The 45,905-nt window shown below is 43.2% G+C and carries 35 protein-coding genes and 1 rRNA gene; 19 read left to right on the top strand and 17 right to left on the bottom strand.

Translation table 11 applies throughout. The annotated features are described in order from the left end of the window. A 5S ribosomal RNA gene (rrf, locus tag HII16_RS02785) occupies positions 1-100 on the top strand; the annotation flags it as partial. 448 nt (positions 101-548) lie between these two features. Here the strand turns inward: rrf and torD are convergent. The 7 genes from torD to HII16_RS02750 all read right to left on the bottom strand — a co-directional run bounded on the left by torD (position 549) and on the right by HII16_RS02750 (position 9,887). Beyond that, the gene (gene torD / locus HII16_RS02780) at positions 549-1,196 is read right to left on the bottom strand and encodes a molecular chaperone TorD (RefSeq protein WP_169127244.1); all 648 of its coding nucleotides are present in this window, start codon (positions 1,194-1,196) and stop codon (positions 549-551) included. Next, a complete protein-coding gene (torA, locus tag HII16_RS02775) occupies positions 1,196-3,661 on the bottom strand; it encodes a trimethylamine-N-oxide reductase TorA (RefSeq protein WP_169127243.1) in 2,466 nt (821 codons plus the stop codon). Before torA ends, torD begins: the two co-directional genes overlap by 1 nt. A 15-nt stretch (positions 3,662-3,676) precedes the next feature. Beyond that, complete coding sequence (gene torC, locus HII16_RS02770; protein WP_169127242.1) at positions 3,677-4,858, bottom strand: pentaheme c-type cytochrome TorC; 1,182 nt, start codon at positions 4,856-4,858, stop codon at positions 3,677-3,679. Between the two features lie 29 nt (positions 4,859-4,887). After that, positions 4,888-5,076 carry a trimethylamine N-oxide reductase system protein TorE gene (locus HII16_RS02765; protein ID WP_135438079.1) on the bottom strand — a complete coding sequence of 63 codons (189 nt, stop codon included), beginning with the start codon at positions 5,074-5,076 and terminating at the stop codon, positions 4,888-4,890. Between the two features lie 47 nt (positions 5,077-5,123). Next, complete coding sequence (locus tag HII16_RS02760) at positions 5,124-6,035, bottom strand: mechanosensitive ion channel domain-containing protein (RefSeq protein ID WP_169127241.1); 912 nt, start codon at positions 6,033-6,035, stop codon at positions 5,124-5,126. A 9-nt stretch (positions 6,036-6,044) separates the two neighbouring features. Next, positions 6,045-8,669: a hypothetical protein gene (locus HII16_RS02755; protein ID WP_169127240.1), complete on the bottom strand. Its 2,625-nt coding sequence runs from the start codon at positions 8,667-8,669 to the stop codon at positions 6,045-6,047. 249 nt (positions 8,670-8,918) lie between these two features. Continuing rightward, positions 8,919-9,887, bottom strand: a complete 969-nt coding sequence (locus tag HII16_RS02750) for a class 1 fructose-bisphosphatase (protein ID WP_169127239.1) — start codon at positions 9,885-9,887, stop codon at positions 8,919-8,921. 354 nt (positions 9,888-10,241) lie between these two features. Between HII16_RS02750 and HII16_RS02745 the strand changes: the two genes are divergently transcribed. From HII16_RS02745 to HII16_RS02730, 4 genes are all read left to right on the top strand, one after another. Beyond that, positions 10,242-12,647, top strand: a complete 2,406-nt coding sequence (locus HII16_RS02745) for a zinc-dependent metalloprotease (protein WP_169127238.1) — start codon at positions 10,242-10,244, stop codon at positions 12,645-12,647. A 2-nt stretch (positions 12,648-12,649) separates the two neighbouring features. Beyond that, positions 12,650-14,014 (top strand): UDP-N-acetylmuramate:L-alanyl-gamma-D-glutamyl-meso-diaminopimelate ligase, encoded by a 1,365-nt coding sequence (gene mpl / locus HII16_RS02740; RefSeq protein ID WP_169127237.1) that lies wholly within the window; start codon positions 12,650-12,652, stop codon positions 14,012-14,014. 12 nt (positions 14,015-14,026) lie between these two features. Next, positions 14,027-14,638, top strand: a complete 612-nt coding sequence (locus tag HII16_RS02735) for a flavin prenyltransferase UbiX (RefSeq protein ID WP_169127236.1) — start codon at positions 14,027-14,029, stop codon at positions 14,636-14,638. Positions 14,639-14,857: 219 nt separating this feature from the next. Then, positions 14,858-18,061: an amidohydrolase family protein gene (locus tag HII16_RS02730; RefSeq protein WP_169127235.1), complete on the top strand. Its 3,204-nt coding sequence runs from the start codon at positions 14,858-14,860 to the stop codon at positions 18,059-18,061. A 65-nt stretch (positions 18,062-18,126) separates the two neighbouring features. Here HII16_RS02730 and HII16_RS02725 read toward each other — a convergent pair whose 3' ends face one another. After that, positions 18,127-18,345, bottom strand: a complete 219-nt coding sequence (locus HII16_RS02725; RefSeq protein WP_135438071.1) for an EF-hand domain-containing protein — start codon at positions 18,343-18,345, stop codon at positions 18,127-18,129. Between the two features lie 313 nt (positions 18,346-18,658). Here HII16_RS02725 and HII16_RS02720 point away from each other — a divergent pair, with 313 nt between their 5' ends. Both HII16_RS02720 and HII16_RS02715 read left to right on the top strand, forming a co-directional pair. Beyond that, the gene (locus HII16_RS02720) at positions 18,659-20,839 is read left to right on the top strand and encodes a diguanylate cyclase (RefSeq protein ID WP_169127234.1); all 2,181 of its coding nucleotides are present in this window, start codon (positions 18,659-18,661) and stop codon (positions 20,837-20,839) included. 72 nt (positions 20,840-20,911) lie between these two features. After that, entirely contained in the window at positions 20,912-21,667 is a 756-nt protein-coding gene (locus HII16_RS02715) for an alpha/beta hydrolase (protein WP_211183368.1), read from the top strand. Between the two features lie 169 nt (positions 21,668-21,836). On the opposite strand, the gene HII16_RS02710 is transcribed toward HII16_RS02715, so the two are convergent. Continuing rightward, the gene (locus HII16_RS02710; protein ID WP_169127233.1) at positions 21,837-23,339 is read right to left on the bottom strand and encodes a CoA-acylating methylmalonate-semialdehyde dehydrogenase; all 1,503 of its coding nucleotides are present in this window, start codon (positions 23,337-23,339) and stop codon (positions 21,837-21,839) included. A 129-nt stretch (positions 23,340-23,468) separates the two neighbouring features. On the opposite strand from HII16_RS02710, the gene HII16_RS02705 reads away from it, so the two are divergent. Further along, positions 23,469-24,392 carry a LysR family transcriptional regulator gene (locus tag HII16_RS02705; RefSeq protein WP_169127232.1) on the top strand — a complete coding sequence of 308 codons (924 nt, stop codon included), beginning with the start codon at positions 23,469-23,471 and terminating at the stop codon, positions 24,390-24,392. 444 nt (positions 24,393-24,836) lie between these two features. On the opposite strand, the gene HII16_RS02700 is transcribed toward HII16_RS02705, so the two are convergent. Together HII16_RS02700 and HII16_RS02695 are read right to left on the bottom strand one after the other, a co-directional pair. Continuing rightward, a complete protein-coding gene (locus tag HII16_RS02700; RefSeq protein ID WP_169127231.1) occupies positions 24,837-26,459 on the bottom strand; it encodes a S8 family serine peptidase in 1,623 nt (540 codons plus the stop codon). Between the two features lie 398 nt (positions 26,460-26,857). Next, positions 26,858-27,694, bottom strand: a complete 837-nt coding sequence (locus HII16_RS02695; protein WP_169127230.1) for a mechanosensitive ion channel family protein — start codon at positions 27,692-27,694, stop codon at positions 26,858-26,860. A gap of 227 nt (positions 27,695-27,921) precedes the next feature. Here HII16_RS02695 and HII16_RS02690 point away from each other — a divergent pair, with 227 nt between their 5' ends. Continuing rightward, positions 27,922-30,507 carry a TonB-dependent receptor gene (locus HII16_RS02690; RefSeq protein WP_169127229.1) on the top strand — a complete coding sequence of 862 codons (2,586 nt, stop codon included), beginning with the start codon at positions 27,922-27,924 and terminating at the stop codon, positions 30,505-30,507. 105 nt (positions 30,508-30,612) lie between these two features. On the opposite strand, the gene HII16_RS02685 is transcribed toward HII16_RS02690, so the two are convergent. Further along, entirely contained in the window at positions 30,613-31,833 is a 1,221-nt protein-coding gene (locus tag HII16_RS02685) for an amidohydrolase (RefSeq protein ID WP_248289486.1), read from the bottom strand. Positions 31,834-32,042: 209 nt separating this feature from the next. Then, positions 32,043-32,234: a hypothetical protein gene (locus tag HII16_RS02680; RefSeq protein WP_169127225.1), complete on the bottom strand. Its 192-nt coding sequence runs from the start codon at positions 32,232-32,234 to the stop codon at positions 32,043-32,045. Between the two features lie 356 nt (positions 32,235-32,590). Between HII16_RS02680 and HII16_RS02675 the strand changes: the two genes are divergently transcribed. Beyond that, positions 32,591-33,340, top strand: coding sequence for an SDR family oxidoreductase (locus HII16_RS02675; RefSeq protein ID WP_169127223.1), 750 nt, complete (start codon positions 32,591-32,593; stop codon positions 33,338-33,340). 120 nt (positions 33,341-33,460) lie between these two features. On the opposite strand, the gene HII16_RS02670 is transcribed toward HII16_RS02675, so the two are convergent. Further along, positions 33,461-33,787 carry a DUF3718 domain-containing protein gene (locus HII16_RS02670; protein WP_169127221.1) on the bottom strand — a complete coding sequence of 109 codons (327 nt, stop codon included), beginning with the start codon at positions 33,785-33,787 and terminating at the stop codon, positions 33,461-33,463. Positions 33,788-34,241: 454 nt separating this feature from the next. Here HII16_RS02670 and HII16_RS02665 point away from each other — a divergent pair, with 454 nt between their 5' ends. The 6 genes from HII16_RS02665 (at position 34,242) to ung (ending at position 40,991) form a co-directional block, all read left to right on the top strand. After that, positions 34,242-34,574, top strand: coding sequence for a YebG family protein (locus HII16_RS02665; RefSeq protein WP_169127219.1), 333 nt, complete (start codon positions 34,242-34,244; stop codon positions 34,572-34,574). Further along, entirely contained in the window at positions 34,574-35,275 is a 702-nt protein-coding gene (locus HII16_RS02660; protein ID WP_169127217.1) for a SprT family zinc-dependent metalloprotease, read from the top strand. Before HII16_RS02665 ends, HII16_RS02660 begins: the two co-directional genes overlap by 1 nt. A gap of 320 nt (positions 35,276-35,595) precedes the next feature. Further along, a complete protein-coding gene (gene thrA / locus HII16_RS02655; protein ID WP_169127215.1) occupies positions 35,596-38,052 on the top strand; it encodes a bifunctional aspartate kinase/homoserine dehydrogenase I in 2,457 nt (818 codons plus the stop codon). After that, complete coding sequence (gene thrB / locus HII16_RS02650) at positions 38,052-38,999, top strand: homoserine kinase (protein WP_169127213.1); 948 nt, start codon at positions 38,052-38,054, stop codon at positions 38,997-38,999. The genes thrA and thrB overlap by 1 nt, the downstream gene beginning before the upstream one ends. Before the next feature lie 9 nt (positions 39,000-39,008). After that, positions 39,009-40,295, top strand: coding sequence for a threonine synthase (thrC, locus tag HII16_RS02645; RefSeq protein WP_169127211.1), 1,287 nt, complete (start codon positions 39,009-39,011; stop codon positions 40,293-40,295). Positions 40,296-40,301: 6 nt separating this feature from the next. Then, positions 40,302-40,991, top strand: a complete 690-nt coding sequence (gene ung, locus HII16_RS02640) for a uracil-DNA glycosylase (RefSeq protein WP_169127208.1) — start codon at positions 40,302-40,304, stop codon at positions 40,989-40,991. Between the two features lie 26 nt (positions 40,992-41,017). Here ung and HII16_RS02635 read toward each other — a convergent pair whose 3' ends face one another. Further along, the gene (locus HII16_RS02635; protein WP_169127206.1) at positions 41,018-41,584 is read right to left on the bottom strand and encodes a GNAT family N-acetyltransferase; all 567 of its coding nucleotides are present in this window, start codon (positions 41,582-41,584) and stop codon (positions 41,018-41,020) included. Positions 41,585-41,680: 96 nt separating this feature from the next. Between HII16_RS02635 and HII16_RS02630 the strand changes: the two genes are divergently transcribed. From HII16_RS02630 to HII16_RS02620, 3 genes are all read left to right on the top strand, one after another. After that, positions 41,681-43,021, top strand: a complete 1,341-nt coding sequence (locus tag HII16_RS02630) for an FAD-dependent oxidoreductase (RefSeq protein ID WP_169127204.1) — start codon at positions 41,681-41,683, stop codon at positions 43,019-43,021. A gap of 190 nt (positions 43,022-43,211) precedes the next feature. Further along, a complete protein-coding gene (locus tag HII16_RS02625; protein ID WP_169127202.1) occupies positions 43,212-43,409 on the top strand; it encodes a TIGR02922 family protein in 198 nt (65 codons plus the stop codon). 71 nt (positions 43,410-43,480) lie between these two features. Further along, positions 43,481-43,687, top strand: coding sequence for a TIGR02922 family protein (locus tag HII16_RS02620; RefSeq protein ID WP_135438049.1), 207 nt, complete (start codon positions 43,481-43,483; stop codon positions 43,685-43,687). A 23-nt stretch (positions 43,688-43,710) separates the two neighbouring features. Here the strand turns inward: HII16_RS02620 and HII16_RS02615 are convergent, their stop codons facing one another. Then, positions 43,711-44,655: a D-2-hydroxyacid dehydrogenase gene (locus tag HII16_RS02615; RefSeq protein WP_169127200.1), complete on the bottom strand. Its 945-nt coding sequence runs from the start codon at positions 44,653-44,655 to the stop codon at positions 43,711-43,713. 4 nt (positions 44,656-44,659) lie between these two features. Further along, the gene (locus tag HII16_RS02610; protein WP_169127198.1) at positions 44,660-45,862 is read right to left on the bottom strand and encodes an NnrS family protein; all 1,203 of its coding nucleotides are present in this window, start codon (positions 45,860-45,862) and stop codon (positions 44,660-44,662) included. Positions 45,863-45,905 lie beyond the last annotated feature (43 nt).

The following is a 45,905-nucleotide window of genomic DNA, read 5'->3' as shown; positions in this document are numbered from 1 at the left end:
GCTTTGGAACCACCTGATCCCATGCCGAACTCAGAAGTGAAACGAAGTAGCGCCGATGGTAGTGTGGGAGTTCCCATGTGAGAGTAGGTCATCGCTAGGTTCCTATTCCGAAAAAGCCCTTAGTTAACGCTAAGGGCTTTTTTACGTTTTACGTCCCTATAAAACGCCCTTCGGGAGACTTTGCATTTAAAAATAGTTCCATACTATTTTTTACATTCCAGGCTCGCTCAACCTACCGTAGGTCGACGACATAAAGCGTTCACCCCTGAACCTGTCAATATCAGTACATCCATGTACGTTATCGCTAGGCTCCTATTAAAAATGAAAAAGGGTATCCTATAGGGAACCCTTTTTTGTATACACGTTTTAAATAATAACCACTCAGTGTGCTTCATGAGGTCCCGGACATTGCTGCGCAATTCCGGGATGACGTTGAACTGTTTCTAAAAATAGCGCTGTCATCCCCATATGCCGTAGGCGGGGACCCCGATTCGTTAAAATGTGTCTCTAACGAAGGTGCTTCTGTTATTCCTACACTTATAATTACCCTAAAGTGCGTTTATATCTTCTTTCAATAGCGACACATCCAATAACAAGTACTTATAGAGTAATTGGCAGATGCTTTGATAAAACCCTGAATTATCAATGCGGCTCATTTTATCCAACAATAAAGGTAACCAATTAAGAACTCTATGTTGAATAAACTCAAGTTGGTCAGCACTTGCTCGTTTAGGATCTGGTGCATTAAGTGATGACAATACCAAGTTACCCAAATAATCTAATTGAATGGCAATATGGTCTGCGGGTTCATTAAACTCTTCAATCACCGCTAAACCTTGCTTTTTTAGCAGTGCCATCATTTCATCATGAGCTTGCTGAAACATCAGTTCTTCATTCGATAGATAAATTGAGGCGTACGGAGGTGCACCATTTTTATTATCCATTAAAAACAACTGAGAAAACTCAACCTTACATTCTATATAAGGGTGTTTATGAATATTAAGCTTGGCAAGACTTTGCTTGATAGCACGGACGCTTTTGGCTAGTAATGGCTCAAGCGCTAACTGATCGAGCAGTGTCGCCCCTTGTTGATTAATATACGCATTGAACTGCTCTTTGCTCAGTTCTTTACTAAGCAGAGTTGAAAACCACCAAAAGATGGTCGCTCTGATTTCAATTAACTGCTTATCTTGCATCAACTCATCTCCGTTGGTTGGTTAAAGGCAGTAACATCCGGTGCTTTACCTTTGAATTTTTCAACCTGAACGACACAAGTGAATGCGCTACAAGCTTGGGCTAGTTTTGAGGTGCCAACATCCATCGTCAAGGTGTTTGGATCGCCATAAGTATCAATTGAGCCGATCTTCTCATCGACAGGGCCATACCAGGCTCCTTCATGTATTCGTGTAACCCCTGGCGCATAGTTTGCATCGACGCGAGCACCGGCAATAAGTTGGCCACGATCATTAAATACTCTGACTAAATCGCCATCTTTGATGCCTCGCGCTTTGGCATCGTCCGGGTTGATGTATATAGGCTCGCGCCCTTGCACAGCATAGGTGTTACGAAACTCCGTAGATTCACACATTTGTGAATGCAGTCGTTTGTCAGGATGACAGGACTGTAACCATAATGGGTACTTCTTCGAGCCTGGACCACCGTGTGAACGTTCCTTTTTTTCCATCCATGTTGGATGGCCAGGGCAATCATCGTAGCCAAAGCGATCAATCTTACGAGAAAATATTTCTATAAATCCTGAGGGCGTACCAAGAGAATTTAACTCTGGATCTTTTCGGAAGTCGGCAAACTTGGTCCATAATGCGCCTTTACCAAAATCAACAAAACCTTTTTCCCAAAACTCAGCGAATTTAGGCATCTCAAATTTGCCTTTATTGGCTTCTACGCAGCCATCATAGAGATGTTTAACCCACTCCATTTCGGTGCGATTTTGGGTATACTGTTTATCGGTGCCCATGCGTTTACACAGCTCGGTAAATATTTCAAAGTCTGTTTTTGAGTGGTACAAAGGGTCCACCAGTTTATGCATGGCAATAACCCCACGACTGGAATAGCTGCCATATAGATCGATATCACTGCGCTCATATTGAGTACAGGCTGGTAGAACGATATCAGCAAAGCGACAGGTCGCGGTCCAGTTAAAGTCAACCGCAACAACCGTTTGCAGTTTTCTAAAGGCTTTCTTCATCTTGTTTTTGTCTTGATGATGATGCCACGGATTGTTGCCGCTAAATATGGCCATATGCACATCAGGGAAGGTCACTTTTGAGCCATTAGCGTCAATTGTTTTACCCGGGTTGAGAATCATATCGACCCAACGAGCGACGGGAATGACCGCACTGGCACCTTTAAAGTCATCACTTTTGTGTTTGATATGATCTGGCGAGTCTGGAATGCCAGGGAAAGCACCTGGGCCAGCAGCGCCAGTTGATGACACACCTACGCCAGAATAGTGATGCGCATAGCTTACACCACCACCGGGTAAGCCAATATAACCTAACATAGTCGCAAGTACTGCGCCCATCCAGTATGGTTGTTCACCATGTTGTTGTCGCTGAATACACCAACCATATAATAATTGAGTGCGATTCGACGCCATATCTTCGGCCAACTGTTTTAAGTCTTTGGCACTGATACCACAAATTTCGCTCGCCCATTCTGGAGTCTTAGGTTGACCATCTTTTTCACCGATTAGATACGGTAAAAAATCATCAAAACCAAGCGCGTAAGTATCAATAAATTTTTTGTCGTATAACTCTTCGGTATAAAGGTGATGTGCCATGCCTAACATCATAGCTACGTCGGTTTGTGGGTTAATGTATTGATGTTCACAATTGAGGTAGTTTTGTGTTTTGCTTTTTACCGGGTCAATACTGATCACGCGGATCTCTTTGTTGGCGACTTTTTCTTTTAGCTTGGCAAGGTACTCGTATGATTCATGGGTCTCACATGCCCAGCCAACTTGCAGGTTTTTGTGAAGGTCATTAGCCCAAAGCACAACAATTTTGCTGTTATCAAGAATATTTTCCCACGACGTGCTTTGTGCATATACTTCGGTAGAGCCTAATACGTATGGCAGTATGGTCTGCCCTGCGCCTGTTGAATAATCGCCAACTTTACGTACATAGTTACCGTGCATAGATACAGCACGAAACATATGATTACCGCAGGAATGCACTTGCCCGGTTTGACGCCAACCTGTTTGTCCGGCGTATAAGCCAGACGGTCCATAAGTGGTTTGTACACGTTCAAGTTCTTCATAGAACATGTCAATTGCTTCATCCCAAGTCACTCGTACAAATCTGAAATCACCACGTTGACTGGTATCACTTTCGTGACGTTTGAGATAATAGTCGTATCGTACCATGGGGTAACGGATGCGGCTTGGACTGTAGATAATACCTTTTATGCCATTAAGCATATCGGTCGGGTATTTATCCAGCTCAAACGGTTTTATTTTTGCGACTTTGCCACCGATAACTTGAGCGCGAAACGCCCCCCAATGGGAACCCGAAATCTTCCATTTCGCAGCCTCTTCAAGGCTTGTTGCCGCTTTAGCAACCGTTAATAAGCTTGGGCCTACTAATGATGCGGTACTACCTATCATTAAGCCTTTTAAAAATGAACGTCTGGAAATAGTCATGATCTACCCCACAGGTTAATGATCTTTATCGAATGTCGATGAATGTTTCTGCAGATACTTAAGTACAAGCGCTTGAGTATCACCATCAAGATTGACGAAGGACAACATGCCATTAAACATGCCTGGCCAAGTATTCGCGTCAAAATGATTTACCGCTGGTTGTGAATGACATACCGAACAGCTTTTGTCGTAAGTTGATTTAGCATAAACCCAAAGGTCATCCGTGGAGTCGGCCAAAGACTCTGAGCGCATCCATACCGTGACTTTAATTTCTTGCCAGGGCAAACCGGTTAATTCATCTTCGACTTCTTCGCCAGTGGCGACAACAAATTGCTCATTTTGAGCAACTTCAGGGGTTAAGAACCCGTCGTTGATGTTAAGGGAAAAGTCCTCATACATTACACGGCCATACCCTTTGTTTTTGCGCCAAACGTGTAATTCAACTTTAATGGCTTCTGCGTTACTTTCTAAGACTGTGACTTTTGTTGCGGCATTCAGTTCGCCGGCATGGGTTTTAAGTTCACTGTCTTCAAAGAGGGCCAATTGTCTTACGCTATAGTAGCTACTGCCTTCTTCAAAACTGCTGGCCGCCATCGCTTCTAGTTCGGCTAACATACCGTCACCGGAGTGCATGTCTTCAGGCAATTCGTGGGCAATACCTTTATGGCAATCTATACAGCTTTGATCGCGCTCTGCCGCCATTTTCATTTGCACCTTGGCGCGTTCACTCATATCGTCAAAGTCCATGGAGTTATAATCGTGACAATTCTTACACTCTAATGAGTTGTTGGCGGTAAATCGGTCCCATTCGTGGGTAGCAAGTTCCAAACGCTTGGATAGAAATTTTTCTCGAGTATTAATGGTGCCAAAGACCTTGCCCCAGACTTCCTTTGAGGCTTGCATTTTACGGGCGATTTTATCGGTCCAATTGTGCGGAACATGACAATCAGGACACGTTGCTCGCACCCCTGCATGGTTTTTCCAATGCACAGTACTTTGTAATTCCTGATAGACATTATCTTCCATCTCATGGCAACCAATACAAAACTTTTCGGTGTTGGTTACCTCTAGGGCAGTATTAAAGCCACCCCAAAAAATGATGCCAGCAATAAAGCCGCCAAACGCCAAAGTGCCTAAGCTGTAATGCACGCTTGGCTTGCGTATCACTCTTATAAATTCTTTTAACGATCTAAGCATATGGATTCTCGTCTCTGTTTATATATGTCTTAACCATGACCCGGAGGGCCAAAAATCAGCTGTGACATCCATACAATAAAACCATAGCCACCTACAGCCAGAGTAGTGACGATGGGAAAGAAAAATAAAATGATAAAAATGAACGCCTTAAACTCTTTGGTTCGGCTTACGTCATCTTGATTATTATCTGCGGTATTGAAGTCGCTTGGTTCGCTCACGTGCAATATCCTTGGTTGATGTTTCTAAAATAAAGTTTAGCCAATAATTATGATTGTGCCGGAGATCGAGATATCTGGTTTTTGACCACCATGGTAGGCGCTAAGATGTTGGCACTGCGAAATTCTTCGTTCACGCGCAAGGTAATATCTGTTTCTAGCGCTTTTTCATATTTGGTATCTAGCACATAGACTTTGAGTGTTAACTTATAGGCAATAAAATTGTTGGTCAGTACTTGCGATATCAACACGTTGATTGGCTTATTTAGATAGGCAAACTTACTTAATGCGGCACATTCTCGGATGATACCTTGCGCTTTGGCTAAATCTTCATTAACACCAATATGAAAAGTAATCGCCACTTGCATGTCCAGCTCACCGTAGTTACCGCAAGATGTTAATTGATTGAGAAATATATTATTGGGAATGGTGACGACGTTATCATCTAAGGTATTCATTTTGACGCTGCGCAGACCAATCGCAATAATGTCGCCATATTCACCGCCAAACAACACCCGATCGCCTACTTGAAAAGGGCGGTCAAACATGATGATAATACCGGCAACAACCGAGGCAGCTAAATCCTTCATTGCAAAACCAACCGCAACCGCTAAGGTACCACCTAAGATAGCCAATAACTCTTTACTGAATTCAAAACTGAGTAAAACGGCGGTGGAAATCGCGAAGAAGTAAATAATGAATTGAAAAAACACCAACGCCTTTTGCAATAATAGGCGCTTCTCGGCAAATACTTCCGCCAAGTCATTGACGATAGATTTGACCACCTTGAGTACAATCCATACCGTGATAAACAAAATCATCGACACAAACAGGCCGCCAGGTTTTATTACCTCAGCCAAAGTGGTAATGACCTGCAACTCCTTTGAATCTGGCACTTGTGCCATGACGGAGCTGTTAAATACAGCAAGTAATAAGATTAGAAGACGAATAGGGGGAATCATATGGCGCTCCTAACGGGGTAACAAGTTCTGGCGAGCCAGATATTTAGACACAGGACGGAACCAAAGCCATGTGATTTGATATCGACCGCTTACTTGTTCAAGGATATCTTGGGCAACTGAGGCAGATAATGCACTGTTGACTATCAGACCATGCAAACGCAGGTTGTTAACGATATCGTTGGTATTACAACGACCAAATTGGCAGATGGTACGCAATACCAATAAGGTATTGATATCGAAACTCTCTATGATTTTGTTGTCTGGGTAGGCTGGGAGTTGCGCTAAATAACCACCATATTCAACATTAATCGAAGCCGCTAAGGTGCGACACGCAATCGCCGGATTACCTTCAGCGTAGCCCCAAATAATACGATAGATACCACTTTTGTTGCGACCTTCAATGGTTTCATCTTCAACATCGACAAGTTGTCTTGGGATAATGAGTTGGCTGTAATCAACCTCAATGTTAGCCTCTTTGCAGCGTCTATCGAATAACTCGATAATCTGCTCTTCACTCCAAGGCTGCAATTCTATGGTGGCAGAATAAAAACCGGTGGCTATTCCTAAGGCACTCAGTAAAGGCCAGCTGCTATTATCAAATGTTAGTACCCAAAGACACATGCCTTTGAGCTCATTAATCCAGCCATAAAGGCGGCGAATTTCTCGCTGCCCGCTGGCTTCAGGAGTCAATAAGCGATGGCAGTTATCCATTAACACCAAATCAATTTGATTTTCTTCTAAGGCTTTAATAATATCGCCGGCTTTAACGTTTTCGCTTTCTATCTCGAGCTGTTCGCGAACTTGTTCAATTATTTCACCAAAATCTTCACTGCATCTGAGAATCAATGCGTTAGGGTGTTTCTTCTGCAGTGAATGCAAGAAAAACGTTTTTCCCATGCCACGTTCACCAGTAACCGCAATATGCGAACGCTCGTTTTGTTCGAGCATGGTCATTACTTTGTCTATCGGCTCTTCCAGCACAGATGCCACGTAGGTTTCTTCGCTTTCAATTAATATGTCAGATTGCTCCGGAGAAAGATTTGCCAATGACTTTGACTTTTCTAACAGTTCCGAATTGTCACTGAGCAGTTTTTTACGATAAATTTCGGCGGTAATACGACGTCCAGATTCAACCTTTGAAATGAGACCAAGAAAGCCTTTGGTTATGACGTAATACAACACCATGGCCAATGCTAGGTTTGCCATGGCAAAACCTTTTAGGCGGGTTCTCGATTTTAATAACTTGCTGATAAATTCTGGTGTATCACGTTCTTGATCCATGTAGGTGAAACAGTCATCACGCCACTGTTGAATAAAGAAGATATAAACCGGTAATAGTAACCATAAAAATGCAGTGAATAACCAAGATAAAATGGTACCGTGGGCAATAAAAATTTCTGCTAATTCAATACTGAGTTTGTACCAACCGACCCACCATACGGCAATTTTTAAAGACAGTGATTGCGCTCGAGTAATATTGCGCAACAAGTTTTGCTTGCCCCGTTCAATAACCTTACTGAGAAAGCTGAACGCAAAAAATGTTACACAAACCCAAAACGTGATTGTGGTTAGAACCTCTATCACCATCGGGATTTGCAATATGTCGGCACTGCGCAACATGTAATTGATAAAAATCAGCCACTCAAGCGGACTGCGAGTATGTTCGAAATACCAAACCGCTCGTGCGGCTTTGATTTTGCCTGATGTTCTTGGTCGTACGGCGAGTATTTTTTGCCGCCACTGACTAAGGCCTTCTTTAGCCCAATTGCGCCAGGTTCTAAATAAGATGATGCCTACAATAAGCATCACTAGGTTCATAAAAATATCGAGTGGAGCTGCGGCAAACCGTGCAGGTACTTCAAAAACCCGTTGAAAGGTGCCTCGTATAATGATCACCAACTGCAATCGTAAGTAGCTTAATTCCAGTTTGGCTTCGGTTACGCCATTGAGTTTGGTTGAGGTAAGCAGTGATTTGAATTCGTCACTGGCTTCATTAAATATTTGTTGCCTTAGCAAGTAGAAATTACGAATTTCACGAACTCGGGCAAACAATTCCTGATATTCAGAATCATTCTCCAGCTGTGTCATCAGTCGTAAGTCGACATGCTTGGCACTTACGCGTTCGTATAATCGTTGGGTCTTTTCTTCGATGACTGGACGCATTCGAGCATATAGCTCTTCGTAATCATCGACACTGCGAGAAAGATCGATAATCTTGCCTTTTAACTCGTCAAACTCGGTTTCAAACTGCTGTAGTAAATCATCTTCGAGGTAATTGGCATCGCCGGTGTCGACAATGTCATTATCATCGATATCTGTGTCTAACGTCTTTAGTGTAGAACTGTCTTGCTCAGATTCATCAGCCTCAGAGTTTTTTTGTTTTGAGTCACTTCGTTTTGAGTCGCTATCGTCTGCGTCTACAGCTTTATCATTAGCGCCTTTATCTTCATCGTTGGCTTGTTGTGTTTTGTCATTGCCGTCTTGATCAGTTTCAGCTGTTTTTGCTTTGTCTGATGGCGCAGGTTGCTTACTCTTTTGCTGGCTTTCTTGCTCAGTTGTTTGTTCAGCGGCAGGTTGGCTTTGTTCGCTTTTATCCGGTTGTTGTTCGGCAGAAACGCTCGGCACGAGCGCCAATAGACACAGCAGTAGAGCGAGTATCAGATATTTGTACAGACCAAGGTGTGCATTTTTATTTTTAAGGTCGCAATACACTTTTGCCAACTCTCCCGTTTAAATTATTAACTTTGAGTATGGTCTAGATTATTGATTTTGCATAAAAATATACGCAATGGTAGATGGGGAATAGGAAAAACAAAAAACCGGCTTTGAGGCCGGTTTTGATCATCAATATGGCTGTTTAGATACAGCGCAGTTGGTTTGTGCTTACTTATAGTAGCTCAGACACTTCTCAACTTCTTTTTTGGCACCAAGAATAACTTCAACTCGTTGATGAATTCCTGATGGTTCCATTTCCATAATACGGCCTGTGCTAGTCACACTCAAACCACCTGCTTGTTCAACTAGGAAGCTCATTGGGTTGGCTTCATACATCAAACGCAATTTATATGGCTTATCGGCACTTTTCGTATCCGCAGGGTAGGCAAAAATACCACCTCGCACTAAGACTCTATGCACATCACCGACCATGGCTGCAATCCAACGCATGTTGAAGTTTCTGCCGCGAGGACCATCACTACCCGCAACCAAGTCGTCAATGTAGTTCTTCATAGGCTCATGCCAGAATCGTTGATTTGACATGTTGACGGCAAATTCTGACGTTTCAGGCTCAATTTGCACATTACGTTCTGTGCGCATGAAACTGCCATGGGTGCGATCTAAGGTATAGAAGTGAGTACCATTACCTGTAGTCATCGCCAACATCGTCGATGGACCATAAAGTACGTAACCAGCACATACTTGCGAGGTACCTGGTTGCATGAAAATATTAGGATCAGACGGATCCGCATCTTCATCGACTTCCATGATTGAGAAAATGGTACCAATCAATGAGTTGATATCAATGTTGGAACTACCATCAAGCGGATCAAAAGAGACGATATATTTACCATTTGGGTTGCCTGGTACTGAAGTGTCTTCTTCTTCAGAGGAAATGGCGCGAACAAAGCCTGATTCAAGGGTGATGTCCTTAAATAGCTGATTGGCAACCACATCAAGGCGTTTTTGTACTTCACCTTGAATGTTTTCATCAAGAGTCGAGCCCATTACGCCACTCATTTGTCCTTGGCCAACACGGAAAGAAATTTCTTTACACGCGGCAAGGATTGTTTTTATTAGCGAAATCAAGTCTAAAGGCACGCCGTCTTCACGTAGCGCTGGAGCGAGTCGTTGCATGTTTTACCTGAACTTAAGAATTAATGTTGTAATATTAAGTGAAAGTTATCATTGTGAGTAACCGAGATTAATTGTACTAAAGATAGGCAGAGATAGCTAAATAAAAGTGTCAGTTTTATAGAACATTGCATGCTTTGTTGTATGGTTTTTGTTCCAGTGCTAACCACTAAGATCGTTTCTACAATCACTTATCTGGCGCATTGCACGCAAATTATCGGCAATCGCCAGCCGATTTCCAATCACTCACCCGTCAAAGCCTAGTTTAATCGCTAAATTTTATGCTTAGCCTATCGCCATTTACGTTTAAATTAAGGTATATTGACGCTTAATAATAATTCTAATCAGGTAACTTTCATGTCTCGTTTTACCAGCCTTTGCAATGTCATACTTTTGGCTATGGTATTGCTACCGCTTAAAGCATTAGCAGCTTTTGCTGACGACAAGTCATTTTTAGACGGTTTTATGCCTCTGTATATTGACGATGCTAGCGGTAAAGTCTATTTGCAAATTGATAAAATTGAACAACAGTTTTTATTTCAAAGCAGCATGCCGCATGGCATTGGTTCCAATGATATAGGCTTGGATCGCGGCCAATTGGGAAGTACCCGTTTGGTGCAATTTGAAAAGGTTGGCGATAAAGTTTTTTTACGTCAGTTGAATACTTATTACCGCGCCGATAGTGACAACGCGCTAGAACGCCAAGCCATAGATGAAGCGTTTGCCTCGTCTATTATTTGGGGGTTCAAAGTGGTCGAGCAAGACGATGATAAAGTTATTATCGATTACACACCATTTTTGTTATCTGATATCCATAACCTAGCGGATACCTTAAAAGCGACCAAGCAAGGGAGCTTTAAAATTGACAGCTCGCGCAGCGGTTTATATAGCAAACGTACCAAAGTGTTCCCTGATAATAGTGAATTAGAAGCCACCGTGACCTTCACTGGTTCTGGTGCGGGTTCGCATTTAAAATCGGTGACGCCTGACGCAAAAGCGGTCACCGTCAATTTGCATCACTCTTTGATTCGCTTACCAGATAATGATTACCAAGTTCGTCAATTCCATCCATTTTCAGGAATGTGGTCAGTAGCTTATGCCGATTACGCCAGTGCCATTGATGATCCTTTGGTGCAACGTGTGATTCCTCGTCATCGTTTAGCAAAAAAACAGCCAAACGCCAACGTAAGCGAAGCTGTCGAGCCAATTGTGTACTACTTAGACCCAGGTGTTCCAGAGCCTGTGCGTTCGGCACTGATTGATGGCGCGTTATGGTGGGATCAAGCATTTAACGCGATAGGTTATAAGAACGCATTTCAAGTGAAAATGTTACCTGCTGACGCCGATCCAATGGACGTTCGTTACAATGTCATTCAATGGGTACACCGTGCCACACGAGGCTGGTCATATGGTGCCTCAGTTGTTGACCCACGCAGTGGTGAAATCATCAAAGGCCATGTCACACTTGGTTCATTGCGTGTACGTCAAGATTACCTAATCGCCCTTGGTTTAACATCACCTTTTAAAGGCAGTAACACCGATACTAGCCGTCAAAAAGACATGGCATTGGCGCGTATCCGTCAATTATCTGCTCATGAGGTTGGCCACACACTCGGCATAGCCCATAACTTTTCAGCCAGTGTTAATGGTCGCGCATCGGTGATGGATTACCCGCATCCGTTGGTTAGCCTTGATGGCAAAGGTAATATCGACTTGAGCAATGCTTATGACGATAAAATCGGTGAATGGGATAAGCATGTAATTGATTACGCTTATGGCGACGCCAATGACCGTGCCAGTTTACGCGCTATTGTTATGGCGGCAAAAAACAAAGGCCTGAAATATATGTCAGACCCGGATTCTAGACCGCAAAGTGGTGCCGATACCAATGGTCACTTATGGGACAACGGCGAAGATGCCGTAGCCGAGCTGAAGCGAGTTGTTAAAGTACGTGAAAAAGCATTGACTGATTTTGGCGTAGATACCATAACCACAGGCACGCCATTCTCTGAAATTGAAAATGCCCTAGTGCCGATATATAACTTCCACCGCTATCAAGTTGAGGCGGTTGTCAAAGCGGTTGCTGGTGTTGATTACAGTTACGCCATCAAAGGCGAAGATGCTCAGCCATTTAGTGTGGTAACGGCGGGTCGTCAAAACCAGGCAATCGATGCTTTGTTAGATACATTAGATAGTAAGTTTTTAACGATGCCTGCGCATATTGTTGCGCTAATACCACCAAAAGCCTATGGCTATGGTCGTACTCGAGAAAGCTTTGCCAGTAATACTGGATTGGTCTTTGACCCAGTAACAGCGGCAGAATCGAGTGCTAAACATACCTTGAAACTGTTATTTAATCCGGCACGTTTGGCGCGATTGTATCAACAGCATCAAATTGACGGCAATATTCCATCGGTAACACAATTGATTGAGCGTACTCTTGAACAAACCATTGAACAAGCGGCTACCTCAGGACTATCAGTTGCGGTACAACAGCGCGTTAATCAGCAAGTACTTGATGGTCTAATCGCCTTATACCATAACGAAAAACTGGTTCCAGAAGTGCGCAGCAGCGTGTACTTAAGCTTGATTGACTTACAAGCTTGGTTAAAGAAACAGCAACAAAAAAGTGATCCGTTATACGGTCAATATTTATTGATGCAACAACAAATCGCCTACAGCTTTGAACAAGGTGATGTGGTTATTAAGCATCAACCGGCTAATTTACCACCAGGCTCGCCAATAGGCATGGCAGGAGAGTAACCATGAGCAAGCATGTTCATATTCTGGGTATTTGCGGCACGTTTATGGGCGGTATTGCGGCAATAGCCAAAGAAATGGGGTTTCGGGTATCAGGCTGTGATGCCAACGTGTATCCACCGATGAGTACCCAATTAGAGCAATTGGGTATTGAACTCAAACAAGGCTATAAAACCGAACACCTTGCCGACGAACCTGACATGGTGATTGTTGGTAATGCCATGTCGCGTGGTAACCCTATGGTTGAATATGTGATGGAACGCAACATTGCTTATACCTCTGGTCCACAATGGCTATTAGACAATGTGCTTAAACATCGATGGGTATTGGCGGTGTCTGGCACCCACGGCAAAACCACAACCAGCTCTATGCTGGCATGGATATTGGAATATGCCAAGCTTACACCGGGTTATTTGATTGGTGGCGTGCCACAAAACTTTGGTACCTCTGCACGACTAGGTAATAGCCCATTTTTCGTTATTGAAGCTGACGAGTACGACACTGCGTTTTTCGATAAGCGCTCGAAGTTTGTACATTATCGACCAAGAACGTTGATCATGAACAACCTTGAGTTTGATCATGCTGATATTTTTGATAGCCTAGATGACATCAAACGCCAATTTCATCATCTTATTCGTATGGTTCCTGGTAACGGCTTATTGCTTGCGCCAAAAGATGAGCGAGCGCTGCAACAAACATTGGATATGGGGCGATGGACGCCACTTGAACTCAGTCATGATGACAACGGCTGGCAAGCGCACAAACTATGTGATGATGGCAGCGAATATGAGGTGTACTTTGCTGGCGTAAAGCAAGGGCAGGTTAAATGGCAATTGCTTGGCGACTTCAACATTGATAATGGCTTAATGGCCATCGCCGCGGCTCGTCATGCCGGGGTGCCAGTGCCGGTCGCTTGTGACGCTTTAGAATCATTTATTAACACCAAACGTCGCCAAGAATTAGTCGGTGAGGTAAACGATATTCGTGTCTATGATGATTTTGCGCATCATCCAACGGCAATAAGTAAAAACTTGTCAGGTTTTCGCGCTCGAGTCGGGCAACAGAGAATTCTTGCGGTACTCGAGCCTCGATCTAACACCATGAAAGCCGGAGTGCACCGAGATACGCTGGCGTCGAGTCTTGATCATGCCGATCAAGTGTTCCTATATCAAGATGACAACGTACAATGGTCGGTAGAAGACATGGTTGCCGAATGCCAAGGGCAGGCATTTTTTCGCGACGATATCGATCAATTGGCAAGCTTAGTTGCAGAGCAAGCACAAGCCGGTGATCACATTGTGGTGATGAGTAATGGCGGCTTCGGTGGCTTTCATACTAAGCTTATAGAAAAGCTTAACACCTTAAATTAAGAGGAATTATTGGTGGCATATAAAGGAACGATTACCTTAGCCATAACCGGCGCATCGGGAAGTGCCTATGCATTGCGATTGTTGCAGTGCTTGTTGGCGGCAGAATATAAAGTCTATGTATTGATCTCTTCTGCAGCTCGTGTGGTGCTTGATACTGAAACCGGCTTTAAATTGCCGGGCAGCCCAGATGCTGCAACCGCCATTTTGGTGGAAAAGTTTAATGCCAAAGAAGGTCAACTGAAAGTGTTTGGTAAAGAGCAATGGTTCTCGCCTGTCGCATCGGGATCTGCCGCGCCGAAACAAATGATAGTCTGCCCTTGTTCTACAGGAACTCTAGCGGCGATTAGTCAGGGTATGAGTGACAATTTAATCGAACGAGCAGCAGATGTTGTCATCAAAGAGCGAGGCCAACTGATTTTAGTGCCACGGGAAACACCGTTTTCGACCATTCATTTGGCTAATATGCACAGCTTGTCGCAAATGGGCGTCACCATAATGCCAGCCGCGCCTGGGTTTTATCATAACCCTGAATCGATTGATGATTTAATCGACTTTATGGTGGGACGGATGTTGGATCATTTGGGCATTGAGCAAGCAATTATGCCTAGATGGGGATACCAATAATATCGCCCATTTCGGATAAGCAATTAACGCAATCTAAAGCCGGCAATTACGCCGGTTTTTTATTGTCGCTTATCGCAAAATATTGGTGTTTTATCTTAAACTATTTTGATTGTTTGTAACCATCCTTTACTCCTTGTTATCAATGTGTTGTAGTGCGTAAAAACTTTTACTATGCCAAACGTAGAACGTTTGGTTCATTGCAATAATAAGGTTTATTAGATGTCATTGTTTAAACTAAACAATAAACGCAAAGCGGCGGCTGTCGCGGTCAGTTTATTATTGGCTAGCTCTGCGGTTTACGCCGAAGAAGCGGAAACAGAAGAAAGCAAAGAGTGGTCGGTAAATGAGCCTCAGGGTGAATTTTACGATGTAAATATTAACGTTGATCAGGGTACCTGGATGAACGTTGATATATCACCAGATGGTAAAACTTTGGTGTTCGATTTACTTGGTGATATCTACACCATGCCAGTTAGTGGTGGTGAAGCGAAAGCCTTAACACAAGACATTGCATGGCAAATGCAGCCAACGTTCTCACCGGATGGTAAGCACATTGCGTTCACCTCAGACCAAGGTGGTGGTGATAACATTTGGGTGATGCAAGCTGATGGCTCCAACCCAGTGCAAATCAGTAAAGAAACATTTCGTCTAGTAAACTCGCCAGCCTGGAGTCCAGATGGTGATTATATCGTAGCTCGCAAACACTTTACGGGCACGCGTTCACTTGGTGCGGGTGAAGTGTGGATGTACCACAAAGCTGGTGGTTCAGGCATGATGCTAACAAAGCGCCCAAATCAGCAGAAAGATTTAGGTGAGCCAGCATTTTCTCCAGATGGTCGTTATGTGTATTTCTCACAAGATGCGACACCTGGCAAAACCTTTCACTATTCAAAAGACAGTGAAAAGGGTATCTATAAAATCAAACGCTATGACCGTGAGACGGGCGAAATCGAAGTGATATTGTCGGGTCGTGGTGGCGCCATTCGACCTACGCCATCACCAGATGGTAAGAAGTTAGCCTACATATCTCGTGTTGATTTTCAGTCAACCTTATTTATCTACGATCTTGAGACCGGCAAAAAGACGGCGGTTTATGACAAGTTAGATCGCGACATGCAAGAAACTTGGGCGATTCACGGTGTTTATCCAACGATGGCTTGGACTCCAGATAACGAAGAATTAATCTTTTGGGCTGGCGGTAAAATCAATAAACTCAACCTAGATGACGCTGAGTCTGAAGTGATCGAGTTTAACGTGTCTGCGACCAAGAAAATGCAAAAAGCGTTACGTGTTGCACAAGATATTGATCAAGATAACTTTGATGTCAAAATGCTGCGCGATGTGGAGATTTCACCAGACGGCAAGAAAGTGGTATTTGAAGCCCTTGGCCACGTGTATGTGCGTTCATTGCCAGATGGCAAGCCAAAACGTCTAACACGTCAAGATGATTACTTTGAATTAAACCCAAGCTTTTCACGCGATGGTAAAAAGATTGTCTTTGCTACTTGGAATGACCAAAAGCAAGGTAACATTCGTGTTGTATCAAGCCGATCCGGTAAAGGTAAAAATTTATTGGACGAACCTGGCAAATACATTGAGCCAGTATTCTCTCCAAACGGTAAAACCATTGTGTTCCGTAAAACTCGTGGCGGTTACATTACTTCGCCACAGTTTGGTTTAAACCCGGGCATTTACCACGTTGCAAGTGACGGCGGCGACGCTGAGCTGGTCACAGAAAACGGTACTCACCCACAATTTGCTGACCGCAATGATCGCATTTATATGATGCGCTATGGTGAAATGCCAGAATTAGCTCGCATTGACCTTAATGGTAAAAACGAGCAAACCTTATATACCGGCAAATATGCGACCGAGTTTAGGGTTGCACCAAATGGCAAATACTTAGCCTTTGCAGAACGTTTCAAAGTCTTTGTTACGCCATTAACAGAGCGTGGTGATGTGATCCACATTGGTCCAGATGCGAAAAATATCCCGGTTCGTAAACTATCAAGTCGTGCTGGTGAGAGCATCAGCTGGAACGCTAACTCAGATAAACTGTATTGGAGCCTAGGCCCAGAACTTTATCAAGCCAGCCTTGGTGGCATGTTTGATATTGGTTACCAGCAAGATGAACAGCAAAAACCTGAAATCACCAATCTTGGCTTTAACAAAAAAGCCGATGCACCTGAAGGTCTAATCGCCTTAGTTGGTGGTACCGTGGTAACCATGGAAGGTGAGCAAGTGATTGAGAACGGTGTTGTTCTCGTTGATGGTAAGCACATTAAAGCCGTTGGCAAGAAAGGTGAGATTGATATTCCATCGTCGGCTGAAGTTATCGACGTCACAGGCAAAACGGTGATGCCTGGTCTGATTGATGCCCATGCGCATGGCTCACAAGGTAGCAATGAAATTATTCCACAACAAAACTGGAGTAACTATGCAACGTTGGCGCTTGGTGTAACCACCATTCACGATCCGTCTAACGATACCACCGAAGTATTTGCTGCCTCGGAATTGCAAAAAGCCGGTGATATTGTTGCGCCGCGTATCTTCTCAACGGGTACCATTTTATATGGTGCGTCAATGCCAGGTTATACCTCGCATGTCGATAGCTTAGAAGATGCTCGTTTTCACATCGAACGTTTGAAAAAGGTCGGTGCATTTACGGTTAAGTCATATAACCAACCGCGTCGTAATCAACGTCAACAGGTTATTCAAGCGGCTCGCGAAATGGACATGATGGTAGTGCCAGAAGGTGGTTCATTGCTACAGCATAATCTGTCAATGGTTGCTGATGGTCACACCTCGCTAGAGCACTCTATTTCAACGGCAAAAATCTATGATGATATTCGTCAATTCTGGCAGCAGTCAGAAACCGCTTATGTACCTACTTTAGTGGTTGCCTACGGCGGTATCTCTGGTGAGCACTACTGGTACGACAAAACTCAGGTATGGAAACACCCGTTGTTGAGCAAGTATGTACCGTCAGATGTGCTAGCACCTCGTTCAATGCGTCGTACCACGGCTCCTGAACATCACTACAATCACATTAACGTGGCTAAAGTGGCGAAAGAGATGCAAGACTTAGACGTTAAAGTTGCCATTGGCGCGCACGGTCAACGTGAAGGTCTAGGTTCGCACTGGGAAATGTGGATGTTCGCACAAGGTGGCATGACGCCATTAGAAGTACTGCGCACTGCGACCATTGATTCTGCTATTCACTTAGGTTTGGATAATAACATTGGATCGTTAAAAAAAGGCAAACTAGCCGATATTATTGTGGTCGATGGTGATGTCTTAAACGACATTCGTCAGTCAGATAAGATCAGCCACGTGATGCTTAATGGCCGATTGTATGATGCCAACACCATGAATGAAGTTGGTAATTATGATAATGAACGTAAACCGTTCTACTTCGAATAGAATCTGCGAATACAGCATGTAGCAAAACAAAAACCGGAGCTTAGGCTCCGGTTTTTTATATCTACTTACAATGCCAAGTCGATAATCATTTCAGTCAATTCTTCTTTGGAGATCGCATTATCGTGATTGGTATCAAATTTATGGAAAATAGATTCGCACATACGAATACCTTTATCCTGCAATAGTACATCAATCAATTCGACAAACTCAGAACGATTAATCACGCCGTCTTTATCTTCGTCAAACACTTCAAATAATTCATCTACCCATTGAGATAACTGCATAGTTAATCCTTGTCATTTAATGTCGACGCCTTGTTACGATGCGCCTTAGGTTTGTTTATCTACTTTACTATTTGCTGTCGTTTAATACAAATATCAAGGGGCTATGCTGAGTTAAAGGCAAACAAAATGAAACCGTGAAAATGTAACAAAACATGCTTAACCACAAAATCAGGCATATAACCCCTTGTTGTTATTTTAATTTTACAAACCATAATTGCGGTTTTAAAGGTCGCGGATTATTGGTAACATCAAGTCTATAGCGTAAATATCAACCATAATTGATAACCAAAAATAACAATAAAAAGAGCCGAATTTGTCATTTACCAAGGACTTTAATGAACAGCTAAAGCCTCTTATGGTCGTCTTGGCTGTATCCATTTTGGGCTTTATCGCCAACCTTTATCCTGTCCCATTGTTTGCCAATATCCACCTGATACTTGGTAATGTGGCGTTTGTTATTGTCGCCATGCGTTTTGGCGTGCTTTACAGTTCATTAAGTGCGGTTATTGTCGCGACCGCTTTTGTGGTTTCTTTTGGTCACCCATTTGGTTATGGCATTTTTGTGCTTGAGGCCATTGTTCTGGCGTATTTGCGCAAGCGAGGTTGGTATGTCTTGTATGCTGACATTGCCTATTGGCTGGTTATTGGTATGCCTTTAACGGCGTTTATCCTGAACTTTGTAATAGACGCACCGGGGCAGATTTGGATGTTTGCCACCGTAAAACAAGGGTTTAATGGCTTGATTTACGCCTGTCTAGCCGGGCTGGTAGTTTATTTCTTTCCAAAGACCTTTGCCTTTTCTTTTCGCCAACAGCCGCGGGTGCAGCGCAGTTTTAAAGTGCAATTGGTTTATGCGACCACCTTAATTATTACCTTTTCGGTAATGACCACCTCAATATTTGTAAGCCAAAGCGTTATCGACCGCCAACACAGCATGTTAGAGAAAAGCATTGTTGAAAGCCGCGATTACATTTTATGGTCTACCAATAATATGCTTGATACTCATCGTCGTGCGGTAACTCATGGCGCTGATTTTTTAAGCCAGCTTGATGCAAAGCAGTTGCCTGAAGCGGGACGCTATTTGCAGACTTTACGGGCTCAATATCCACAGTTTCGCACCATGGCGTTAACCAATAGCACCGGCGATGTGGTGCATTCAAGCCCAGAGTTCTTATTGGACGTTACCTCGATAAAAGACAAACTGAATATCTCTTTTCGGGAATATTTTCAGCGTTCGATGAACAGCTTTGAGGTGGTGGTTTCAAATGCCATGGTTGGGCAAGGGTTTGGTAATGATCCGATTGTTACTTTCAGTAAATCCTTTAAGTTTAAAGACTCAGCGTCGAACAGTGGCATAATTCAAGGCGCGCTTAATTTACATACCATTGAAGAGATATTGCCAAAAACAATGCAGCAAGATATCGCCATTGTTGTCACCGATGATGCGAATAAAATCATCTACGCTAGCCCTTCGCTTAATGTAGCGCCGTTGACGGTTATTGATGCTCGCCCGAAAAAGGATATTACCTTTAAAAATACCGGGTTAGTGGAATTAGTTACCGATGGCAAAGCGACCGGCGTTAATTACTTTCTTAGCCAAGGTTATCTCAGCAATGGTTGGCAAACCTTTGTCTTGTTGCCGTCAATCTCGGTAATGAAGTCGGTGGAAAAAGAATACTTATTGATTTTCTATTTGCTGTTTTTAGCGTTCTTAATCTCTATCAGCTTGGCGCATAAAATTGGCAAGCAAATCACCAGACCGCTGAAATTCATCATTGGTCAGTTACATAAGTTTGAGCAAGATAAACAGCCTCAATTTGAACCTTTGTATCCTAATGCCGCGAAAGAAATCATCACCTTGTATGATGAAATGCAGCTATCAAAAAAGGAAATTTTTAAATACCAACAGCATTTGCAGGAAAAAGTAGAGCAACGAACGGAACAGCTTGAAAAGGCCAATGATAAGTTAAAAGAGATGGCACAACGCGATGGTTTAACCGGTGTGTTTAATCGCCGTCATTTTGAAGAAACCTTTGCTTTGTTTAAGAAGATGGCGATTCGTAACAAGAATGATATGGCGTTGGTGTTAATCGATTTAGATCATTTTAAGATGGTTAATGATACCTATGGTCATGTCAGTGGCGATTTATGTTTGCAAACCGTATCGTCATTACTTGCTGAGGCTTTCTCTCGTGATACAGATTTGATTGCCCGTTATGGTGGTGAAGAATTTGTAATTTTGATCAACCATATCAGCCAAGAGCATTTGGCTCACAAGCTAGAGAAGCTGCGCTTGGCGATACAAAGTGAACGTATTATCGACAGCAACAACAAGGAAATAAAACTGACGGCGAGTTTTGGTGCAATTTTAGCGCCCGCTTCATTCTCTGCCGATGTTCAGAGCTGGTTAAAATTAGCCGATTTGGCTTTATACAAAGCCAAGCGCAACGGTCGTAATCAGGTGCATTTTGAAAATATGGTAGGCATCTTATAAAGATGCCATTTGCACATCACAATAGCCAAACATCATCCCACTTTATGCAATAGAAATACGTTAAGGCCAATCATGATATTCATCTTTGCTCTCATTTTAGCGCTTATAACGCCTATCACGTTCGCTAATGGACTTTGGTTAGATCGTATTGAGGATGGCAAAAGAGGCCGGGTAATACCGGTTGAGTTAACGTTGCCGGTACAGCCTGAGCAATGTCAGGCAAACAATAAGTGTCCGGTGGTACTGTTAAGCGCAGGCTATGGCATGGCACATAACCAATATTCATTTTTAGCAACATGGTTTAGTCAGCAAGGCTATCTTAGCGTTGCCGTAGGGCATGAATTGGTCGGTGACCCACCATTGTCGGTAACGGGTAAGTTATATAAAACACGCAGTGAAAACTGGATTCGCGGCGCCGAAACGTTAGATGTGGTGCGAACGCAATTGAGCGGCCAACTAAGCAATTATAATTTCGATGAGCTGCTGCTTGTTGGTCATTCAAATGGCGGTGACATTTCTGCTTGGCGTATCAAACAAAGTACACAGCATATAAGCGGCATCATTACCCTTGATCATCGCCGTGTACCCTTGCCACGAAACTCAGATATAAAGACCTTGTCGATTAGAGCCAGCGATTTTGCTGCAGACCAAGGAGTGTTGCCAACACGCGATGAACAGCTACGTGATGGGAGTTGCGTGATAACCATTGCTGATGCTAAGCACAATGATATGTGGGACGGCGGCGCTGAACAACTTAAAGCCGATATTATCGCCATTATAAAGGCATTTCTCAGAGCCACACCATGCCAGCAGATAGCGAGCCGCTAGCGCTGTCTTGATTGTGTATAAAGGTTGCTCAGTTTACAGAGCGCTCAGTTTAAAATGCAGTTAATCACATTGCCAAAAACAAACAAGAACAAACAAAAACACCGGCAATTGCCGGTGTTTTATTTTATCTGCTTAATCCAGCTTACGAGAGCGGATTAATAGCGGCGGACTATTTTAGGCTGATGGTGGTGTGTACGGTTTCACCATCTTGATGGTCTGGTTCAAACCAACGTGCTGTAACGGTTTTGGTTTGGGTCCAAAATTGCGTTACTTGCTTGCCGTTTGGTCCAAGATCACCAAGTTTTGAAGCACGTGAGCCTGTGAATGAGAAATACGCAACCGGTACAGGAATTGGTACATTGATACCAACCTGACCAACATCAATGTCATTTTCAAAGGTACGGGCAACATAACCAGATGAAGTAAAGATTGATGTACCATTACCATTCGGGTTGCTGTTAATGATTTCAATGGCTTCTGCCAAGGTATCAACTTCAAGTACACATAACGCAGGACCAAAGATTTCTTGCGTATAAATGTCCATGTCTGTGGTAACACCAGAGAACATAGTAGGACCAACAAAGTTACCTTTCTCGTAACCAGGTACAACACAGTCACGACCGTCAACCAATAGGTTAGCGCCTTGTTCAACACCTGTGTTTAAGATGTTGATGATGCGTTGCTTAGCTTGTGGTGATACCACTGGACCTAAGTCTGCGGCACGGTTGGTACCCACATCAACGATCATCTTTTTCGCACGTTCAGCGATTTCTGGTAACCAATTTCGAGCTTCACCAACAAGAATTGTCACTGGGTTTGCCATACAACGTTGACCAGCCGCACCAAATGCAGAACCTAACAAGTCGTTAATCGCACGATCTTTATTGGCGTCAGGCATGATAACCATGTGATTTTTCGCACCCATCATACATTGTGCACGTTTACCGTGTTTGCTGGCGTGATTGTATACATGAGTACCAACATTGGTTGAACCAATGAAAGAAACCGCTTTAACGTCATCATGTTCACATAAACGGTTAACCACATCTGGGCCACCATGAACAACGTTAACAACACCAGCAGGTACACCTGCTTTAAGTGCAAGTTCGACCATAAATAAGCTGGCGGATGGATCTTGCTCAGATGGCTTAAGAATAAAGGTGTTACCACAAGCTATCGCCGCTGGGAACATAAATGCCGGAAGCATTACTGGGAAGTTGAATGCGGTGATACCAACACCAACACCTAACGGTTGGTTATGGGTGTAAACATCAACACCGGTCGCAGCGTTATTGGCGATTTCACCTAGTTGTAAGCGGGTAATTGAACAAGCATTTTCAACGGCTTCAAGAGCACGACCAACTTCACCTTCCGCATCAGGTAATGTTTTACCATGCTCTTCGGTGATTAATTTGGCGATTTCAACGGTGTTTTCTTCAAGCAATTGTTGGAACTTAAGCATGATGCGCATACGCTTGGTTAGCGAAACATTGCGCCATGTCTTAAACGCTTCTTTGGCGTTAGCAACAGCAGCTTCAACTTCATCCATTGTTGCCATTGGTACTTTAGCCACAACGTCTTGAGTGGCCGGATTTAATACATCCAACCAAGTGTCTGATTTTGAAATAACTTTTTCGCCACCGATAATCAGTGGAATCTCGCGAATACTCATAGCTCGCCCCTTATTGTTTATAGCATTAGGCAAAAATGGTCATAAAAATGAAAATTGCCTTGGTTGTGCGTAGAGTAGGGGCTTACCACGTCTTTATCAATAGCATTGGTGCAACGTAGTGTTGCAATAATGCAAGACAGTGTTAACCGAATTTGTTATTCTGCAAAGATGAACTGGCACGACATTAAAATATTCCTAACCGTCGCTCGTACCCGCACGCTAAGTGAGGCTGGACGAAGTCTGCATATCGACTCTTCGACGGTGTCTCGGCGTCTGCATCAATTGGAAAAAAATCTCGGTGTCAGCTTGTTTGAGCGAGGTAGTGAAGGCCATGTGCTAACCCAAGAAGGCAAGCAGTTTTTGCGCAATGCTCGCAAAATGGAAAACACCTTGCACAATAGCCTAAACACACTAGAAGGCAAAGACTTACAAGAAAAAGGCAATGTACGAATAGGCTGTACCGAGGCATTTGGTAGCTTCTTTATTGCTAATCAGCTTAATCGATTTCAACTAGCCCACCCTAATATTAGTGTTGATATTCTACCTTTGTCACGGCAAGTGAACTTATCTCGTTATGAGGCGGATATCGCTATTACGGTTGGCAAACCTACCAACACGTCGATGATTGTCACCAAACTTTGTGATTATCGATTGAAAATCTATGCCAGTAAGAAATTGCTTAATGCGCATTCGGTAGAGTCGGTGAAAGACTTGCAAAACATCCCCTGGGTTTCTTACACCGAGCATATGGACTTTGCCTCACAACTGGCGTTTATTGACGAGATCGCGCCGAATAATGATGCGAGTTTAAAAAGCAGCAGTGTTATTGCTCAATATATGGCGGTTAAAAGTGGTTTAGGTGTGGCGGTTTTACCGTGTTTTTTAGTATCGCAACAAGACGAGTTAGTGCCATTGTTTAGCGACACCTTTGATCTGGTGCGTTCGTTTTACTTAATGGCGCAACCTGATCGAAAACGTATTCGTCGAGTTGAATTGTTGTGGGACTATATAAAAGCGTTAACCGCTGAAAATCAACAAGTCCTATTACCTTAATTTGAGCATGATTACCTAGAAGCAATAACCATTTAGTTTCAATAATGCAGAACTGACAATTGTAAAGACATGGCGCCGTCACAAATATACCAACTTCATTGATGACGCTATTTGCATTAGCACATCCGTGCGTCATTGCGTCATTGCGTCATTGCGGCCTTCGCCGCAGTGACGGTGTTATTTGTCAGAGACAGCGTATAACCGCTTCTCGCTCAATGTAGTCAATCTAACCTGAATTAGACCATACTTAGTTAGTTCAGGTTAGAAAATATAAAGCCTGTGGGATGTTTTGTTTGTAAACCTTCGCGTCAGCCAAACGGCTTGGCTCGAGCACCCTTAACAATTGCTCTGGCATTTTCCTAAATATTCTGGGATTAATTTTGCGCATAAAAAAAGACCGGCTAAGCCGGTCTTTTTAGATAATAACCAAGGGTTGGGTCGTTATTATCGACAGCGAGGTCCATTACCTTTACATGGTTCTGGCTCTGGCTCTGGTGGAGGAGTTGTACCGCCACAACCATTTGCTGTTAAGTACGCATCGGCTGCTACTGCATCAACAATGCCGTAACCAAAGTAAACATCATGACCGCTTGCGCCTGAATCCGTTGCACTTGCTTTCAATGCTTCACGAATATCAGTACCAGTACAGCTGCTGTGGTTAGACCAAACAAGTGCTGCAATACCAGATACTGCTGGTGTCGCCATTGACGTACCACTCATGAAACCGTAGTCACTCGCATCGACAGAAACAGAAGCTGAAGACGCTGCGATTAGGCTGCTGCGGTCGGCAAAATCGGCACCAACAGCTGGAATGCTAGTTGCATTCGTCTCACCTAACGTACCGTATAACATACCTGCTTCGTTATTAACGATGATAGCGCCTAGGCCACCTGAGTTTTCACAGTTTTGTACTTTGTCATGGAAGCTGATGTTACCGCGATCGATAACACAAATCTTACCATTGGCACTTGAGTCAACCGCTTCAGCAGTACCCATATAGTAAGCTGCACCACTTGCAGAACCGGTGTTTTCCATTGCCGAGGTTGCATAGGCTTGTGAATCAGCGCTCATATTCGCTGAGGTTGCCATACCGGCTGGGTAGGTTGATAAGGTATCAACACCACCGGCGGTAACTTCAACACAAATGGTTTCATCAAATGTTGCATTTTTTCCTCGACCTGCAGTACAAGACGGGAATTGAGAGAAATCTGCAATGTTGTTATCAGCATCATTTGCACCAATCATCATTACTGATTCATAGCCTGCTGGGTATGAACGAACACTGTTTCCGTCGTTACCTGCAGCGGCAACAACTAAGCCGCCATTAGCTGTGAAGTTAGCGAAGGCGTTTGATTCAGTGTTGTTCGCACCGCCACCGCCTAAACTCATTGAAATGATGTTCGCACCAGCTTGCTCACACAAGTTAGTCGCGTGGGCTAAATCAGACGAGTAACCCCAGCCGGAGGCATTAAATACTTTGATGATGTGCATATCAACGCCTGGCGCCATACCTACAACACCAACGTTGTTATCTGCAGCACCTACAGTACCTGCAACGTGAGTACCATGTGGACCACCATTCTCGTCCCAGTTACCTGTACCGCTGTCATTGTCGCCAGTGATAGCGCCCCAATTAAAATCAGAGTTAGAACGGTCAAGACCTGAATCGATAACACACACCTTCATACCTGCTTGGCTATTGAAACTCACTTGATTGGCTTTTGATTGGTACACAGCGTACGGCGTAAGCTGTTCTTGCATGGCGTCGCCAAGGTCATCGTTGTACATGGCCATTGGGTAACGACGCTGATCCGCCTCAACTAATTGTACGTGTGGGTTGTTTAATAAACCTTTAACTGCGGCTAAATCTTTACCAGCGAATTTCGCAACAATAAAACCTTCAGAATCAAGTTTAATATCGCCACCTAGTTTTTTCGCCAGTGCTTTTACCACACCTTTCTTGCTGTTATCTACTTGAATTACGTATCGGTCATCAGCGGCATTGGCGGCAAAACTTGTGCTTATTGCCAAGGCTAATGAAGAACTTAGAAATGTTTTTAACTTCACTTTGGTTTTCTCCCTTACATTATAATTATTTTCCTGTCGTTTGAGTTCTTTGTGATCTCTGGGGAAGATCAATTGGTTTTATTAAAACGACAAGAGTTTTTCAGTTTAGAGATATAATTTTAAATGTCAGCGGTAAAGGGTATAACAAAAAGTAATACCTTATAACTTTTTTAAGTTGTTGATGTTTTTGTGTTTTTGTCTATTTAGTGATCTTTCTATAATTGATTTATTGTACAAAAAAGCATCGTATGTCATTGAAGTTTCATGTTAAAATATTGTTAAATTGATTTTTTGTGCAAAGACGTTTAGCCACCTAAAAGACTAATAATTAGACAGTAAAACTGCATAAATATACGCTTTAACATTCCCTTAATTAGGTTTTTATATAAAAAAATAGTTTAAGAATCCAATCTTTCATATCTAAATTGCATAAAGTCTTGAGTAATACGCTGCTCAAGAGAGACTGCTTGCTCGGTAGGACAAAATAAAATTATGGTAAATTTAAAATGACCAAGGTCTGTCGTTGTAATGCGAATGTAAGGTTCTTCACCGGGCAAATCGACACCCAATCTTTTTTCAATCACTGAATTATAGCGTTGGCCTATTTCTAAGAATTCTTTAGTGTATTCATCCATACGTTGGAATATATAATCTCGCGCATCAAACATGTTTATCTTGGTATCACAGTGAATCGAAAACGTATGATACACATAGCGTTTCATAAAATTCATATTTTTAACCGTCTCGGTTAAAAACTGGCTATTCGGGATGATGGCGGTACGGCCGGTGTAATTGTACGTATTGTTGGCAAAGTCGACTTCTTGGATCAAGGTTGACAGAATATTATGCTCTATCACTTCACCATGATTATCACCGACCTTAATCCAGTCACCTATCACAAACGCATTCGAGGTGGCGCGTAATATCGAACCACTCAAGCACAGTATTAATTCTTTTGAGGCGATAACAATTGCCACCGCTACTGCTGCAATTGAAAGTGCAAAGGTTTGTAACTCTCCCCACCACAGGCTTAGCAGAAAAATCGCCATGACCATGGCTTTAATATTTTTAGTTCGTGATATCCAAGTTCGGTGCTGTTCATTGAGGATGTCATTATCGCGTTTAATAAACACAACGATGTACTTAGACAGCAACTGCAATACCACCACAATGGCGATGGTAATAAAAATTTTATTAGTAATTAGCAGAGAAAATTGTTGTAAAAATTGCTCCATAAATAGCCCTTCCTAGGTACCTGAAAAATGCCTGTTAATGATAACTATTTTCAACAAGCAAGATAACAAAAACAGAGTAACGAAATGTAACCCTTTGATTTTTTTAAAAGGATGCGTGAAAACATTTCATGTTAATAGTTTGTAAATGCGCTCTAGGTCAGATATAAAGGTAGTTGAAGTATAAATAATATACTCGTTAATAAAAAAAAATGTGAGGGAGAAATCTAATGTCTAGGAACTTCAAATTGCGTCACCTGACCCTAGCGGTCGGTATCGCTCTTGGTAGCCAGCCGGTACTGGCAGCCGAAGAGGGCGAAGCAGTAGCCGATGAAAACATCGAGCAGATCGTTGTTGTTGGTACTCGTTCTGCACCACGCTCGGTAGCGGATTCGCCGGTACCGGTTGATGTAGTAAGCGGTGATGAACTATCTAAATCTGGTGCGTCGGATTTGCTTGATGCACTACAAAGTGCGGTACCGTCCTTCAATGTTCGTGCGCAACCTATTTCGGATGCTGCGACCTTGATTCGTCCAGTTAACTTACGTGGTTTGTCTTCAGACTCCACACTAATTCTTGTCAATGGTAAGCGTCGTCATCGTGCATCAGTTATTGCCTTCCAAGGTGGTGGTGTCAATGATGGTGCTCAAGGTCCTGATATTTCAGTAATTCCATCCGTTGCTCTTAAGCAAGTGGAAGTACTACGTGACGGTGCGTCAGCACAATACGGTTCAGATGCTATCGCTGGTGTTATGAACTTTATTTTACGTGACGATAGAGATGGCGGTTCTATCTCGGTTAAATATGGTGAGTTTTCTGAAGGCGATGGTGAAACCACCGTTGTTGACGGTAACATTGGTTTACCGTTTACCGATAACGGCTTTGCTAACTTCAGTTTCCAACTGAAAAACGTTGACCCGACAAGTCGTTCAGTACAGCGCCCAGATGCGGCTAACCTGATTGACCAAGGAAACACCGACGTTAACGATCCAGCGCAAATCTGGGGTAACCCAGAAGTTGAAGACGATATCACTATCTTTGGTAATATCGGATTGGATTTAGAAGATGATAAAGAAGCGTACTTATTTGGTAACTATTCTGAGCGAGATGTTACTGGTGGTTTCTATTATCGTAATCCACATAACCGTGGTAACGTTTTCTCAATTGATGGTGGTCAAACACTATTGGTTGGTGATGTCGCACAATCGGAAGGCGCAGCACGCAGTTGTGCGGTTGTAAATATTCCTAAGAACCCTGATGGTTCAGATGGTAACGTGCTAACCTCGCCTGAGTATTTAGCCATGTTGGCCGATCCAAACTGTTTCTCAATGAACTCAATCATGCCAGGCGGTTATACACCGCAGTTCGGCGGTAACATTACCGATACCTCCATTACTGGTGGTGTACGTGGTGATATCAATGCTGGTTTGATGAAAGAGTGGAGCTTTGACTTAAGTGCCTCTGTCGGTCGAAATGAGTCTGAATTCTTTTTGAAAAACACCCTTAACCCATCGCTTGGTCTTTCAACGCCAACTAACTTCCAAACAGGTAAGTACATTCAGTTAGAGAAAACCTTTAACCTTGATTTAGTGCGCGGGTTTGATATTGGTTTAGCGGAAGACTTAAACTTTGCATTTGGTGCCGAGTGGCGTGAAGAGAGTTTTGAAATCGTTTCTGGTGAAGAGTCATCTTGGAAAGCTGGTCCTTATGCTGACCAAGGCTTCAACATCGGTTCACACGGTTTTAAAGGTTTTGGTCCAGAATCACAAGGTCGCAATGAGCGTCGTAACTGGGCATTTTATGCTGATGTAGAAACCTACTTCACTGAAGGCTGGATGGTCGGTGCTGCGGTACGTTACGAAGACTTTAATACCTTTGGTGATACTACGGATTACAAAGTTACGACACAGTTTGAAATAACCGATAACTTGTCAATTCGTGCGTCACATAGTACAGGTTTCCGTGCACCAACTGTTGGTCAAGAAAACGTTGTTAATACGCAAACGTCCTTAGTTGAAGGTGAGCTAATCCAGTCATTCTTAGCGCCACCGACTGATCCTCTATCAGCATTCTATGGTGGTAAAGTGTTACAACCTGAAGAATCAACATCGTATGCAGCAGGTATCGTATACCAAAATGGTGATTTCTTCTTAACCGTTGATGCGTACAGCATTGAAGTAACGGATCGTCTAGCGCAATCGAGTCAAATCGATGTACTTGAAGAAGATTGGGATGACCTACGTGACTTAGGTGTTAAAAACCCTGAATTGATTTCAGCGGTAACCTACTTTAACAATGACTTTGATACCACAACTGAAGGTGTGGATGTTGTTGCTAACTACTCAATGGGTCTGTTAGGCGGTGACACCAAGTTTAGCTTGGCATACAACTTCAACGATACAACCGTTGATAAGTTTAATCCTGAAACCACGTCTGAAGGTAAAGTAGAGCGATTGGAAGATGGTATTCCAGATCACCAAGCAACCTTTACCGTTAGTCAAAGTTGGGACGCGTTTGGTGCATTCTTACGCTTTAACTACTTCGGAGAGTACTACGCGGTGCATGCCGATGATACCTCTGATGGTTGGTCAGAAACAGCTGACTCTACTTTCACTCTAGATGGTGAAGTAAGTTGGTATGCGACTGATAGCCTAACCTTTACGGTTGGTGGTAATAACTTGCTTGACGAAGAAGCACAAGAGTTGCAGAAAGGCCCTGATGGCGCTTACTCCATTGTTGGTGGTAAGTACTACGAAAGTGGTCCATTTGATTACAACGGTGCATTCTACTACGGTAAGGTTACCTACAAGTTCTAAACTAGCGCTAGTTTAAGACAATAAAAAACCTGCTCAATGAGCAGGTTTTTTATTGTCTTTTTTATGGCTTAATTAACAGGTAATTGCTAGCCGTTTTTGAGCCGCTTATTGCTGGTGACTATTCATGTAATCTAACGTCAAACCAATCAGAGTTTGCACACCGGTTTTTAAACCTGCCTCATCAACAAAAAACTCAGGCGTATGATGCGCTGGCGCCTCTTCTTTGTTGGTACCTTTTGGCATTCCGCCTACACCCAAAAATAATCCCGGCACTTGTTGTTGATAGAATGAAAAGTCTTCGGCACCGGTTTGCGCTTTTGATAACACCACGTTCTCGCTGCCTAAATTGTTTTGTAAGTAAGGCAACATTTTTCCCATTAACGCCGGATCATTATAAGTAACTGGGTAATTAGCTCCAAAAGGCACTGTTACCTCGGCGACTGCGCCCATACTTGCGGCAATATTGATTGCTTTGCGTTTTACCGCTTCGCGAATGTGCTCTCGCATTTCTGGGTTTAACGATCTTAGGGTACCAACAATTTCCACTTCATTAGGGATAATGTTCGAACGTACGCCACCGTGAATGCTACCGACGGTGACAACAGCCGCTTCTTCGATTAATTCTAATTCGCGAGAAACGATGGTTTGTAAGCCCATAATTATTTGCGCGGAGGTGACCACAGGATCGACACTCTTCCATGGGTAAGCGCCATGCGCCTGTTTACCTTTAACAACAATCTTGAAGGTATCAACCGCGGCCAATGTGCCACCTGGCTTATAACTGATTTTTCCTGCTTCTAAGTTAGACCAAATATGAACACCAAATACGACGTCAACGTCAGGTTTTTTCATTACCCCTTGTTTAACCATCAATTCGGCACCGCCTTCTTCACCTGCGGGCGCACCTTCCTCTGCAGGTTGAAAGATAAACTTCACTTTACCGGTTAGTAATTCTTTATGCTGACTAAGCATTTTTGCCGTGCCTAATAGCATTGCTATATGGGTATCATGGCCACAAGCATGCATAACCGGTACTTGCTGGCCGTTGTACTCGCCTACCGCTTTGGAAGCAAAAGGTAAACCGGATATTTCTTTTACTGGCAGACCATCTATGTCAGCGCGTAAAGCTACGACCGGGCCAGGTTTACCTGAATCTAATACAGCGACAACACCAGTATGGGCGATTCCGGTTTGCACCTCTAAACCTAATTGCTTTAACTCGTCGGCGATTCGCTTGGCTGTTTCAAACTCTCGGTTTGACAACTCCGGATGCTGGTGGAAATGGCGGCGCCATTCAATTACGTCCTGCTCGACACTTGTTGCCATCGTTTGTGGCGACAGATCTTTGGCAACGCTGCTTGTTATAGCGCAGTTAAAGGCTACAAAACAGCTTGCGGCTAACGCGGTTTTTCGAAAATAAGACATAAATCTCCCTAATAGGTGTTATTGCTATGTAACTGAGAGTAGAGAAGATTTAGGGAAATGAAAAGAACAATTTAGGAAATGTGGCAGATGAGCAGTCTAATAAGTGGGATTTATAAATCCCACTCATCTTCGTCAAGCAACTCTTTAAGTCGCTTCTTTTCAAGTAACTCATCGATACGGCGTCGGGTTTTTGCTGTATCTGGGTTACCCGCATCATTTTCTGTGTTTGACGAAACCTCATCAGTAAAATCCATATCACCGTTGGTTAAATCGACATCATTAATGATTTTATTTCGAGACATTACTACATCCTCAATAATTTCGTTTGACCGTTATTTGTGAAAAATAGGCAAAAACAAATCGTACGTCAAACAAAATTTGCGATTTTTAAATCAAATGCATAAAAAAACGTCATCCCTTTGTTTATAGGCTGTTCAGGCCTGCTTCTTGCTTGATGTTTGCGAGTAAATACACAGTGAATTTATGGTTTTGACTTACTTTGCGGAAAGGGCGGTGTTTAAGTTTATGGGAGACATCGTTATCTTTATTAGGTAAGTTATTGAACAATAACCATGTTTGATAATTTTTAAGGTGTTTGTCGAATACAACGACAGACTTACTTGGTTTATAGCACGTTAACAGATGAGATAATGACGTCATGCAACGCAAGAATATTATAATTACCGGCGCCAGTTCTGGTATCGGCGAAGAGTTGGCCAAACAGTTTGCGCAAATGGGGCGAAATCTGGTGCTATGTGCCAGACGCACCGAACGATTGCAAGCGCTAGCGAGCGAGCTTGAGCAGCACTATCCAGCCATTACGGTGTTGGTTTTTGCTCTGGATGTAAACCAAGATGAGCAAGTGTTTACAGTATTTAAACAGGCAAAACAGCAGCTTGGCAGTATTGATAGGGTGATAGTTAATGCCGGTATTGGCAAAGGAGCATCCATAGGCACCGGCTATTATGCGCAAAATAAGCTGACTGCGGTAACCAACTTTGTCGCTGCGTTATGCCAATGTGAAGCCGCTATGGAGATTTTCAGAGAGCAAAATAGTGGTCATTTGGTCACCATATCATCGGTAAGTTCACAACGAGGTTTTCGTCGCTCGATGACTGTCTATGCTGCAACGAAAGCAGGGTTGGCGTCATTGACGGAAGGCATTCGAATTGATACCTTGGGCAGCCCTATTAAGGTGTCAACCATACATCCTGGCTATATTAAAACAGAAATTACCGATACCGATAAAAATCCCCCGTTTTTGGTTGACGTCACATCTGGTTGTAACAAGGTCATCGCTGCTATTGAAGCGGAAAAAAACATTGCCTTTGTACCGGGGTGGCCATGGGCTGTGATGCGTTATATTTTACCTCTATTGCCATTATCGATAATGCGCCGATTGAGCTAGAGTGTGCTTTTAAGTGCGTGGGATGTGTAAAGATTAACGCCCTGACTCAAAAACATCGAGCCAGAGCGTTGGGGGGAAGCAAGGTCCAGGGTGACAGATCAGTCCTCGCTGTTTATGGGCTTAAAAATTTACCGCATAAACGTTTGCCAAATCGGTAATTTCACTACCGCCTAGGCGTTCTTGCAGATGACTGGCGGTGTTATATGCACCGGCATTTTCTGCAAAGTTAACAATATTTTCGCCATTACATACCACTTTTGCTGCAACGGTTTTCTCTTTTAGATGATAACCTTTAATAGTGCGACGCATATCGCCAAGGTCGTCAGCTTGCGCAGATTTACATACTTGAATTAGTGCATTTTCAAGATAAGGATCCATGCCCGCGGTTGCATTCATTGTAAAACCCATGCTGGTTGCCATTACTGCTGCTAAAGTTAGTGCTTTCATCGTTGTTCTCCACATTCTCATTAAGTATTCTGTAACAGTGTTGTTGTCGTTTGCTGTTAATCTAATAGTGACGCATTTTGCGAGAAAAGTTGTTAATGCAGAATGTGTGAATGTAACAACTTTGCCGGGCCTTTATTTACCGTTAATTTGGACAAATTCAGTTAAAATCACGAGGTTAGAAGAGTTCATCAAATGTTAAAGATGTGTTAACAGAAACATTTTTTTACATCGGTGCATAAAAACACGATTAAATTGTATATTTAGTCAAGGTGAGTTGCGGGTTTTGTGCGATGAGTGAAAAAGGAAAAAAAATTTTTTCTGGCGAGTCATAAAAAAAGCTGTTAAATTACTGGATAAATATACACTACCTGAAACAATTTACATTAAATGCACGGAAAATACTGGCATTATATTGCCAATATTTACGTCATACACTGGGTAATAAGGAAAGACTATGGCTGTTGAAAGTCGCTTTGTAGTGGTTCGAAATGGGGTGGAGGTTGAAACGTTTATGGACAAAAAGGCTGCCGATGAGTACGACAAGATGCTCGACATGGCCGATAATTTGTCGGCGTTACTCGATCAATCTTCGTTAGCACTTGAAGAGCAAATGATTGAAGATGTCAGTATCTTCCTCGCGAAAAATCGCGAACAAGTATTGATTTCACTATTGGCAAAAAAACCTAAACCGGCGGCGGAACCTGTTGTTGAAAAGCAACCCGCGACCAGTAAAACAAAACCTGCCGCAAAGAAAACTGCGGCAAAATCGAAAGCTAAATCTGCCTAATGGCGTCAATTGATTATCAACTGGTGCGCAGTAGTCGGCGCAAGACCATCAGCTTGCAAGTTAAGCATGGTCAAGTACGAGTGCTTGCTCCGGAATTTGTTAATGAGCAATACATTGCCGAGTTGGTTGTCAAAAAGCGTGCCTGGTTACAGCAAAAAATCGCTTTGCAGCAGCAAAGCAGTGAGACTGTCGAGCGCCAGTATCAACATGGCGAGGTGTTTTACTATCTAGGTAAGCCTTATCGTTTGTCGGTTGTTGTTGCCAGTAAAAATAGCGTGTCGATTGAAGCGGAACACATAGTCGTTGCGGTTAAAGTGGCTAACGATGACCCTGCAATGATAGCCAATGCCGTGAAAAAGCAACTGCACGCATGGTATAAACAACAAGCAATGTCGATATTGTTAGCGCGCAGCGAACAATGGCAGCAAGACACAAAGTTAAAGGCAAAGTGTAGCACTGTACGTTATTTTAAGTCTCGTTGGGGCAGTTGTGACAGTAAAGGCCATGTCAAACTAAACTGGTTATTGGTCATGGCGCCAGACTGGGTTATCGATTACGTTATCATCCACGAGCTTTGCCATCTTAAACACATGAACCATTCTGCCGAATTTTGGGCAATGGTCTCGTCATTTTATGGTAACCACAAAGTCGCCAAAACATGGCTAACGCAACATCAATCTCACCTCTACTGGATAAACTAGTCGAATATTTATCGACTATTGTTTATTTATTCTGCAATTTGTTGTCCTACATGTAATTTTTCATTGTTAATTTCTTGTGATTAATGGCTTGACAGCGGCGAACCGCTGGTGCAGAGTGAAAGCATGAGAATATTTATGCACCTGACCAACATTACAATTACCACCACCATTGGTACCCCAATGGAGGTCAGTGGCTAGCGTGTAAATAAAACGTTCAAACATAAAAGCCCGTGACCTGCAAAGTTCACGGGCTTTTGTTTTTAAAGCAAAAATTATTTGCCACACTTGTTAATAACAATGGCTAATTCGAGGAAAACAATATGAGAGTGATAAAATTCGGCGGTTCTTCCCTTGCCAATGCAGACCGTTTTAATACGGTTTGCGAAATCATCGAAGCGAAAAGCCAGCATTCACCGGTTGCGGTTGTTGTCTCAGCACCAAAAGGCGTTACCAATCATTTGGTAGCGATGACGCAAAACCTAGATGATAGCAACACTCTCGAACAACAAATTGACCATTTGCAAAAAACGGTAAACGCGATTTTTGATGATTTAGATAATGGCCAGCGGGCGTTTAATCGTCATCACGCTGACCAATCTCTAGCTCGCAGTCTCGGCCAGTTAAAACGTTGGATGCAGGGTTCAGCGATGTTGAATCATTGTCCAGATCATATTCGTGCTTGTGTGATCAGTCTTGGTGAACGTTTAAGCGTCGCTATCCTCGAAGCGTTGCTTAATACCGAACAACAAACCATTGCGGTATTAGAGCCAGAGCAATTTTTAAAAACTAATGAATCGTCACTCGATGCGGTTGCCGATTTGGTGTTAGCACGCCAACAATTTGTTGATAAATACAATCAACTACCGCGTATCAGCGTAATGCCAGGTTTTATCGGCGTAGCCCCATCTGGAAAATTGACCACCCTAGGTCGTAATGGATCGGATTATTCTGCAGCGGTATTGAGTGTTTGCGTCAATGCGGAATGCTGTGAAATCTGGACTGACGTCGACGGTGTCTTTAATGCCGACCCGCGCTTAATTAAAGAAGCGAGCTTATTAGAGCACTTGTCATATCAAGAAGCGATGGAGCTTTCTTATTTTGGTGCCAAGGTATTGCATCCTAAAACCATTGGCCCGATTGCTCAATATCACATCCCATGTTTGATTAAAAACACGTTGAACGTTGATGCCAAGGGTACCTTGATTTCCAATGAAGACAAGGGTGAAAAGCAGGTTAAAGCCATTTCAAACCTTGATGAGCTAACCATGATCAACGTCTCTGGTCCAGGCATGAAAGGCATGGTTGGTATGGCGAGCCGAGTATTTGCTTGCATGAGCCGAGAAAATATCTCAATGGTAATGATCAGCCAATCGTCTTCAGAATACTGTATTAGTTTTTGTGTTTATTCTGCCGATGCTTATCGAGCTCAGCAAAGCCTGCAGCAAGAGTTTGAACTTGAATTACTTAATCAATTGCTTGAACCAATCGATATGCAATCGCATTTGTCTATTGTCTCCTTAGTCGGTGATGGTATGCATCATCAGCGTGGCGTAGCCGGCAAGTTGTTTAGTTCGTTGGCGCAAGCGCGAGTTAACGTTATCGCTATTGCTCAGGACTCATCAGAGCGCAGTATTTCAGTAGTCATCGAACAACGCAAATGTACTGAAGCACTGAAAGTATGTCATCAAAACTTCTTTTCAAGCAGACAAACTATTGATGCTTTTGTTGTCGGTTGCGGGGTTGTTGGCAGTGAATTGTTAGCGCAAATTTCACGTCAGCAGGCGTCATTAAAACAACAAGGTATTGAACTGAACGTATACGGAATTGCCAATTCAAAAGGCATGGCGTTTGATGCACAAGGTATCCCTATGGATAACTGGCAATCGGCGTTAACAGGCGAACAAAAAACGCTGAGTGTCGATACCGTTAAGCATTTTGCCCGCAGTCATCATTTGATTAATCCGGTACTGGTTGATTGCACCTCGGATGCGGAGCTGGCGCTTAATTACGCCGATTATCTTGCTGAGGGCTTTCATGTTGTAACGCCAAATAAAAAGGCTAATACCGACAGCTGGCAGTACTATCGCCAAATTCGTGAAAATGCGCGTAAAACCAATCGTCTGTTTTTATATGAAACCAATGTTGGTGCTGGTTTGCCGGTAATTGATACGTTGCAAAACCTTTTTAAAGCCGGTGATAATTTACAGCAATTTGACGGTGTTTTATCAGGCTCATTATCGTATATTTTTGGTAAGCTAGATGAAGGCATGAGCTTGTCGCAAGCAACCGAAATCGCCAAACAAAACGGCTTCACCGAACCCGATCCTCGTGATGACTTAAGTGGTATGGACGTCGCTCGTAAATTATTGATCATGGCACGCGAAGCCGGTATGGCTCTGGAGCTGGACAACATCAAGGTCGAGTCGGTATTGCCAGACAACTTTGACTCAACTGGCTCGGTCGATGATTTTATGCAGCGTTTGCCTGAGCTGGACAGCTATTTTCAAGATAAAGTTGAAAGTGCCAAAGAGCAGGGCAAAGTGCTGCGCTATGTTGGTAAAATCAGTAACGGTGAATGTCAGGTGGCCATTGAAGCCGTTGATAGCAGCCACCCACTATACGCGATTAAAGACGGTGAAAATGCCTTATCGATTTTAAGTCGTTATTATCAACCGATTCCACTGGTACTAAGAGGCTATGGTGCTGGCGCTGAAGTTACTGCGGCAGGTGTATTCGCCGATATGCTGCGCACTCAAGCTTGGAAGCAGGAGTTGTAATGACAGTAAAAGTTTATGCACCAGCGTCAATCGGTAACGTCAGTGTCGGATTTGATGTGCTTGGCATGGCAGTCACCCCATTATCGGGGGAATTGCTTGGTGATGTGGTCAGTATTGAGGCCTCAGCCACAGGTGAAAATCAACTTGAGGTGGTCGGTGATTTCGCCGATAAATTGCCGACAAACTATCAAGATAATATTGTTTATCATTGTCTACAGTTATTTGAAAATACGTTGGCAGATGTAGGTAAACAGGCATCTCCTGTGGCGATGCAACTTAACAAGAGTATGCCGGTTGGCAGTGGCTTAGGTTCGAGTGCTTGTTCCGTTGTTGCGGCATTAGTTGCACTTAATGAGTATTATCAAAAGCCATTTGATGACAGTAAATTACTCACCATGATGGGACAAATGGAAGCGCAAATCAGTGGCAGCTTGCATTACGATAATGTCGCACCGTGTTTTCTCGGTGGCTTGCAACTTATGGTCAGTGATGACCGCGTTATCACTCGAACCTTACCCGAGTTGGCCGACATCTATTGGGTTATGGCCTACCCTGGTATCGAGGTGTCGACTCGTGCTTCAAGAGAAGTGCTACCTTTGCAATATAGCAGGCAGACATTGATCCAATACGGACAAAATCTCGCTAGCTTTATTGATGCCTGTCATCGCCAGGATAACAAACAGGCATTGTCGTATATTAACGATGTTGTTGCTGAACCCTATCGACTAGAGTTGATTCCCAGATGTCAGCAAGCAAAACAATATGTATTAGAAAATGGTGCCGCCGCGGCTGGTATTTCCGGATCAGGACCGACATTGTTTGTCGCCTGCGAAGATTTATCTAAAGCGCAGCAATTAGCACAATATTTAACAGACAACTATCTGCAATCTGATGCAGGTTTTGTTCACATTTGCCTTGCGGATCAGCAAGGTGCCCGAGTGATTTAAGGGGACAGTATGCAGTATTATAATTTAAAACATCCACAGCAAAGATTGTCGTTTGCCGATGCCGTCCGTCAAGGCTTGGGTCAGGATCAAGGTTTGTTTTTTCCTAAAGATTTGCCGCGTTATGACAATATCGATGAGTTATTGGCGATGCCGTTGGCTGAGCGCAGTGCGAAAATCTTATACCCATTCGTTGCTGATGAATTTAGTAAACATGCATTTTTGCAATTGATTAATGACGCATTTAACTTTCCTGCCAATGTACAAGCGATTGATGAAAAAATGGCGACGTTGGAGCTGTTTCATGGTCCAACACTGGCGTTTAAAGACTTCGGTGCGCGCTTTATGGCGCACTGTTTACAGTCGTTTAGTCAACAAAGCAGCAAGCCTATCACCATTTTAACCGCAACCTCTGGTGACACCGGTGCTGCGGTTGCCCATGCCTTTTATGGGTTAACTAATATCAAGGTGGTGATCCTTTATCCAAAAGGCAAAATCAGTCTATTGCAGGAAAAGATGTTTACCACGTTAGGCGGCAATATTGAAACGATAGCCATTGATGGCAGTTTTGATGATTGCCAGGCGCTGGTTAAACAAAGCTTCGATGATGAACATTTAAAACACAGCATTGGTTTAAATTCGGCTAATTCAATCAATATTTCTAGATTGCTGGCGCAAATCTGTTATTACTTTGAAGCTGCGGCACAGCTCAAGCGCCAACGTGGCAGCATTGATGATGTTGTCGTATCGGTGCCAAGTGGTAATTTTGGTAACTTAACGGCAGCCATGTTAGCCAAAGCCATGGGCTTACCTATTAAGCGTTTTGTCGCAGCTACGAATGTGAATGATACCGTACCAAGATACTTGAAGAATAAGATGTGGCTACCAAATGACACTATCTCGACAATGTCTAATGCCATGGATGTCTCTAAGCCAAATAACTGGCCGCGAGTAGAGCATATGCTGACCTCGGGTATTATCGATGACCAAGATTTAGCGGGTATTGCCATTGACGAAGAGCAAACACAAATCGGTGTAACCCAATTGAACCAGTTAGGTTATATCAGTGAGCCTCATGCTGCAGTAGCCTACAAAGCGCTTAAATATCAACTTAAAGACGATGAGTTTGGCTTATTTTTAGGGACGGCACATCCTGCTAAATTCAAAGATACGGTTGAAAGCATTTTGGGCACACCGATAGCTTTACCAAAAGAGCTAGCTGCTTGTTCAACGGAAGAGATTTTGTCCGTGTCAATGGCCAACGACTTTGCTAAGCTACGGGATTTTCTGCTTGGCTAAAAAGACATGAATTGGCAAGAGTTTCTTGAACAGCAAAAACAACAGGATTATTTTAAGCAGCTAATGAGCAGGGTGGCGAATGAACGCGACTCTGATCATGCTATTTATCCACCTGAAAATCAGGTGTTTTCAGCGTTTGATTTAACGCCGTTTGAGCAAGTTAAGGTGGTCATTCTTGGCCAAGATCCATACCATGGTCCAGGACAGGCGCACGGCTTGGCGTTTTCTGTGCAAGATAGCGTAAAAGTACCACCTAGCTTAAAAAATATGTACAAAGAGTTGCTAACCGATATCAATGGCTTTGATATACCTGAGCACGGCAACCTGACTTGCTGGGCAGAGCAGGGGGTGTTACTACTCAATACGGTATTAACGGTGCGTCAAGGACAGGCTCACTCGCATGCTAAATTTGGTTGGGAAACATTTACCGATGCGGTAATAGCCGCATTAAATGAACACGCTGATAATTTGGTGTTTATATTATGGGGTAAACATGCGCAGCAAAAAGGTAAGTACCTAGATGATACGCGTCATTGCATATTATCTGGAGCGCATCCGTCACCACTATCGGCTTACCGCGGCTTTTTTGGTTGTCAGCACTTTTCATTGGCCAATCAATATCTACAGCAACAAGGCAAACAAGCTATTGAATGGCGTGTACCCGAAGTGGTGAAAAAGCAAGGCCAGCTATTTTAACTACCCTCGCCCTTTTTAGTAATTAACTACTTGAAATAAATAATCATTTCAGCGGCTACACAGTGGCAATCATAGCCGCAAATAGTACAGTTGTAGCCGTTTTTGCTGTCTTCATTCCACTTGCCTGGATGATCTTTGACCAGCTGTCCACCGCATTTCGTAAAATATTTTACCGCACTATTGCCCGGACTTGGGCGCCATAAGTGACTGACGCCAGCTTTGGCACCTTGCGCTTGCAATGCCTTTATAGACAACTCTAGCAGTCGCGAACCTATGCCATAGCCACGATAAGTTTCATCGACGGTATTGCATTTAAAGTAGGCGGTTTCACTGATATCCGTTTGCCATAAATCAGGGCTGTACCATTGGTCCAAGCTAAACTGTTGCGCGGCATAGGTAATACGAAAACCGACGAGCTTATCGCCATCATAGGCAACATAATTTGAGTTAACGCCGTTTTTTAAACCTTTGGCATACCAAGTATGAATATTACTGCTATCAACATAGCCATCACCATGGACAAAATTGCCTAGCGCGATGATGGCGTCAAAGTCGCTTGCTTGCATCTCTTTATAAATAATATCTTCTTTCATATCAGCTATTGTCGTAATTCCAAGGCCTGATAGTATATAGCAAATTTGCACACATTTGTGCGACAGTTTTAGGTCGCAACCCAGGACAAATAACCCATGTACGATCCCCTTATTCAAAACCAGCTTGCCAATCATCAACCATACCCAGACAGTTACTGGGCCAGTGTTAGCGGTAAAGCGCCGCAAAATAAAGGCCGTTTGCAACAGGACTTAGATACCGACGTGGTGGTGATAGGCGCCGGTTACACGGGCATGTCTTGTGCTTTGCATTTGCAACGTGATTACAATATAAAACCGGTAATAATTGAAGCAAATGAGACCGCCTGGGGCTGTAGCGGCCGTAATGCGGGTTTTATTTTAAAGTCGACGGGTCGCAAGTCGTGGACCAAAATGCAGCAACAGTGGGGCGATCCCGTGATGCGCATGGTGTATCAGGAAGCCTGTGAAGGTGTTGAACGTGTGCACGCCTTTATTAACGAAGGCATAAACTGCGATTTACAGCAACCTGGTTATATTCGTGTCGCTCACAAAGCCAATAAGATGCAAGAGCTAGAAGCCCAGGCTAAGTTGCTAAGTTCCATGTTTGGCTATGATGTTGATGTCTTGTCTCGCACGCAAATTCATCAAAATTATATGGCCGATGAAAATGCTCATGGGGCGATACGATTTGAAGATGGTGTTGGATTAAACCCATTAAAATTGGCATTCGGCTATCAAGGTCTATTAATCGACGCTGAGGTTGATATTTATACCCATACGCCGGCAATTGATGTGCAAAAGCACGGTGCACGCTATCAGGTACATACCCCACAAGGCATTATTACTGCGACGAATGTGGTTATCGCCGGTAATGGTTATATGCCGAAAGGTTTTCATCCCGCGGTTGCCAATAAAACCTTACCGGTGTTATCGCAAATTATCGTCACCGAACCATTATCTGATGCACAGTTGGCGGCATGTAATTTTGTTACCTCGAATGTGATCATGGATACCAGAGCGCTAAAATACTACTACCGTAAACTACCGGATAATCGAATATTATTTGGCGGTCGTGGCGCAATTACCGGCAAAGGTGCCGATGACCCTTATTTTGCAGAGCGTTTATTGCAGGAGCTTAAACGCAGCTTCCCTGGATTAGCAGACATTCGTTATCAATACCGTTGGTCAGGATGGATCTGTATGACCCTAGATGATATTCCTCATATTAGCCAGGCAGAATCCGAGCCTGGACTCTTTTATGCGATGGGGTATTGTGGCAATGGTTTAAGTTTTTCTGTGCAAGCGGGAAAACGGTTAGCGGACAAAGTGGCAGGCCAGCCGGTGCCGAATATACCGCTATATCAATCGCAATTACCTGCGTTTCCATTACCGATGTTTCGTCGCGTTGGTCAGTGGGCATATTTTCATTATGGCAAATTTGCTGATCGCTTTATGTAGTAGGGTATAGCGCGTAAATGTCGCTGCACTGCGCAGAAAAAAAGACCTTATTTAGGAAAAAATATCTTGACCTATTTACTTGGAATTATTAGCGTAGTGGAGGAACGGAATCGACAATATAAGTGTTTAAACAACCACTTATGGTTAGAATGGAACTCAAAATAATAACGATAAAACTGAGTTCAACGATATGAAAAGCGATAATGTTAGAAATGTCACCGTCATTTATTTTGACAGTGAGACCCTAGAGCTTAATCACCACGTGGGTGACTTCCCAACAATCGAGCAAGGCCGAGTGGTACTTTGTGAAGCGTTTAAAAAAGGCAAATCTATTATTGCAGTTTGTGAAGGCGATAATCAGCCTTTAGAGTTGGAATACGCCAGCTAACTGTGCATGTTTTATGCAAACCACGAGAGATTATGCATTCCTACTGAGTGCTAAGGATAGGTAGTAAATCCATGCAAGTAACCGTCATCTATTATGAAACTGTATCATTAGAACTTTTACATGATGTTATTGATCTCGAAGTCAGTGACGAAGGTAAAGTGATCATTCCGGTGCAGTATAAACAAGGCAAGTCGATTATTTCTGTATACAAAGGCGAGCTAAATATCATCAACAAAGTCGGCGAACGAATGCCGGACTCAATGCAGCACGCCGTGTAAGCATCCTGATATAAAAAACCGTGTCATTCGACACGGTTTTTGCTTTTAAAGTCTGCAATATTTTTACCGATACCATTAATTAAGCGTTGCTGTGCCTGTTGAGAACCCCAGGCAATATGTGCGGTTAGATAAAGGTTTTTTAGCTTATTATTGAGCAAGGGGTGATTTGCAGGCGGTGGCTCTATCTCCAGCACATCTAATATGGCGGCACCTAGTTGCTTACATTTTAATGCATCAACAACGGCGTTAGAGTCAACCAAACCACCACGAGCGGTATTGACCAAAATGGCGTCTTTTTTCATTATCGCCAAAGTCTGTTGGTTGATCATCAATTCCGTTTCAGCGGTCAATGGCGCGTGCAAGCTCACCACATCGGCAACTGCTAACGCTTGCTCAAACGGTGTGCGCCCACTACGAACTGATTGACTACCCTGGCGTTCAGCAATGAGCACCTGCATACCAAATGCCTCAGCAATAATAGCAACACGTTGCGCTATCGTGCCATAGCCTATGATCGCCATGGTTTTACCAGCAAGTTCATTAAATGGTTGACTGAAATGACAAAATACCGGACTTTTTTGCCACTGACCTTGTTTGACGTTGGCAATATACTCTGACGATTTTTGCAAATGCTCTAACAACATCGCAAATACGTATTGGCTAACAGCTGTGGTGGAATAACCACTGACATTCATTACCGTTACGCCTTGTGCCTTGGCGGCGACCAAATCAACATTGTTGGTACCCGTAGCGGCGATACAAATTAGTTTTAAACGCGGTAACTGCGCCATCACCTGTTTATCTATAATTACCTTATTGGTAATAATGACATCGGCAAATCGACAACGTGGTATCACTTTATCGGCATCTGTGCAGTCAAAGTAGCCAATAGTGTCAAACTGGCTTTCAATTGCTGAAAAGTCTATTTTGTCATTTATAGTGCTTTTATCTAGGAATACAGCGCGCATTTTTTTATCCGGGTCTGCCATCTTTTCGTGGTTGCATCAACGTAGGTGCATATTTTATAACAAATATTGTAAAGGCTATTAACCAGCACAGGCTACTTAAATTGATAAACAGCATGTGCAGTTGTGGTGCCAGCCAAGGACCGAAGCCTCGCACTAGGGCGGCAACAATAACCAATAAAAAGGCTAAACTCATTATTTTCGATGGGTTTAGCGGTTGCCCTGTATGGCCAAGACTTACTCTCGATATCATCGCTAGAATCAATCCACCCATGCCACCTATGGTCAATAAATGCCATATATGGCTTAATGCGACGGACTGCATAAACAAGCCTATACCAATGGTTAACAGGCCAAACCAAACAAAGAACATACTGGCGTGTAGTGACCACAATAACGGCACTGATAAGGTAATCCATGGTCGCCATCGTAGCCATCTAATGGCTTGCAAAGCGGCGCTGATAACGAATAATGTGGCAACAATGTCGTTAGCTATCATTAGGTTGGCTTGCGTTAAGTGAACCACAATAAGCAATAATAGGCTGATTGTACATGACCATTCAAGCCACGCTAAAGGTGCGACTTTTTGCGTACCAGTACCATTGGCAGTAAACATCGGTGTTACCCGTCCCGCCATGATTGACATCAGCAAGGTAATTAATAACAACACCGCATAGCTCAACGTTTTTAATGAGATAACGAGGTAGCCTTGAATACTGCTATGCATAAGCGCATTGAGCAAAGCAAAAAATAGCAGCATTGGAATAAAAAATAAGTTGCGGGTTTGCTTCACTTTAATAATGGGAATCGCCAAATAGATAGCAGCAACCAGCAAAAAGCTAACATCAATAATGGCCGCTAAAGTAGCACCAAACCAGGATGGCATAAGCATCACCAACCTGCCTAAAAACCACAACAATACAAGCCACATCAAAGGCTTGCCATTAATGGAACGAATACCAGTCCAATTTTGCACCGCCGTTAGTAAGAAGCCGACAACGATGGCGATGACAAAACCAAAGACCATTTCATGAATGTGATAAAAATAGCCTCCACCGTACACCTCGAAATGCAATGAACCTGACAGCACACCAACCCAAACAATTAAGGCAAGGCAGCTGAAAAATGCACCTAAAGTAAAAAATGGGCGAAAGCCCAATCGAAAGAATGGCGCAATATTTTGTTCTTTAGTGAGATCAGTGATTTGCATCTTAATGAGGTCCGGTTAGCTACTTACTGTCTATTTTAGCTAA

Origin of the sequence: Thalassotalea sp. Y01 (genome assembly GCF_012932945.1) — a bacterium.
Lineage (GTDB): Bacteria > Pseudomonadota > Gammaproteobacteria > Enterobacterales > Alteromonadaceae > Thalassotalea_A.
Note: the sequence above shows the minus strand (reverse complement) of the source record. Positions and strands in the feature narration are given on the sequence as shown.

Coding starts and splice junctions, on each gene's coding strand:
- torD (WP_169127244.1), bottom strand. CDS start 1,196: ATGCAAGATAAGCAGTTAATTGAAATCAGAGCGACCATCTTTTGGTGG.
- HII16_RS02760 (WP_169127241.1), bottom strand. CDS start 6,035: ATGATTCCCCCTATTCGTCTTCTAATCTTATTACTTGCTGTATTTAAC.
- HII16_RS02730 (WP_169127235.1), top strand. CDS start 14,858: ATGTCATTGTTTAAACTAAACAATAAACGCAAAGCGGCGGCTGTCGCG.
- HII16_RS02615 (WP_169127200.1), bottom strand. CDS start 44,655: ATGCGCGCTGTATTCCTAGATAAAAGCACTATAAATGACAAAATAGAC.
- HII16_RS02685 (WP_248289486.1), bottom strand. CDS start 31,833: ATGGCAACAAGTGTCGAGCAGGACGTAATTGAATGGCGCCGCCATTTC.
- torA (WP_169127243.1), bottom strand. CDS start 3,661: ATGACTATTTCCAGACGTTCATTTTTAAAAGGCTTAATGATAGGTAGT.
- thrA (WP_169127215.1), top strand. CDS start 35,596: ATGAGAGTGATAAAATTCGGCGGTTCTTCCCTTGCCAATGCAGACCGT.
- torC (WP_169127242.1), bottom strand. CDS start 4,858: ATGCTTAGATCGTTAAAAGAATTTATAAGAGTGATACGCAAGCCAAGC.
- HII16_RS02725 (WP_135438071.1), bottom strand. CDS start 18,345: ATGCAGTTATCTCAATGGGTAGATGAATTATTTGAAGTGTTTGACGAA.
- HII16_RS02620 (WP_135438049.1), top strand. CDS start 43,481: ATGCAAGTAACCGTCATCTATTATGAAACTGTATCATTAGAACTTTTA.
- HII16_RS02750 (WP_169127239.1), bottom strand. CDS start 9,887: ATGCAACGACTCGCTCCAGCGCTACGTGAAGACGGCGTGCCTTTAGAC.
- HII16_RS02715 (WP_211183368.1), top strand. CDS start 20,912: ATGATATTCATCTTTGCTCTCATTTTAGCGCTTATAACGCCTATCACG.
- HII16_RS02635 (WP_169127206.1), bottom strand. CDS start 41,584: ATGAAAGAAGATATTATTTATAAAGAGATGCAAGCAAGCGACTTTGAC.
- HII16_RS02670 (WP_169127221.1), bottom strand. CDS start 33,787: ATGAAAGCACTAACTTTAGCAGCAGTAATGGCAACCAGCATGGGTTTT.
- mpl (WP_169127237.1), top strand. CDS start 12,650: ATGAGCAAGCATGTTCATATTCTGGGTATTTGCGGCACGTTTATGGGC.
- HII16_RS02630 (WP_169127204.1), top strand. CDS start 41,681: ATGTACGATCCCCTTATTCAAAACCAGCTTGCCAATCATCAACCATAC.
- ung (WP_169127208.1), top strand. CDS start 40,302: ATGAATTGGCAAGAGTTTCTTGAACAGCAAAAACAACAGGATTATTTT.
- HII16_RS02690 (WP_169127229.1), top strand. CDS start 27,922: ATGTCTAGGAACTTCAAATTGCGTCACCTGACCCTAGCGGTCGGTATC.
- HII16_RS02660 (WP_169127217.1), top strand. CDS start 34,574: ATGGCGTCAATTGATTATCAACTGGTGCGCAGTAGTCGGCGCAAGACC.
- HII16_RS02705 (WP_169127232.1), top strand. CDS start 23,469: ATGCAAGACAGTGTTAACCGAATTTGTTATTCTGCAAAGATGAACTGG.
- HII16_RS02625 (WP_169127202.1), top strand. CDS start 43,212: ATGAAAAGCGATAATGTTAGAAATGTCACCGTCATTTATTTTGACAGT.
- HII16_RS02675 (WP_169127223.1), top strand. CDS start 32,591: ATGCAACGCAAGAATATTATAATTACCGGCGCCAGTTCTGGTATCGGC.
- thrC (WP_169127211.1), top strand. CDS start 39,009: ATGCAGTATTATAATTTAAAACATCCACAGCAAAGATTGTCGTTTGCC.
- HII16_RS02665 (WP_169127219.1), top strand. CDS start 34,242: ATGGCTGTTGAAAGTCGCTTTGTAGTGGTTCGAAATGGGGTGGAGGTT.
- HII16_RS02695 (WP_169127230.1), bottom strand. CDS start 27,694: ATGGAGCAATTTTTACAACAATTTTCTCTGCTAATTACTAATAAAATT.
- HII16_RS02710 (WP_169127233.1), bottom strand. CDS start 23,339: ATGAGTATTCGCGAGATTCCACTGATTATCGGTGGCGAAAAAGTTATT.
- thrB (WP_169127213.1), top strand. CDS start 38,052: ATGACAGTAAAAGTTTATGCACCAGCGTCAATCGGTAACGTCAGTGTC.
- HII16_RS02610 (WP_169127198.1), bottom strand. CDS start 45,862: ATGCAAATCACTGATCTCACTAAAGAACAAAATATTGCGCCATTCTTT.
- HII16_RS02745 (WP_169127238.1), top strand. CDS start 10,242: ATGTCTCGTTTTACCAGCCTTTGCAATGTCATACTTTTGGCTATGGTA.
- HII16_RS02680 (WP_169127225.1), bottom strand. CDS start 32,234: ATGTCTCGAAATAAAATCATTAATGATGTCGATTTAACCAACGGTGAT.